This is a genomic window from Pseudoxanthomonas sp. (assembly GCF_051953815.1).
Lineage (GTDB): Bacteria > Pseudomonadota > Gammaproteobacteria > Xanthomonadales > Xanthomonadaceae > Pseudoxanthomonas_A.
In genome coordinates this window covers 54,626-110,850 of the sequence record NZ_JBQCIJ010000002.1, presented here as the reverse complement: position 1 = coordinate 110,850, position 56,225 = coordinate 54,626, and the positions used below count along the sequence as shown (strand labels likewise).

Here is a 56,225-nt window from a genome sequence, read left to right as displayed (position 1 = left end):
GAAGCCCGGGGAACAGGTGGTGCTGGCGCCGAACGCGATGCTGGTGGCCGGGCAGAAGGTCGGCGCGAAGGTGAACGCGCCGGCGAAGAAGTAGCGTCCTCCTTTTCCCTGCTTTCCCGGTAGGAGCGGGAAGCAACTCCGGCGCTCACTTCATCGTCGGCATCACGAACTCGGCGCCGCGCGCGCCCTCGGGCCAGCGGGCGGTGATCGTTTTCAGGCGGGTGTAGAAGCGCACGCCGTCGGGGCCGTGCACGTGCAGCGGGCCGAACAACGAGCGCTTCCAGCCGCCGAAGCTGTGGAAGGCCATCGGCACCGGGATCGGCACGTTGATGCCGACCATGCCGGCCTGCACCTGGTGGGCGAATTCGCGCGCCGCGCCGCCGTCGCGGGTGAACACCGCCGCGCCGTTGCCGTATTCGTGTTCGTTGACCAGGCGCAGCGCGGTTTCCAGATCCGGCACGCGCACCACGCACAGCACCGGGCCGAAGATCTCCTCGCGGTAGATGCGCATGTCCGGGGTGACGTGGTCGAACAGGCAGCCGCCCAGGAAGAAGCCGTCGGGCGAACCTTCCACGGTCAAGCCGCGCCCGTCCACCACCAGCGTGGCGCCTTCCGCGACGCCCACGTCGACGTAGCCACGCACCTTGTCGCGATGGGCGCCGGTCACCAGCGGGCCCATCTCGGTGTCGCGGCTGCCGGGACCGATCTTCAGGGCCGCCACCTGCGGCGCCAGTCTTTCGATCAGGGCATCGGCGGTGTGATCGCCCACGCACACCGCCACCGAGATCGCCATGCAGCGCTCGCCGGCCGAACCGTAGCCCGCCCCGAGCAGGGCGGCGGCCGCGCCGTCGAGGTCCGCGTCGGGCAGCACCACCATGTGGTTCTTGGCCCCGCCCAGCGCCTGCACGCGCTTGCCGTGGGCGCTGCCGCGCGCGTAGATGTACTCGGCGATGGGCGTGGATCCGACGAAGCTGATCGCCTGCACGCGTGGATCATCCAGCAGCGCGTCGACCGCTTCCTTGTCGCCGTGCACCACGTTGAACACGCCATCGGGCAGGCCGGCCTGGCGCAGCAGTTCGGCCAGCATCAGCGATGCGGACGGATCCCGCTCGGAGGGCTTGAGCACGAAGGTGTTGCCGCAGGCCAGCGCCACCGGGAACATCCACAGCGGCACCATCGCCGGGAAATTGAACGGGGTGATGCCCGCGACCACGCCCAGCGGCGCATGTTCGCTCCAGGAATCGACGTCGCGTCCCACGTTCATCGAATGCTCGCCCTTGAGCAGGTGCGGAATGCCGCAGGCGAACTCCACCACTTCCAGTCCGCGGGTGACTTCGCCGCGCGCATCCGACAGGACCTTGCCATGCTCGTAGGTGATGCGCAGGGCCAGTTCGTCGGCATGCCGTTCCACCAGTTCCTTGAAACGGAACAGGACCCGCGCGCGATTGAGCGGGGTGACCGCGCTCCACGCCGGGAACGCGGCCTGCGCGGTATGCACCGCGACGGCGACTTCGGCGGCCGAGGCCAGCGGGACATGCGCGGCCACCTGGCCGCTAGCGGGGTCGAAGACCTCGCCGTGACGGCCGCTGGTGCCGGCCACCGGGTGGCCGTTGATGAAGTGGTGCAGGATTTCGATCATGGGGTGGTCGCGTCCGGGTTCAGCCCAGCGCCTGTGCCGCCGGCACGTAGGGATAGCCCAGGTCCTCGGCCACCGCCTTGTAGGTGATCCTGCCGGCGTGCACGTTGAGGCCGTTGAGCAGATTGGGATCGTCGAGCAGGGCGCGGCGCGCGCCCTTGTTCGCCAGTTGCACGGCGAAGGGCAGGGTGGCGTTGGTGAGGGCGAAGGTGGAAGTGCGGGCGACGCCGCCGGGCATGTTGGCGACGCAGTAGTGGATGACGCCATCCACCTCGTAGGTCGGATCCTGGTGGGTGGTGGGATGACTGGTCTCGAAGCAGCCGCCCTGGTCGATGGCCACGTCCACCAGCACCGAACCGGCGCGCATCAGTTTCAGCTGCGCGCGCGAGACCAGCTTGGGCGCGGCGGCGCCGGGAATCAGCACCGCGCCGATCACCAGATCGGTGTAGGGCAGGCGTTCCTCGATGGCGTCATGGGTGGAATAGATGGTGGTCAGGCGGTCGCCGTACAGCTCGTCGACGTACTTCAGGCGGTCGATGGAGCGGTCGAGGATGGTCACGTGCGCGCCCAGTCCCATCGCCATGCGCGCGGCGTTGAGTCCGACCACGCCGCCGCCGATGACCAGCACTTCCGCCGGCTTCACTCCCGGCACGCCGCCGAGCAGGATGCCCGAGCCGCCCTGCGCCTTTTCCAGCGCGTGCGCGCCGGCCTGGATCGACATGCGCCCGGCCACCTCGCTCATCGGCGCCAGCAGCGGCAGGCCGCCGCGGTTGTCGGTGACGGTCTCGTAGGCGATGGCGGTGACGCCGGAGGCGACCAGCGCCTTGGTCTGTTCCGGATCCGGCGCCAGGTGCAGGTAGGTGTAGAGCACCTGGCCGGGACGCAGCATCGCGCACTCCACCGGCTGCGGCTCCTTGACCTTGATGATCATGTCGGCGCGGCCGAAGATCTCCTCGGCGCCGGCGACGATTTCCGCGCCGGCCTTGGCGTACTGCTCGTCGGTCAGGCCGATGGCCTTGCCGCCATCCTTCTGCACCATTACCTGGTGACCCTGGGCAATCAGCTCGCGCGCACCGGCCGGGGTGAGGCCGATGCGGTACTCATGGTTCTTTATTTCCTTGGGAACGCCGATCAGCATGTTTCTCTCCGTTGCGTGATGGTGGATGCGCGTGGGGAGCGCCGGGGCGTGCGGGGATGAGGGAGCGGATGGTCAGGCGGTGGTGCGGATGATATCGGCCAGGGTGGCGAAGATGCGATCGATGTGGTTGCGCTCGACGATCAGCGGCGGCGACAGGGCGATGACGTCGCCGGTGACCCGGGTCAGCAGGTTGCCCTCGTGGAAGGCGCGGTTGAACACGTCGTAGGCGCGGGCGCCGGGCGCGCCGGGGCGCGGCACCATCTCGATGGCGCCGATCAGGCCGAAGTTGCGGATGTCGGCCACGTTGGGCAGATCGCGCAGGCCATGGATGGCGTCCTCCCAGTAATCGCCCATTTCCAGCGAGCGCTGGAACAGGTTTTCCTCGGCATAGGTGTCCAGCGTGGCCAGCGCGGCGGCGCAGGCCAGCGGATGGCCGGAGTAGGTGTAGCCGTGGAACAGATCGATGGCGTTGTCCGGGCCGTGCGCGAAGGCGTCGTGGACCTTTTCGGAGACGAACACCGCGCCCATCGGCACGCAGCCATTGGTCAGGCCCTTGGCGGCGGTGATGATGTCCGGGGTGACGTCGAAGCGCTGCGCGCCGAAGGCGTGGCCGAGGCGGCCGAAACCGGTGATGACCTCGTCGAAGATCAGCAGGATGCCGTACTTGTCGCAGATTTCGCGGATGCGGCGCAGGTAGCCTTCCGGCGGGATGATCACGCCGGCCGAACCGGAAATCGGCTCGATGATCACCGCCGCGATGGTGGAGGCGTCGTGCAGGGCGACCATCCGCTCCAGATCCTCGGCCAGTTCGATGCCGAACGGCGGCAGTCCGCGCGAGAATGCATTGCGCTCCAGATCCAGGGTATGCCGCAGGTGATCCACGCCCGGCAGCAGGCTGCCGAACCATTTGCGGTTGTTGGGCAGGCCGCCGACCGAGATGCCGCCGAAGCCCACGCCGTGGTACGCCTTCTCGCGGCCGATCAGGCGGGTGCGCTGGCCCTCGCCGCGCGCGCGGTGGTAGGCCAGCGCGATCTTCAGCGCGGTGTCGACCGACTCGGAGCCGGAGTTGGTGTAGAAGACGTGGTTGAGATCGCCGGGGGTGAGTTCGGCGAGGCGCTCGGCCAGCACGAACGGCAGCGGCGAGCTCATCGAGAAATTGGGCGCGAAATCGAGCGTCTCGATCTGCTTCTTCACCGCCTCGACGATGCGCGGCCGCGCATGCCCGGCGTTGCAGCACCACAGGCCGGCGGTGGCGTCGAGGATTTCGCGGCCATCGACCGAGCGGTAGTGCATGCCGGAGGCGCTGGCGAGCAGGCGCGGCGCGGCCTTGAACTGCTTGTTGGCGGTGAACGGCATCCAGAACGCGTTCAGCGATTCCGGTGCCTGCAGGGCCTGGGCCTCGTAGAAATCCGCCAGTGCGCGGGAGGAGGAGGGGGCGTCGGCGCTCATGGCGGCTCCTGGCTGCGGGGGGAGGGCCGCAGCTTACCGCGTTGAATAAACTTTACAACTGCCGCCTGACATGCGTGGTTGCAGGCTTTTGCTTTTCCGCTTTGGGGCCCCCTTTCAGGCCGGCGGGCGGCGTGGGTCAAACCCCGCAGGGGCGGCGCGCACGATGCGCGCCGTTTCCGGCAGGCACATGGATGTGCCTTCCGGAAATTCCCGCGCCGTCCGCGAACCCGGCGCCTGCGGCGCCGGGCGGCCGCCCGGGGGCGTGCTTTCTTTGGTTACTTTCTTTGCACGAGCAAAGAAGTGACCCGCGCTCCGCGCGGAAGCTTTTTGAAGGGAACGACCCGGTCACCTCCAAATTGACGCCCTCCTCACCGGGTGTAAAGTATCCGCAACATCCGCCACCGGCACGCCCACGGGAAATGGACATCGGCGCCCGCCTGCAACTGGTCCGCAAATCCAAGCACCTCAGCCAGCGCGAGCTGGCCAAGCGCGTGGGCGTCACCAACAGCACCATCTCGCTGATCGAGCAGAACAAGGTCAGCCCGTCGGTCAGTTCGCTGAAGAAGGTGCTGGACGGCATCCCGATTTCGCTGGCCGACTTCTTCACCCTGGACCTGGAAGCCGGCCTGCCCGATACGCCCTTCTATGGCGTGGACGACCTGCCGGACGTCGGCAGCAACGGCGTGCATTACTTCCTGGTCGGCCAGCACCGTCCGCAGCGGCAGATGTGCATCCTGCGCGAGGTGATGCCGGCGGGCACCGATACCGGCGAGACCATGCTTCGCCACGAAGGCGAGGAGGGCGGGGTGATCATCGCCGGCCAGGTGGAGGTCACCGTCGGCGACCAGGTGCGCGTGCTCGGTCCCGGCGAGGCCTACTATTTCGAGAGCCGGGTGCCGCACCGTTTCCGCAACGTGGGCGAGGGCGACGCGGTGATCGTCAGCGCCAACACTCCCGCCACGTTCTGATTCCATTGCCGCCTCGCGCGGGCGGCATCGCAATCCCCTTTCCCTGGAGCCGACGATGAACGCAACCCGCACCCGCGAAGACTGGCTGGCGATGGCCGGCGGCCTGTCCATCCGCAGCCAGGCCTTCATCGACGGGCGTTACGTCGACGCGGCCAGCGGCAGGACCTTCGACTGCGTCAGTCCCATCGACGGACGAGTCCTGGCGAAAGTCGCCGAGGGCGGCGGCGAGGACATCGACCGCGCGGTGGCGGCGGCGCGCCGCAGCTTCGAGGCCGGCGCATGGGCGAACGCGAAGCCGACCCATCGCAAGAAAGTGCTGTTGAAGTTCGCCCAGCTGATCGAGAAGAACGGCGACGAACTGGCGCTGCTGGAAGCGCTGGACATGGGCAAGCCGGTCACCGACGCGCGCCAGGTGGACGTGGCCGCGACCATCCGCTGCGTGAGCTGGACCGGCGAGGCGCTGGACAAGGTGTACGGTGAAATCGCCGCCACCGGCCCGGACGAACTGGGCCTGGTGACCCGCGAACCGCTGGGTGTGGTCGGCGCGATCGTGCCGTGGAATTTCCCGATGCTGATGGCGGCGTGGAAGTTCGCGCCGGCCTTGGCGACCGGCAACTCGATCGTGCTGAAGCCGTCGGAGAAATCCCCGCTGAGCGCGATCCGCTTGGCGGAACTGGCGATGGAGGCGGGCATTCCCGCCGGCGTGTTCAATGTCGTGCCCGGTTTCGGCAAGGAAGCCGGCGAACCGCTGGCGCTGCACATGGACGTGGACGGACTGGTGTTCACCGGTTCGACCGCAGTCGGCAAGCGCCTGCTGCAATGCGCGGGCCTGTCGAACATGAAACGCGCCTACATGGAGTGCGGCGGCAAGAGCCCGAACCTGGTGTTCGCCGACGCGCCGGATCTGGACAAGGCCGCCGAGGCCGCGGCCAGCGGCATCTTCTACAACCAGGGCGAAGTGTGCACGGCGGCCTCGCGCCTGCTGGTGGAGCGTTCCATCCAGGCCGAATTCGTCGCCCGCGTGGTCGAGGCGGGACGAAAGATGCAGCCGCGCCACCCGCTGGATCCCGGCGCGCCGATGGGCGCGATGGTCGACGAGACGCAGACCAAGCGGGTGCTCGGCTATATCGAGAAAGGCGTGGCCGAAGGCGCGAAGCTGGTGCTGGGCGGCGGCCGCGCCGAGGTGGTGGCCGGCGGCTGCTACATCGAGCCGACCGTGTTCGATGGCGTCGCCCACGAGCACACCATCTCGCGCGAGGAAATCTTCGGGCCGGTGCTGTCGGTGATCGGCTTCGACACCGAGGAGCAGGCGCTGCGCATGGCCAACGACACCGAATACGGCCTGGCCGCCGGCGTGTGGACCCGCGACATCGCCCGCGCGCACCGCGTCGCCCGCAAGCTGCGCGCCGGCAGCGTCTGGGTGAATTATTGGGATGGCGGCGACATGACCGCGCCGTTCGGCGGCTACAAGCAATCCGGCAACGGCCGCGACAAATCGCTGCATGCCTTCGACAAGTACACCGAGATCAAGGCGACCTGGATCAACCTGGCCGATTGAGGCGGTCCAGCGACCCGTTTCTGCAGGAGCGACGTGAGTCGCGATGCTTTTGCTCCATGACCTCGGAGCCCTTGCGGGCTGTCGCGACTGACGTCGCTCCTACCGGTTGGTCTCGTCGGGCGGGAAGGCCTGGTCGGTGCGCGGCGCATCGGGCAGCTGCCGATCCAGCGATTGCCGGTAGCGGATGCAGCCGCGCAGGAACTGCGGCCACTCGGGGACCTCCGGTTGCGGATCGCTTTTCTCCGGCAGCAGGCCCCACAGCGCCGGATGGTGCCAGCACAGATCGTGGCCGGTGCTGTCGCGGTGTTCGCGGATGCCGGCGCGCAGGCGGCGCACTTCGGCGATCAGAGCGTCGCGGGAAAGGGTGTCCAGATCTTCATCCATGGCGGAGCTCCTGCATGAAGGGAGAACGCGGGGGAGGATCGCATGAAAGCGGGGAGGGGGTGTGTGGAATGGCGCCAAGAGCAAATCCCCCGCCGCCTGCTTCGCAGTCGCCCGCCCCCTTTTGCAAAGGGGGCTATCGAAGCCTGCGTTCCTGTCAGCAAGCCCATCGTTGCCTCCTCCTTTGAAAAAGGGGAATTGGGGGGATTTGCTTTCCGCACCAGAAGCAAATCCCCCGTCACCCGCTTCGCGAGTGCCCGCCCCCTTTTTCAAAGGGAGCTATCAAAACCTTGCGTTCCCGTCAGGAAACCCGCCCTTACCTCCCCCTTTGCAAAAGGGGGCTATCGAAGCCTGCGTTCCCGTCAGGAGCCCATCGTTGCCTCCCCCTTTGAAAAAGGGGGATTGAGGGGGATTTGCTTTCCGCGCCAGAAGCCAATCCCGCGTCTCCCGCTTCGCGGGCGCCCTCCCCCTTTTGCAAAGGGGGCTATCGAAGCCTGCGTTCCTGTCAGGAAGCCCATCCTTACCTCCCCCTTTTGAAAAAGGGGGACCGAAGGGGATTTGCCTTTGCTGCTCCTCCGGATCTGCCAGAATCGGACTGGTCATCCCCTCCCTCGCGCCCATGACCGCATCCGCCGTCGCCGCTTCCGCCCTGCCGGGCAACTCGCCCCGCCGCGTCCTGTTCGCCAGCCTCATCGGCACCACCATCGAGTTCTTCGATTTCTATATATACGCCACGGCGGCGGTGCTGGTGTTCCCGAAATTGTTCTTTCCCGAAGGCGACGGCAACGCGGCCACGCTGCAGTCGCTGGCGACCTTCGCGCTGGCGTTCTTCGCCCGGCCGGTGGGCTCGGCGGTGTTCGGCCACTACGGCGACCGCATCGGCCGCAAGGCGACCCTGGTCGCCGCGCTGCTGACGATGGGCCTGTCGACCGTCGCCATCGGCCTGCTGCCGACCTACGCGGACATCGGCATCCTGGCGCCGCTGCTGCTAGCGCTGTGCCGTTTCGGCCAGGGCCTGGGGCTGGGCGGGGAATGGGGCGGCGCGGTGCTGCTGGCGACCGAGAACGCGCCGCCGGGCAGGCGCGCCTGGTACGGCATGTTCCCGCAGCTCGGCGCGCCGATCGGCTTCCTGTGTTCGACCGGCATCTTCCTGCTGCTGACCGAACTGCTGAGCGACGCGCAGTTCCTCGCCTGGGGCTGGCGCATCCCGTTCCTGGCCAGCGCCGCGCTGGTGATCGTCGGCCTGTGGGTGCGCCTGCGCATCACCGAGACGCCGGATTTCCAGAAGACCCTGGAGCGCGACGAACGCGTGCGCCTGCCGATGCTCACCGTGCTGAAGGAGCATCCGCGCGCACTGTTGGCCGGCACCTTCGCGGCCATGGCGACCTTCGTGCTGTTCTATCTGATGACGGTGTTCGCGTTGAGCTGGGGCACCTCGCGCCTGGGCTATTCGCGCGAACAGTTCCTGATCTTGCAGATGGCCGGCGTGCTGTTCTTCGCCGCGGGCATTCCGCTGGCGGCGCTGTACGCAGACCGGCGCGGACGGCGCCGCGCGATGATCGTCGCCAGCGTGGCCATCTTCGCGTTCGGCCTGTTGTTCGCGCCGCTGTTCTCCTCCGGCAGCGCCGCGGGCGTGCTGCTGTTCCTGGCGCTCGGCCTGGGCATCATGGGCCTGACCTACGGTCCCTGCGGGACCATCCTGGCCGAAATGTTTCCCACCGAGGTGCGCTACACCGGCGCCTCGCTGGCGTTCAACCTGGCCGGCATCTTCGGCGCGTCGCTGGCGCCCTACGTGGCGACCCAGCTGGCGCAGCAGTACGGGCTGGCGTACGTGGGCTACTACCTGTGCGGCGCGGCGGCGCTCACCCTGCTGGCGCTGTGGCTGATGCCGCGCCCGCGCTGAGGCGAACGCGGCCGCCTTCGCATCGCGGCGGGAAATTCAGCGGAACAGGCGCTTGAGCGTGCGGCCCAGCCAGCCACCTTCCTCGTGCTCGCGGGCGAACAGGTTGAGGTGGTGCTTGACCGCGTCGGCGTAGTCCTTGTCGTCGCTGCGGATGTGGTTGTACAGCCAGCGCGCGAGCATGGAACGCAGTTCGTCGCCGATGTCGTCGCCGGCCTCGAAGCGCATCCGGTACTCGCCCACGCGCTTGGCGAACAACTGGTGCACGCGCTTGTGCGCGGCCGAAAACGGATAACCGGCCTCTTCCATCAGTTCCTCCTCGAAGGCGAAGTGGGAGAGGGTGTAGTCGACCAGTTCCTCGATCACTTCGGCCACCGCGATCCGCTCCATCGAACGGTTGGCGATGTGCAGGCGGTTGATCATCTCGACGATGCGGCGATGCTGGGCGTCGATGACGTCCACGCCGGTGTTCAGGTCGTCCTGCCAGACGAGTAGGGCCATGGTTCTCGTTTCCGTTTTGCCGTTCTTCTCGGCGCTCCTTCACGAAGCTAAAACAGGGGAATGGTCATGGTCATTGATTGCGATCAATCTCCCTGGATTGGATTCGGGATGAAAGGGTTGCCATCGGTGAATTTAATGTACTATCGGTAAATAGGCGGAAAAACCAGAAACATCGCAAGACGACGAAATCCCCACAGACTCCTCCAACGTGCATCAATGGAGATACGTATGGGAAGCAGGAATGAGGTATTTCACGACGAGGTGGTGGACAAGATCGAAGGATGGCTGGTTCGCGTAACATCCCTCAGAACCATGGATATTCTGGATTTTCAGGAAGCTCGTGGAATCCGGGGTGGGATGCTGGAAATCGGGGTCTACCATGGAAAATATTTTTCGGTGCTCGCACGATCCGCCCAGCGGGGAAACGATCGGCTTGTAGGAATCGATACCTTTCAATGGAAATCGGAAAGGGATGTTGTTTCGGCCCTTTCCAGGTCGGAAGAGACCTCTGAAGCGGATATCGAGCTTCTGAAGTGTTTTTCGCACGAGTGCACCGCATCCGATCTGATTCGAAGGTTGGGAGGGCCTGCACGATTCATCAGTGTCGATGGTTCGCATGACGCTTCCGATGTCTTGTTTGATCTTGAACTCAGCGAGCAGGTGATGTCTCCGTCGGGTGTGATTGCGGTCGACGATTTCATAAATCCCGTAGCGATTGGCGTAAATGAGGGGGTCCATCTTTTTTTTGCGCGCCCTCGTCGAATCGTTCCGTTCGCGTACATTGATAACAAGCTGTTCCTGGCACATCGCTCGATGGTGGACTCGTACCGGCAGTTCATCGAACAGGCGATCGTGCGGGATGAGAGCGAACCTGCGTCGCAGACATTCCGGGACAGAAACGCGACGTCGCGCCACCTCGTGGAGCAGCGGCTTTGGGGGTTTTCCGTGATCATGTGCCCCTACTAGAAAAAAGGCGCAATGACTGAATAGCCGCGATCCCCAATCGGCAGAATGCCGAGTGTCCCAGGTGGACACGAAGCAGGTTTACCCGATGGCATCTTTCAGCTTGTACCAGGCCATCGCCGCCACCAGCATCGGCGTGCGCAGCAGGCGGCCGCCGGGGAAGGGGCGGTGCGGGATGCGGGCGAATGCGTCCAGGCGTTCGGCCTGGCCGCGGATGGCGTCGGCGATGACCTTGCCGGCCAGGCCGGTGGAGGCCACGCCATGGCCGCTGAAGCCCTGGGCGAAATAGACGTTGGGGGTCAGCCGGCCCCAATGCGGCGCGCGGTTGAGCGAGATGTCGACGTAGCCGCCCCAGACGTATTCGATGTCCACGCCGGCCAGTTGCGGGAACACCCGCCGCATCCGCCGCGCCATGGTGCCGCGCAGGTTGGGCGGGGGCAGGGTGGAGTAGCTGGCGCGGCCGCCGAACAGCAGGCGGTGATCCCGGCTCAGGCGGAAGTAGTCCAGCGCCCAGTTCACGTCGGCCACCGCCATGTCGTTGCGGATCAGCGCGCGGGCGCGTTCCTCGCCCAGCGGCACGGTGGCGCCGATGTAAGTGCCGACCGGCATGATCCGCGACTCCAGTTCCGGCGCGACGCCGCGCAGCCAGGCATTGCCGGCCAGCACGGCGAAATCGCAGCGGACCTGGCCGGCATCCGTGCGCAGGACCGGCGCGGCGCCACGTTCCAGCCGGGTGACCCGCGAATGCTCGAAGATCCGCACGCCCGCCGCCAGCGCGGCGCGGGCCAGGCCGAAGGCGTATTCCAGCGGATGCAGGTGTCCGCTGAGCGGATCGTAGATAGCCCCGAGGTAGCGATCGCTGGCCAGCTGCGCGCGCAATCGGTCGCGATCCCACCATTCCATCGGATAGTCGTAGTGCTCGGCCATGTGCGCCTGCCAGCGCTTCAGCGCCTGCTCCTGGCGCGGCTTGAGCGGCACGCTGGCATGGCCGTCGCGCCAGTCGCAGGCGATGTCGTGGCGCCGGATGCGGTCCCGCATCAGCGCCATGCCCTCGCGCGAGAAATCGAACAGCCTGCGCGCGTCGGCGCGGCCGACCAGCCGCTCCAGGGTGTCCTGTTCGCAGCCGTAGCCGACGATGGCCTGACCGCCGTTGCGTCCGGACGCGCCCCAGCCGATCCGTTCGGCCTCCAGCACGATGACCCGGTAGCCCGCTTCAGCCAGTTCCAGCGCCGCCGACAGTCCGGTGTAACCGGCGCCGAGGATGCACACGTCGGCCCGCAGTTCGCCTTCCAGGCGCGGCTGCGGCGGCAGTGGCACCGCGCTGGCGGCGTACCAGGAGGGCGGGTGGGCGGCGGTGTCGCGCCGGCTCATACCGACCGCAGGTACCAGTCGTATTCCAGGTCGGTGACCTGGGTGTGGAAGGCGCGCATTTCCTTGAGCTTCTGCTGGCCGTAGATGTGCCGGAACGAGGCGCCGAACCAGTCGGCGACGAAATCGCTGGCGAGGAAATCGTCGATGGTGTCGCGCCAGAACGGGGTGAGGTTCTCGGTCTGCTCGTAGGCATTGCCGACGATGGGCGGTCCGGGATCGAAGCCCTGCTCGATGCCGTGCAGCATGCCGGCCAGCACCGCGGCGGTGACCAGATAGACGTTGGCGTCGGCGCCGGCGATGCGGTGTTCGACCCGCGTGTTGGCCTCGCTGCCGTGCGGGATGCGCATGGCGACGGTGCGGTTGTTGTAGCCCCAGCAGGTGTTGAGCGGCACGAACGCGTTGAGCACGAAGCGCCGGTAACTGTTGGCGTTCGGCGCGAACAGCAGCAGGCAGTCGGCGGCGCTGCGCTGGAGGCCGCCGATGGCGTGGCGCAGCGCGTCGGCCGGTTGTCCGACCGGCGAGGCGAACACGTTGCGGCCATCGCGATCCAGCACGCTGACATGGATGTGCATGCCGCTGCCGGCCTGGTCGACCAGCGGCTTGGCCATGAAGCTGGCCAGGGTGCCCTGCTGCTGGGCGATCGCCTTGATCGCGCGCTTGAGGTAGATCGCGTCGTCGCAGGCCAGCAGGGCGTCGTCGCGATGCTTGAGGTTGATCTCGAACTGGCCGGGCGCGTATTCGGCCACCGCGGTGTCGGCGGGGATGCGCTGGGCGCGGCAGGCCGCGGCGACCGCGTCGGTGAAGCCGCGATAGTCGTTGAGGTCTTCCATGTAGTAGACCTGCGTGCTGCGGTTGCGCGCACCGGTGGCCGGATTGCGCGCGGCCATCGGCCGGCCGTCGGCGTCCGGGCGCTGGTCGAACAGGTAGAACTCCAGTTCCACCGCCACCACCGGCTTCAGCCCGCGCACGGCGTAGCGCGCCAGCACCCGCCGCAGCACTTCGCGCGGATTGGCCTCGAACAGGCCGCCGGCGGCGTCCTCCATCGCCAGCAGCAGCTGCGCCATCGGGCGCGGCGCCCACGGCACCGCGCGCAATGAACCCGGCACCGGCCGGCAGACGCGGTCCTCGTCGCCGATGTCGTAGCCCAGTCCGGTTTCCTCCACCGTGTTGCCGGTGATGTCGGTGGCGATCAGCGACATCGGCAGGCAGACCCCCTCGGCGTAAACCTTGTCCAGCGCCTCGCGGGTGATGCGCTTGCCGCGCAGCAGGCCGTTCATGTCGGGCAGCAGGAGGTCGATCAGCTCGCAACCGTCGAGGTCGCGCAGGGTGGCCGCGTCGTCCGCGGGAAGACCGGTGGCGGCGGACGATTCGGGGTGGGAAGGGAGGTTCATGGAGGCGCTCCGGAAGGCCGGAGGCAGCTTATCAGAGGAAAGGTGTTGTCAAGAATACTCAACGAGGCGAGGGTGGCGAGGTGCGTAAAACGCCCGAAACGGGTGCTGCTGCGCACCATTCCGGGGCGCGTAGGGGGCCGATTGCGCCTCGTGTTGTAAAAATAAAACGGCCGGGCTAAGGTGAGTCCAAGCCATCCCGAGCCCCCTGCATGACCAGCCAGCCGCTGGTCGGCCTGCCGACCGATCACAAGCAAATCGGCGCGCATCCCTTCCTCGCGGTCGGGGAGAAGTACATCCGCGCGGTGGTCGACGGCGCCGGCGCGATGCCGGTGCTGCTGCCCACCCTGGAGCCGGCGCTGCCGCTGCGCGACTTCCTGCGCGGAGTCGACGGCGTCCTCCTGACCGGCTCGGTCAGCAACATCGAACCGCATCACTACAGCGACGAATCCAGTTACGAGGGCAACCTGCTGGATCCGCGCCGCGACGCCACCAACCTGGCGCTGATCCCGCTGGCGCTGGACATGGGCGTGCCGCTGCTGGCGATCTGCCGCGGCTTCCAGGAGGTCAACGTGGCGCTGGGCGGCAGTCTGTACCAGAAGGTGCACGAGCAGCCCGGTTTCATGGATCACCGCGAACGCGCGGACGATCCGCTGGAGGTCCAGTACGGCCCCGCGCATGACATCGCGCTGGCGCCGGACGGCCTGCTGGCGCGCTGGGCCGGCACGCAGCGGGTGCGGGTCAATTCTCTGCACGGGCAGGGCGTGCGCCAGCTCGGGCGCGGCCTGATCGTCGAGGCCACCGCGCCGGACGGCCTGATCGAAGCCTTCCGTCATGACGGCCCGGGCTTCCTGCTCGGCGTGCAGTGGCATCCGGAGTGGCGGGTCACCGAAAACCCGTTCTACCTGTCGATCTTCCAGGCGTTCGGAGCCGCCTGCCGGGAGCGCGCCGAGCGGCGCGCGAGGGAACGCCCGCCGCCCCGCGCGGCGTGACGTTGTTGCGTCCATCCCGTCCCCGATTTCCGAATGTCTTCCCATGAGCCAGAAAAAGCACACCCGAAAACAGACCACGCCCCAGCAGGCCGAAGAAAGCGCGCTGCGGCGCTGGCTGAAGGAACGCCGCATCACCGAGGTCGAATGCCTGGTGCCGGACATCACCGGCAATGCGCGCGGCAAGATCATTCCCGCCGACAAGTTCTCGCACGACTACGGCACCCGCCTGCCGGAAGGCATCTTCGCCACCACCGTCACCGGCGACTATCCGGACGACTACTACGAACTGACCTCGCCGTCGGACTCGGACATGATGCTGCGCCCGGATCCGGACACGGTGCGGATGGTGCCGTGGGCCGCCGATCCGACCGCGCAGATCATCCACGACTGCTACACCAAGGCCGGCCAGCCGCACGAACTGGCCCCGCGCAACGTGCTGCGGCGGGTGCTGGCGGAATACGAGAAGGCCGGATTGCGCCCGGTGGTCGCGCCGGAACTGGAGTTCTTCCTGGTGCAGAAGAATACCGATCCGGATTTCCCGCTGCTGCCGCCGGCCGGCCGTTCCGGGCGGCCGGAGACCGCGCGCCAGTCGTATTCGATCGACGCGGTCAACGAATTCGATCCCATCCTCGACCTGATGTACGACTACTGCGAGGCGATGGAGCTGGACGTGGACACGCTGATCCACGAATCCGGCGCGGCCCAGCTGGAAGTCAATTTCACCCACGCCGGGGCGATGGCGCTGGCCGACCAGGTGTTCCTGTTCAAGCGCACCATGCGCGAGGCGGCCATGCGCCACGGCGTCTATGCCACCTTCCTGGCCAAGCCGATGGAGAACGAGCCGGGCAGCGCCATGCACATCCACCAGAGCGTGGTGGACGCGAAGAAGGGCCACAACGTGTTCACCGGCAAGGAGCCGGGCAAGTTCAGCCCGGTGTTCGGCCACTACCTGGCCGGCCTGCAGAAATACGTGCCGATGGCGATGGCGTTCTTCGCGCCCAACGTCAATTCCTATCGCCGGCTGATGTTCGGCGAGGTCTCGCCGAGCAACGTGCAGTGGGGCTATGACAACCGCACCTGCGGCCTGCGCGTGCCGATGGACACGCCGGAGAACATGCGGGTGGAAAGCCGCTTCGCCGGTTCCGACGCCAATCCCTACCTGGCGATGGCGGCGACCCTGGCCTGCGGCCTGCTGGGCATCCGCGAAAAGCTCAAGCCGACCGCGCCGACCGCCGGCAGCGCCAAGGAAATCGGCTACGACCTGCCGCGTTCGCTGGGCGAGGCGCTGGACGGGCTGGAGGCATGCAAGCCGTTGCAGGAGATGCTGGGGCCGCGGTTCGTGCGGGCCTATGTGTCGGTGAAGCGCAAGGAGTACGAGACCTTCTTCCGCGTGATCAGTTCGTGGGAGCGGGAATTCCTGTTGTTGAACGTCTGAGTGTTCATGGTGCGAATTCTTTGGGGCCATCGTGGGATGGATAGTCGGGCGCTGGCGCGCGTGGTGTCTTGCGGCTGCCCGCCGTGGTGCGCTCGCCGCGGGGCGTCCCTTTCTTTGCTTGTGCAAAGAAAGGAACCAAAGAAAGCACACCCCGGTACTCGCGCCCCAACGGCTGCGCCGTTATGGTCCGTGTCGCCGGTGGGAATTTTGGGACGGCACATCCTGTGCCGACCCAAAACGCTGCACATCCCTGTGCAGCGCCCTGCGGGTTTACCCACCGTCGCCACCGCTGCGGATGGGGCCCGAGGAGCAAGAGCCAAAACCAAAACCAAAACCAAAACACTGGAAGCACACCGGTCTTCAATACTCCGCTGTTGCTGTTGCCCTGCTCTTGCCTTGGCTTTTCGGGCCCCCGTTAAGGCGTGGCAAGCGGGCCGGGTAAAACCCGCAGGGCGGCGCACATGGATGTGCGCCGTTTCCGGCAGGGGCAGGAGGCCCCTTCCGGAAATTCCCGGTCCGATTGCGGACCCTGCGCGCGCAGCGCGCAGGGCACGCCGCCAGGGGTGTGTTTCTTTGCCTACTTTCTTTGCACAAGCAAAGAAAGTAGGGCCCCGCGGCGAGCGCGCCATCGGTGCGCACCGACGACGACATCACGCGCAAGCGTCCTGAGCGCCTCAGGTCGAACGAAGACAGTCATCAAGAAGGTCATCCCGGAGTCCCCATGCAACACCTCGACATCCCCGCCCTCCAGAAGCTCGACGCCCAGCACCACCTGCACCCCTTCAACGACAACGCCGCCCTGGCGAAGAAGGGCACCCGCATCCTCACCCGTGGCGAAGGTTGCTATGTGTGGGACGCCGAGGGCAACCAGCTGCTCGACGCCTTCGCGGGCCTGTGGTGCGTCAACATCGGCTACGGACGCCGGGAGCTGGGCGAGGCCGCATCGAAACAGATGACCCGGCTGGCGTACTACAACAGCTTCTTCCAGTGCACCACCGAGCCGACCATCGAACTGGCCGCCAAGCTGGCCGAACTGGCGCCGGGCGACATCAATCATTCCTTCTTCGTCAATTCCGGTTCCGAGGCCAACGACACCATCCTGCGACTGGTGCGGCATTTCTGGGCGGTGCAGGACCAGCCGCGCAAGAACATCTTCATCGGCCGCCACGACGGCTACCACGGCACCACCATGGCCGGCGCCAGCCTGGGCGGCATGAAGGGCATGCACAAGCAGGGCGGCCTGCCGATTCCCGACATCCACCACATCGATCCGCCGTTCTGGTTCGCCGATGGCGGCGAGCTGTCCGAGGACGAATACGGACTGCTCGCGGCACGCCGGCTGGAGGACAAGATCCTGGAACTGGGGCCGGAGCGGGTGGCGGCCTTCATCGGCGAGCCGATCATGGGCGCGATCGGCGTGTACATCCCGCCGCGCACCTACTGGCCGGAGATCGAGCGCATCTGCCGCAAGTACGACGTGCTGCTGGTCGCGGACGAGGTCATCTGCGGCTTCGGCCGCACCGGCGAATGGTTCGGCTCCCAGTACTTCGGCTTCCAGCCGGACATCATGCCGGTGGCCAAGGGCATCACCTCCGGCTACATCCCGCTGGGCGCGGCGATGTTCAACGACCGGGTGGCGAACGTGCTGAAGGCCCAGGGCGGCGAGCTGGCCCACGGCGCCACGTACTCCGGCCATCCGGTGTGCGCGGCGGTGGCGCTGGAGAACATCCGCATCCTGCAGGAAGAGAAGATCGTCGAACGGGCCAAGGCCGAAATCGCGCCCTATCTGGCGCAGCGCTGGGCCGAACTGGGCGAGCACCGGCTGGTCGGGCAGGCGCGCATCGCCGGCATGGTGGGCGCGCTGGAACTGGTGCCGGACAAGGGCAAGCGCGGGTTCTTCCCGGACCGCGGTTCGGTCGGGGTGATGTGCCGCGACTTCGCCCTCAAGCACGGCCTGATCCTGCGCGCGACCTGGGACGCGATGCTGCTGTCGCCGCCGTTGATCATCACGCGCGGACAGGTCGACGAACTGTTCGACAAGGCCTGGAAGGCGCTGGACGACACCGCCCGGGCGTTGGGTCGCTGACCGTGGAAACCCCGGCCCGTCAACGGGTTCCCAGGCTGGCGGCGCGGCGTATCATGTCCGCCATCCTCTTTCCGCTTCCAGGAGAAGCCCCATGAAGTTCCGAGCATTGACGATTGCGCTGGCCGTGGCCGGCGCCTTGGCGGCCTGCGGGGGCGCCGAGGAAAAGAAGGCGGCCAAGGGCGCCGACGAGAAGGTCGTCAACGTCTACAACTGGTCGGACTACATCGCCGAGGACACCATCCCGAACTTCGAGAAGCAGACCGGGATCAAGGTCACCTACGACGTGTTCGACAGCGACGAGATGGTCGAGACCAAGCTGCTGGCCGGCTCCAGCGGTTACGACGTGGTGGTGCCTTCGCTGAGCTTCCTCGGCCGGCAGATCCAGGCCGGCGTGTTCCTGCCGCTGGACAAGTCGAAGATTCCGAACCTGAAGAATGTCGATCCCAAGCTGCTGGAGCGCATCGCCCTGCAGGATCCGGGCAACCAGTACGCCGTGCCGTACCTGTGGGGCACCAGCGGCATCGGCTACAACGTCGACAAGGTCAAGGCGGCGTTCGGCAATACCGACGTCACCGGCAGCTGGGATCTGGTGTTCAAGCCGGAGAACCTGTCCAAGCTCAAGGACTGCGGCGTGACCGTGCTGGACACCCCGTCGGAGTTGATCCCGATCGCGCTGAACTACCTGGGCGAGGATCCGCACAGTTTCGATCCCAAGGTGATCGACAAGGCCGCCGCCCTGCTGAAGAGCATTCGGCCGTATATCCGCAACTTCCATTCCTCCTCCTACATCAACGACCTGGCCAACGGCGACGTGTGCCTGGTGGTGGGCTGGTCGGGTGATGTCATCCAGGCGCGCGATCGCGCCGACGAGGCGAAGAATGGCGTCCACATCGCCTACTCGATCCCGAAGGAAGGCGCGCCGCAGTGGTTCGACATGATGGCCATCCCCAAGGACGCCAAGCACGTCGACAACGCCTACGCCTTCATCAACAACATGCTGGATCCCAAGGTGGCGGCGGCCAACACCAACTTCGTGACCTACCCGAACGCGGTGCCGGCGTCCCGGCCGATGGTGGATCCGACCATCGCAGACGATCCGACCATCTATCCGCCGGCGGAGGTCGACGCCAAGCTGTTCACCTTCGCGGTGCTGCCGCCGGAAGTGGACCGCCAGTACACCCGGATCTGGACGGAGCTGAAGACCGGCAAGTAACCGGTAACCGGATCAGGGCCGCCATGCGCGGCCCTGATTGTTGTGGGGGGGGATGGCCGGACATCGCGCCGGCCGGGAACAGGGCATCCCTCCGGGGAGCCATCGTCAAAACGCAAGAACGCACCACTCATCACTGCCATGCCTGGCGCCTATCTGGAGAGAGTTGATGAAATTGCGAACCCTGGCCACCGCCATCCTTGTCTGTACCAGCCTGGCCGCCTGCGGCGGCAAACCGGAGACCGGCAAGGGCGCTACCGGACCCGCCGCGGCCGATGGCGCCAAGGAAGTGAACGTCTACAACTGGTCCGATTACATCGCCGAGGACACCATCCCGAACTTCGAGAAGCAGAGCGGGATCAAGGTCACCTACGACGTGTTCGACAGCAACGAAGTGGTCGAGACCAAGCTGCTGGCCGGCTCCAGCGGTTACGACATCGTGGTGCCGACCCTGAACTTCCTCGGCCGGCAGATCCAGGCGGGCGTGTTCATGCCGCTGGACAAGAGCAAGATCCCCAACTACGCCAACCTCGATCCCGAGCTGATGAAACGCATCGAGCGGCAGGATCCGGGCAACCGGTACGCCATCCCGTACATGTGGGGCACCACCGGCATCGGCTACAACATCGACAAGGTCAAGGCCGCGTTCGGCAACACCGATATCGCCAACAGCCTGGACATCGTGTTCAAGCCGGAGAACGTGTCCAAGCTGAAGGACTGCGGCGTGACCCTGCTGGACACCCCATCGGAAGTCATCCCGATGGCGCTGAACTACCTGGGCGAGGATCCCAACAGCTTCGATCCCAAGGTCATCGAGAAGGCGGCGGCGCTGTTGAAATCGGTGCGCCCCTACATCACCAATTTCCATTCCTCGCAGTACATCGACGCGATGGCCAACGGCGACACCTGCCTGGTGGTCGGCTGGTCGGGCGACATCATCCAGGCGCGCGATCGCGCCGAGGAAGCGGGCAACGGCGTCAAGATCGCCTACGCGATTCCGAAGGAAGGCGCGCCGCAGTGGTTCGACATGCTGGCCATTCCCAAGGACGCCAAGCACGTCGACAACGCCTACGCCTTCATCAACTACCTGCTGGATCCGCAGGTGATGGCCAACAATTCCAACTTCATCCATTACCCCAACGCCATTCCCAAGGCCAAGGCGCTGATGGTCAAGGACATCGTCGACGATCCGACCGTGTATCCGCCGCCGGAAGTCGAGGCCAAGCTGTTCACTTTCGCCATCCTGCCGCCGGAAGTCGACCGCCAGTACACCCGGATCTGGACGGAACTGAAGACCGGCAAGTAATCCACGCGAAGGGGCGGGCAGGGCGCCCGCCCCGGGTCGTTTCCATTTTCCACAGAAGCCACGCGCCGCATGCCCGGCGCCGTACAGGGGAACCCGATGGCGGCTGACAACCCACCTCCCGGCAACGGCAAGGACACCACTAACGCCAACCATGCCAAGGCCGGCGCCGACGCCTACCTGCGCATCGTCGATGTGCGCAAGGAGTTCGACGGCTTCGTCGCCGTGGACGACACCAACCTGACCATCCGCAAGGGTGAGATCTTCGCCCTGCTGGGCGGATCGGGCAGCGGCAAGTCCACCCTGCTGCGCTGCCTGGCCGGCTTCGAGAAGCCCACGGCCGGGAAAATCTACCTGGACGGGCAACTACTGAACGATCTGCCGCCCTACGAGCGGCCGCTCAACATGATGTTCCAGTCCTATGCGCTGTTCCCGCACATGACCGTGGAGCAGAACATCGCCTTCGGCCTGAAGCAGGACGGCCTGTCCAGGGACGCGATCAGGAAGCGGGTGGAGGAGATGCTGGCGCTGGTGCAGTTGGGCAAGCTGGCCAAGCGCAAGCCGCACCAGTTGTCGGGCGGCCAGCAACAGCGCGTGGCGCTGGCGCGTTCGCTGGCCAAGGGGCCCAAGCTGCTGCTGCTGGACGAGCCGATGGGCGCGCTGGACAAGAAGCTGCGCTCGCAGATGCAACTGGAACTGGTCAACATCATCGAGAAGTCCGGGGTGACCTGCGTGATGGTCACCCACGATCAGGAAGAGGCGATGACGATGGCCACCCGCATCGCCCTGATGGACCAGGGCTGGATCCGCCAGGTCGGCACGCCGGACGAAATCTACGAGCAGCCGACCAGCCGCTTCGCCGCCGAGTTCATCGGCTCGGTCAACCTGATCGACGGCGTGGTCGAGGAGGACGAATCGGACTACGTCACCATCCGCAGCCCGCAGTTGCCGGTGGCGGTCTACGTCGGCCACGGCATTTCCGGCTTCGAGGGCCAGGAAGTCTCGTTCGCCGTGCGTCCGGAGAAGCTCGGCATCGGCAAGGAGGAACCGGCACAGGAGTACAACAAGGCCAAGGGCGTGATCGAGGACATCGCCTACTTCGGCAGCCATTCGGTCTACCACGTCCGCCTGCCGGGCGGTTACAAGTTCATGGCCAACTTCGCCAACGTGCAGCGCTGGGCCAGCGAGGGCCTGACCTGGAACGACGAGGTCTGGGTGTGGTGGGGCGACAACGACGGCGTGGTGCTGACCTCATGAAACTCCGGGACCTGCTCAGGAAAGCCACGCCGGGCCCGCGTTGGGCGGTGATCTCGGTTCCCTATCTCTGGCTGCTGCTGTTCTTCGCGATCCCGTTCCTGATCGTGCTGAAGATTTCGTTCTCCAAGCTCGCCATCGCGATGCCGCCGTACACGCCGATCCTGGAGTACGTGGACGAGGCGCTGACGCTCAAGCTCAACCTGGGCAACTACGCGGCGCTGTTCACCGATTCCCAGTACGTGCAGGCCTACCTGAGTTCGATCCAGATCGCGGCCGTCTCCACCTTCTTCGCCCTGCTGATCGGCTACCCCATCGCCTACGTGATCGCGCGCCTGCCGCCGTCCTCGCGCAATATCGCGATGATGCTGGTGGTGCTGCCGTCCTGGACTTCGTTCCTGATCCGCATCTACGCCTGGATCGGCATCCTCAAGAACAACGGCCTGCTCAATAACCTGCTGATGAAGCTGGGTGTCATCAGCGAACCCCTGCAGATCCTGTACACGCCGATGGCCGCCTACATCGGCATCGTCTACGCCTATCTGCCGTTCATGGTGCTGCCGCTGTACACCAACCTGGTCAAGCACGACCAGCGCCTGCTGGAGGCCGCCTACGACCTCGGCGCCAAGCCGTGGAAGGCGTTCTTCACCATCACCCTGCCGCTGTCGCGGGCCGGCATCATCGCCGGTTGCATGCTGGTGATGATTCCGGCGGTGGGCGAATTCGTCATTCCCGAGCTGCTCGGCGGGCCGGACACGCTGATGATCGGCCGCGTGCTGTGGAACGAGTTCTTCAACAACCGCGACTGGCCGGCGGCGTCGGCGGTGGCGATCGTTATGCTGATCCTGCTGATGATCCCGATCCTGATCTTCAACCGGGTGCAGCAGCGCGAGCTGGAAGGGAGGCTGACATGAGCCGCCTGCGCCAACGCAGCCTGACCTGGCTGGTGCTGGGTTTCGGCTTCGCCTTCCTGTACCTGCCGATCCTGATCCTGATGGTGTACTCGTTCAACGAGTCGCGCCTGGCCACGGTATGGTCCGGCTTCTCGGTGAAGTGGTACGGCGAACTGTTCCGCGACGCGCAGATGCTGGAAGCGGCCTGGATCAGCCTGAAGATCGCCTTCTGGACCGCGAGCGCGGCGGTGGTGCTGGGCACGCTGGCGGCGCTGGTGATGACCCGGATGCGCCGCTTCCACGGCAAGACCGTGTTCGGCGCGCTGATCACCGCGCCGCTGGTGATGCCCGAGGTGATCATCGGCCTGTCGATCCTGCTGATGCTGGTCTCGATGGGGCAGGTGCTGGGCCTGCCGTCGAAAGGCGTCATCGCCATCTGGATCGCCCACGTCACCCTGACCGTCTCGTTCGTCACCGTGGTCATCTCCTCGCGCCTGTCCGAACTGGACAAGTCGCTGGAGGAGGCGGCGATGGACCTGGGCGCCAACCGGCTGAAGGTGTTCTTCCTGATCACCCTGCCGATCATCATGCCGGCGCTGGTGTCCGGCTGGCTGCTGGCCTTCACCCTGTCGCTGGACGACGTGGTGATCGCCAGTTTCGTCGCCGGCCCCAGTTCGACCACGTTGCCGATGAAGGTGTTCTCCTCGGTGCGGCTGGGCCTGAGTCCGAAGATCAACGCCCTGGCCACGCTAATGATCGCGATCGTCTCGCTGGCCGCGCTGGTCGGCTGGTGGCTGATGTACCGCGAGGAAAAGCGCCGCCAGCGCGACATGCAGCTGGCTTTGCAGGAGAACGGCTGACCGGGCCCACCCGGCGCTAACGCGGCGGGCGTCAGAATGGTCGCCTGCACGCGCATCACGAGATCGCCATGAAAGTAGATACCGTCAATCCCGCGACCGGCCAGGTCGAACACTCCCAGACCCTGATGGACGCCGCTGCCGTCGAGGCCGTGCTGGCGGCCTCGCAGCCGGCGTTCCGTGCCTGGTCCGCGCGTCCGCTGGGCGAGCGCGGCGAATTGCTGCGGCGGGTGGGCGCCGGCCTACGCGCGCGCCGCGACGACATCCAGCGGATCATGACCGCCGAGATGGGCAAGCTGCGCCGGGAAGCCCTGGCCGAAGTGGACAAGTGCGCCGGCGCCTGCGAGTACTACGCCGACCACGCCGGCGACTACCTGAAGGACGAGCCTATCGCCACCGACGGCCGCCGCAGCTACGTGCGCTACGAGCCGATTGGCTGCGTGTTCGCGGTGATGCCCTGGAACTTCCCGATCTGGCAGGTGTTCCGCTTCCTCGCGCCGGCGCTGATGGCCGGCAACGTCGCCGTGCTCAAGCATGCCGCCAACGTGCCGCGCTGCGCCGACGTCATCGCCGAGGTGCTGCGCGACGCCGGGATTCCGGCCGGGGTGTTCGGCGTGCTGCATATCGACAACGATCAGGCCGCCGGGGTCATCCGGGATCCGCGCATCGCCGCGGTCACCCTGACCGGCAGCGAGCGCGCCGGCCGCTCGGTGGCCGGCAACGCCGGCCAGCAGCTCAAGAAGTGCGTGATGGAGCTGGGCGGCAGCGATGCGTTCGTGGTGCTGGAGGACGCGGACCTGGACAAGACCGTGGCCGGCGCGATCGCCTCGCGCTACGGCAACGCGGGACAGACCTGCATCGCCGCCAAGCGTTTCATCGTGGTCGAGGCGATCGCCGATCGTTTCGTGCAGCGTTTCGCCGAGGCCGCGGCGAAGCTGACACTCGGGGATCCCGAGGACGATGCCACCACGCTGGCGCCGATGGCGCGGCGGGATCTGCGCGACGAACTGCATCGCCAGGTGCAGGCCAGCATCGCCCGGGGCGCGCGGCCGCTGCTGGGCTGCGAGCCGGATGCATCGCACGCCGGCTATCCGGCCTCCATCCTCGATGGCGTCGCGCCCGGCATGCCGGCCTACGAGGAGGAACTGTTCGGGCCGGTCGCCAGCATCCTGCGGGTGCGCGACGAGGCCGAGGCGATCCGGGTCGCCAACGACACCAGCTTCGGCCTGGGCGGCAGCGTCTGGAGCGGCAATCCCGAGCGCGGCGACCGGGTCGCCCGGCAACTCCAGGTCGGCGCGGCCTTCGTCAACGCGATCGTGCGCAGCGACGTGCGCCTGCCGTTCGGCGGCACCAAGCGCTCGGGCTTCGGCCGCGAACTGGCCGAGCACGGCATCCACGAGTTCATGAACATCAAGTCGGTCTACATCGCCTGAGTCCGGGCGCGGGTATCCGCCGGCCGTGGTTCCCATGGAGCCATGGCTGGAACAGATGGTTACGGGCGCCGCCATTCCGAAAGCGGCGCCGCGCTGCCATCTTCCGGGCATTGCCCAGGAGGTTGCCATGAACACACCCGTCGATACCCATCCCGCCCGCGTCATCCGCAAGGTGCGCGGCCGCGCCACGTCCGACGGCGCCGGCGTCAAGCTGACCCGCGTGATCGGCGGCCCGGACCTGCCGGATCTGGATCCGTTCCTGCTGCTGGACGAGTTCGGCACCGATCGCGCCGAGGACTACATCGCCGGTTTCCCCGAGCATCCGCACCGTGGCTTCGAGACTGTCACCTACATGCTCGACGGCCGCATGCGCCATCGCGACAACCACGGCAACGAAGGCCTGCTGACACCAGGTTCGGTGCAGTGGATGACCGCCGGTCGCGGCCTGGTGCATTCGGAAATGCCGGAGCAGGAATCCGGCCGCATGCGCGGCTTCCAGTTGTGGGTGAACCTGCCGGCGCGCGACAAGATGACCGAGCCCAAGTACCAGGAATTCGCCCCGGAACGCATTCCGGTGACCTCGCCCGCGCCGGGCGTGGGCATCAAGGTGATCGCCGGCCAGGTCGGCGACGTGACCGGACCGATTTCGCAGCCGGCCACCGATCCGGTGTATCTCGACATCGCGCTGGATGCGGGCAAGGCGTGGGACTACGTGTTGCCCGAAGGCCACAACGCGTTCGTATACGCCTTCGAGGGCGGCCTGACGGTGGGCGAGGGTGAAGACGCCCGTGCGCTGGAGACCCATGAACTGGCCGTGCTCGGCGGCGGCAGCGGCCTGAGCCTGCGCGCCGGCCAGCAGCCGGTCCGCGCGATTCTGGTCGCCGGCCGTCCACTGCGCGAACCGGTGGTGCGGCACGGACCGTTCGTGATGAACAGCAAGCAGGAGATCATCCAGGCGTTCGTCGATTTCCAGGAAGGCCGGTTCTGATCCATCCGCCTTTGTGGGAGCGGCGTGGGTCGCGACCACCTGCAAACCGGTACGACGCCTCGTTTGCCCTTGGAGATCCTGTTCTGGATCGCTACGGTCGCGACGGACATCGCTCCTGCAGACAGGAAAGAGGCGGGAACAAAAAAGCCGGGCGATGCCCGGCTTTTTTGCGAACGCACGGAACGGCGTCAATCCCTGCCAATCGCCTTGTAGATCACGCCGCCCAGCAGGCCGCCGAGGATCGGCGCCAGCCAGAACAGCCACAGCTGGCTGAGCGCGGTCGGGCCGGCGAACAGCGCCACGGCGGTGGAGCGGGCCGGATTCACCGACGTGTTGGTCACCGGGATGCTGATCAGGTGGATCAGGGTGAGCGCCAGGCCAATCGCGATCGGCGCGAACCCGGCCGGCGCGCGGCCGTGGGTGGAACCCATGATGACGATCAGGAAGAACGCGGTCAGCACGACTTCGGTCAGGAACGCCGCCGCCACCGAATAGCCACCCGGCGACATCGCCCCGTAGCCATTGCTGGCGAACGCGCCGGCCGCGTTGGGATCGATGGCGAAGCCGCTGGCGCCACTGGCGATCTGCAACAGGATGAAGCCCGCCGCGGCGCCGCCCAGCACCTGGGCGACGATGTAGGGGACCAGTTCCTTGATGGAGAAGCGGCCGCCGGCCCACAGGCCGAAGCTCACCGCCGGATTGAAGTGGCCGCCGGAAATGTGGCCGAACGCGTAGGCGCCGGTCAGCACGGTCAGGCCGAAGGCCAGCGCCACGCCGAGGAAACCGATGCCCAGTGGATTGGCGTCGCCGCCGAACTTGGCCGCCAGCACCGCGCTGCCGCAGCCGCCCAGCACCAGCCAGAAAGTACCCAGGAACTCCGCCGCGAGTTTCTTTCCAAGACTCATCTGTAATCCCCCAAGGAATGGATGGAACCGTCGTCCGACGGGCCGCACGCGGGGCGAGAATTGCCCGGGTGCGGCACAAGTATGCCTTGGGTGACTCAAAAAAGTGTGACAACCATCACTCTTGATTAATGATCGGGCAAGGGAATGAACTCGGTCTCGCCCGCGATCTGCCCGAACCGGCCCTCGCGCCAATCGTCCTTGGCCTGCTCGATCCGTTCCTTGGAACTGGAGACGAAGTTCCACCACATATGCCGCTGCGCATCCAGCGGTTCGCCGCCCAGCAGCAGCGCCTTGACCGGTGTCTTCGCGCGCAGCACCGGCCGCGTGCCGGGGTCCAGCACCACCAGGTGCTTGTCGGGAATGTCGGCGCCGTCGAGCTGCGCGTCGCCTTCCAGCACGTACAGCGCGCGCTCCACATGGCCGTCGTCGATCGCGTGCTCCGCGTCCGGCGCCAGATCCAGTGCCACGTTGAAGGTGTCGGCGAACACCCGCACCGGCGACTCCTCGCCATAGGCGCGCCCGGCGATCACCCGCAGCCAGGCGCCGGCATGGCGCTGCTGGGGCAGGCTGTCGGCCTTGTGGTGATGGAACTCGGGCGCGACTTCCTCGTACGCCTTCGGCAGCGCCACCCAGGTCTGCATGCCATGCAGCGGATGCGGATGCGCGCGCACGTCGGCGGGCGTGCGTTCGGAATGGGCGATGCCGCGGCCGGCGGTCATCCAGTTGACGTCGCCGGGCAGGATGATCTGCTCCGAACCCAGCGTGTCCTTGTGGTTGATCGCGCCGCTCCACAGGAAGGTGACCGTGGCCAGGCCGATGTGCGGATGCGGACGTACGTCCACGCCGCGTCCCTCGTCGAAGGTGGCCGGTCCCATGTGATCCACGAACACGAACGGACCGACGCTGCGCGCCTGCAGGCTGGGCACCGCGCGGCGGACCTGGAATCCGCCCAGGTCATGGGTGCGCGGGGAAATGAGGGTGGTCATGGCGTCCTCCGGGGTGGCTGCGCGCAGGATGGCACAGCGGCACGGCGCGCGCAGGCGCGACGACGGCAACGGATTGTTTCCGCGATGCGTCGATGAGCCGGTGACCTTCCGTGTCGCGGCGTCGTCGCCGCCCAGGCTCGTGGCTGACGGACCGCTTCTGCGGGGGGCTTCCCGCCGTATGTCCCTGCCAGGTTTTCCTACCGGGACTCGGCCGCAGCGAGCGGGATGTCGCCACGCCGCGAGGCGAGCCGGTCGGCCAGCCGCGTGGGCTCGGGCAGGCGATAGCCGCGCAGGCAGCGCAGGGTCCAGTCGAGCGCGCCCGCGAGCGAAACCCGGTGGCCGGGCGAGACGATCAGCGGCAGGCAGCGCGCCTTGCTGCGCAGCGCCCAGCCGATCTGCTGCCCCCTGTCGATCAATGGCGTGAGATCGCCGGGTCGCTCGCCAGGCGCGTCGAACCGGCCGCACAGCGGTTTCTTCGCCACCCCGATGCTGGGCAGGCCGGTGACCACGCCGAAGTGCGCGGCGATGCCCAGCCGGCGCGGATGGGCGATGCCCTGGCCATCGATCATCACCAGATCCGGCGATTCTCCCAGCAGGGCCAGCGCCGCCATCAAGGCCGGCAGTTCGCGGAAACTGAGCAGGCCGGGAACGTAGGGCATCGAGGTCGGCACGCGGGCGACATGGGTTTCCAGCGGCGCGAGATCGCGCGCGTCCAGCAGCACCGCCGCCGCGCGGGTGATCCTGCCTTCGTCCTCGAAGCCGACATCGAAACCGGCGATGCGGCGGGGCGCGCCGATCTCGTCGTCGAGCCGGACCTGCCGGGCCAACTCGGCCTGCAACCGGCGCGCGCCAGGGACGCTGCCGTCCCAGGCGCCGAACACGGATGTGGACTCGTTCATCGGGTCAGGGTAGCCGAACCGGCCGGAGGGACCTGTGCACGCGCCCGCGCGGAGCTCAGTAGCGCGTGATTTCCACCCGCGCGCGTCCGTCGGCGTCGAAACGGATCCAGGTCACCCGGTCGTACTCGGTCTCGGGCATCGGCGTGGCCGGTTGCCCCGACAGCGCGGCCACCAGATCCGGCACGGTGTTGCTGTGGCCGACGATGAGCACGGTGCCGCGATCATGATCGCGACGCCAATGGGCGGCGCTTTCGCCGGCCGGTCCGCGCGCGAAGTAGGCAGAGATCGGAACATGATGCGCGTCGGCGGTCGGCTGCGCGGTTTCCCGCGTGCGCCTGAACTCGGTGGCGTAGATGGCCACGACCGGCGCATCGGCCAGCAGCGTGGCCAGGCGCCGCGCGCGTTCCCGGCCGAGGTCGGACAGGCGGGGATCCTCCGGGTCGTCTGTGGCCTTTTCGGCGTGCCGCACCACCACGAAGGTCAATGCGTCCGCCGGCTTGTCCCGGCGCGGCGTCGTGCAGCCGGCCAGCGCGACCACGGCGGTGAGCAGCAGGGCCAGGGAACGTTTCATCGATGCGGACATGGCGGCCTCCGGAAGACGCGGCAGGATACCGCAGCCATCCTCACCGGGACGGAGGATCCGTCCGGCTAGAATTGGCGCCTGCCTCACCGGAAACGACGCATGGCACGGAAGTTCCGACTGCTCGGCCTGATCCTGCTGACGCTGGTGATCGCCAGCCTGGCTTCCCTGTACAGCTATGGCCGGTTCGCCGCGCGGGTGCAGGGACCGGCGTCGCACGCGCTGCCGGTGGCGGCCGGCACCACCGTGCTGGATCGCGCCATCGCGCCGCTGACCGCCGCGCATCCGGAGCGGACCGGGCTTGGCCTGGTGTCGGACAATCTGGACGCCTTCGCGATCCGCGCGCTGACCGCGCAGGCGGCCGGACGCAGCCTGGATCTGCAGTACTACATCTGGCACGACGATCTCACCGGACAGCTGCTGGACCGGGAACTGCTGCGGGCCGCCGATCGCGGCGTGCGCGTGCGCCTGCTGCTGGACGACATGAACGCGCATGGCCGCGATTCGCTGCTGGTGGCGCTGGATCAGCATCCCAACATCGAAGTGCGGATGTTCAATCCGTCGCGCAACCGCGCCGGCTTCCTCGGCCGCGGGATGGAAATGCTGCTGCGCGGCATCAGCCTCAACCGGCGCATGCACAACAAGGCATGGATCGCCGACGGGCGGATCGCGGTGGTCGGCGGGCGCAACATCGGCGACGAATACTTCGACGCCGCCACCGACACCAACTTCCTGGATCTGGATGCGGCCTTGCTGGGACCGGCGGTGCGGCAGACCGAGGCGGTTTTCGATGCGTTCTGGAACAGCCGTTCGGTCATTCCGCTGCGCGCGCTCGCTCGCGCGGACGGCGACGCGCTGGCCGGACTGCGCGCGTCCGTGGACAAGGCGCAGCGAGCGCGCCGGGCCGAGCCCTATCTCAAGCGGGTGGCCCATGCCCCCGGCGTGCGCGCCTTCCTGGAAGGACAGATGCCGCTGCACTGGCCGATCTCGGCGCAGGTCCACTCGGATCCGCCGGAAAAGGGCCAGGGGGGCGGCGGCGATGGCTGGCTGATCACGCGGCTGGTGCCGGCGGTCTCCAGGGCGCGCGAGCGGGTCTGGTTGATCTCGCCGTACTTCGTGCCCGGGCGCGATGGCGTGGCCTGGCTGGGCGGGCTGCGCCGGCGCGGGGTCGAGGTCGGCGTGCTGACCAATTCGCTGGCGGCCACCGACGTCACCGTCGTGCACAGCGGTTATGCGCCTTACCGGATACCGCTGTTGCGCGAAGGCGTGGAACTGTACGAACTGATGCCGCGCGGCGTGCCGGAGGACAGCAGCCTGTTCGGTTCCAGCGGCGCCAGCCTGCACACCAAGGCGTTCGTCGTCGATGGAAGCTCCGGCTTCGTCGGTTCCTTCAATCTGGACCCGCGCTCGGTCAGCCTAAACACCGAGATGGGCGTGTTCTTCGAGGACGCCGGCGCCGCCGCCGAACTGGCCCGGCGCTACCGCGACAAGACCGCGCCCACCCACAGCTACCGGCTGCGGCTGGCCGAAGGCAAGCTGCGCTGGGACGACGGCGCGGTGACGCCGCCACGGGTGTGGGAACACGAACCCGGCGTGGGCCTGTGGCGGCGTGGCACGGTCAAGGTGCTGGAATGGCTGCCGATTGAATCGCAGCTGTAAGGGTTCCAGCGGTAGGAGCGACGTGAGCCGCGACCGTGTCCATCCATGACCTGAAAAGCGGTTGCGACTCACGTCGCTCCTACGGGCATTGCAATGGTCAGGATGCCTGCAGCGTGGTCAGCAGGCCCTTGGCGGCGTTGAAGCGATCCGCCGGTTCGGGCATCGGCAGCTTGATCCGCAGCTTGTCCGGACCCTCCATGCCGTAGATGCGCGGCTGCTTCTGGATGAGCTGGATGACCGCCATCGGATCGATGTTCGGCTTGGCCTCGAACACGATGCGGCCACCGGTCTCGCCCAGGTCCAGCTTGCGGACGCCCAGCGCGGTGGCGTCGAGCTTCAGTTCGGCGGTGGCGAACAGATACTTGACCGGATCCGGCAGCAGGCCGAAGCGGTCGACCATCTCCACCTGCAGATCGCGCAGCTCGTCGCGGTCGCGCGCGCTGCTGATGCGCTTGTACAGGGTCAGGCGGGTATGCACGTCGGGCAGGTAGTCGTCGGGAATCAGCGCCGGCACATGCAGTTCGACTTCCGCGCCGCGCGCTTCCTGGCCCAGGTCCGCGTCCGGCAGCTTGCCCTGGCGGATCGAGCGCACCGCGCGCTCCAGCAGTTCGGTGTACAGGCTGAAGCCGATTTCGGCCATCTGCCCGCTCTGGTCCTCGCCGAGCAGTTCGCCGGCGCCGCGGATTTCCAGATCGTGGGTGGCGAGCAGGAAACCGGCGCCGAGTTCGTCCATCGCCGCGATCGCATCGAGCCGGCGTTCGGCGTCGGCGGTCATGCTGCGCTTGTCCGGCACCACCAGGTAGGCGTAGCTGCGGTGATGCGAGCGGCCGACGCGACCGCGCAACTGGTGCAGCTGGGCCAGGCCGAAGCGGTCGGCGCGATGGATGACGATGGTATTGGCGTTGGGGATGTCGATGCCCGATTCGATGATGGTCGTGCACAGCAGCACGTTGAAGCGCTGCTTCTGGAAACCGAGCATCACCTGCTCCAGTTCGCGCTCGGGCATCTGTCCGTGGGCGACGCCGATGCGCGCCTCGGGCACCAGTTCCTGCAGCTCGCGCTGCATGCGGCCGATGGTTTCCACGTCGTTGTGCAGGAAATATACCTGGCCGCCGCGCGAGAGTTCGCGCTGGAACGCCTCGCGCAGCAGGGTGCCGTCCCACGGGGTGATGAAGGTCTGCACCGCCATGCGGTTGGCCGGCGGGGTGGCGATGATCGACAGATCGCGCAGGCCCGCCATCGCCATGTTGAGCGTGCGCGGAATCGGCGTGGCGGTGAGGGTCAGCAGGTGGACGTTGGCGCGCAGCGCCTTCAGCGCTTCCTTCTGGCGCACGCCGAAGCGCTGTTCCTCGTCGACGATGACCAGGCCCAGGTCCTTGAACTTCACGTCCGGCTGCAGCAGCCGGTGGGTGCCGACGATCACGTCCAGCTTGCCTTCGGCCAGTTTCTCCAGCTCGGCCTTGATCTCCTTGGCGGTCTTGAAGCGCGAGAGCACTTCCACTCGCAGCGGCCAGTCGGCGAAACGATCGCGGAAGTTGCGGTAGTGCTGTTCGGCCAACAGCGTGGTCGGGACGAGCACCGCCACCTGCTTGCCGGCGCTGGCGGCGGCGAACGCGGCGCGCACCGCCACTTCGGTCTTGCCGAAGCCGACGTCGCCGCAGACCACCCGATCCATTGGCTGGCTGCTGCCCAGATCGCGCAGCACCGCCTCGATGGCGGCGTGCTGATCCGGGGTTTCCTCGAACGGGAAGGCGGCGGCGAACGGCTCGTACATCGCCCGATCCACCGGCAGCGCCAGACCGGCGCGGGCCTGCCGGCGCGCCTGGATTTCCAGCAGTTCGGCGGCCACGTCGCGGACCTTCTCGGCGGCCTTCTTCTTGGCCTTGGTCCAGGCCTCGCCACCCAGCGAATGCAGCGGCGCGGTTTCCACCGAAGCACCGGAGTAGCGGCTGATCAGATGCAGCTGCGCGACCGGCACGTACAGGCGATCGCCCTTGGCGTACTCGATTTCCAGGTATTCGCCGGGCAGGCCGCCGGCTTCCAGCACGACCAGTCCGCGGTAACGGCCGACGCCGTGATCCTCGTGGACGATCGGCGCGCCTTCGCTGAGTTCGCCGAGATCGCGGATGATGCTGTCCGGTTCGCGGCCGGTGCGTTTGCGGCGATAGGGCTGGGTGGCGCGTTCGGGGAACAGCTGGCGCTCGGTGAGCACCGCGATCGCCGGCGCGTCCAGCGCGAAGCCGTCTTCCAGCGGCGCCACCGCGATGCCGAAGCGCGTGGGGTCGGCGAGGAAACCGGGCAGGTCGTGCAGGACCTGCGGTTTGAGTTCGGCCGATTGCAGCACTTCCAGCAACGCCTCGCGGCGACCGGCCGAATCGGCGGCGATCAGCACGCGTCCGGGATAGTGATCCAGGAACGAGCGCAGCGCCTGGCCGGGCGCGTGATCCTTCTGCGCCAGCGGCAACGTCGGCGCGGGCTGTTCGCCCAGCGGCGCGGCATCGGCGTGGCGCGGATGCTCCGGGCCGCAGACTTCGACGCGTGGCGACTGGTTCAGGCGTTCGCGCAGGGTGTCCGGCGGCAGGTACAGTTCGTCGGGCGGCAGCAGGGGCCGCTCGATGTCGTGGCGACGCTGCTCGTAGCGGTTGCGGGTCTGCGCCCAGAATGCATCGGCCGCCGCGCTGGCGCCATCGGCCAGCAGCGGCAGCGCGCGGTCGCCCAGATAGTCGAACAGGGTGGCGGTCTGTTCGAAGAACAGCGGCAGGTAGTACTCCACGCCGGCCGGCGCGAGCCCGGACTTCAGATCCTGGTAGAGCGCGCTGCGGCGGGTATCCACGTCGAAGCGATCGCGCAGCAGGTTCATCGCCCGCGCGAGCGAGGCATCGTCCAGCGGCACCTCGCGACCGGGCAGCAGCTGCACGGCGTCGGTCTTTTCCAGCGAGCGCTGGCTTTCCGGATCGAACTCGCGGATCGAATCGATGGTGTCGTCCAGCAGTTCGATGCGCAGCGGCGCGTCCGCGCCCATCGGATACACATCGAGCAGGCCGCCGCGGACGGCGAAATCACCCGGGTCCAGCACCTGCGGCACGTGCCGGTAGCTGGCGGTTTCCAGGCGCCGCTTCTCGGCGTCGAAATCCAGCACCTGGCCGACCCGGTAGTCGAAGCTGCCGCCGACCACGTGGCGCAGCGGCGGCAACCGCTGCATCAGGGTCTGCACCGGCACCACCACGATGCCGCGCTTGAGCGCGGGCAGGCGGTGCAGCGCGGCCAGACGCTGGGAGACGATGTCCGGATGCGGACTGAAGCGGTCGTAGGGCAGGGTTTCCCAGTCGGGGAACGGCAGCACCGGCAGGTCCGGCCGGCCCTGCTCGCCCAGCAGCGTGCGCAGGTCGCCTTCCAGCTGGTGGGCGTTGTGGTTGTCGCGCGCGATCGCCACCACCGGACCGTCGTGGGCCAGCGCGGCGCGCATCAGGAACCACGCCAGTGCGGACGGCGAGGCCGGCGCGCGCCACCAGGCGCGGGCCTGGGCGCCGACGGGCAGGGGAGGAACGGGCGTGGAGGAAGCGGAATTCTGGTGTGAAGTCATCGGCGCACAAAACAGCGGCAGCGCCGGAGGCGTCATCCGCACCCAGCGCAAAGGACCGCCAGTTTACCGCGCCGCGCCCGCCGTCCGGCTAGACATCGACCGGCCGGCGGTCGTTCACGCGCTCATTCCGCGGTGACCGGATCAATCACCGCGCGCACCTCGGCGATGCGGTCGGCGGGGAATCCGCCCTGGCGCGCGTGTTCGCGGATCAGGTCCTCGTTCGGCGCCAGGTACAGGCAGTACACCTTGTCGGCGGTGACGTAGCTCTGCAGCCACTGCACCTGCGGTCCCAGGCCTTCCAGCACCTGGCACGAGCGGCGCGAGATGGCCTTCAGTTCGTCGGCCGGCAACTGGCCGGCGCCGGGGATGTCGCGTTCGATCACATAGCGGGGCATGGGAATCTCCCGTGGTCAGGGGCGTGCTTCGAACACCAGGTTGAAAGGCGTCTGCGCCGCGCGCCGGAAGCGGCCGAAGCCGCCGGCTTCCATCACCGCGCGCAGGCGCGCCTCGCCGGCCTGCGCGCCCAGCGCGGGGCCATGGCGGGCCAGCGACACCGGCACGCAGATCTGCGAGGACGCGCCGTAATACACCCGGCCGACCGGATTGAGGTTGTCCTCGACGTTGTCGCCGGCGAACGGTTCCACCAGCAGGCAATGCCCGTCCGGTTTCAGCGCCTGGCGCGCATGCCGGGCGGCGCCGATGGGGTCGGCCATGTCGTGAAGGCAGTCGAAGAAGGCGATCAGATCGAAGTCGCGTTCGGCATAACCGGTGGCGTCGGCGACTTCGAAGCGGGCGTTGTCCAGTCCGGCTTCGCGCGCCCGCTCGCCGGCCACCCGGATCGATTCGGGATGGTAGTCGTAGCCGATGAAGCGCGAGGCCGGATAGGCGCGCGCCATCAGCAGGGTGCTGGCGCCGTGGCCGCAGCCGACGTCGGCGACCTGCGCGCCGGCGGTGAGCTTGGCCATCGCGCCGTCCAGCGCGGGCAGCCATTCGCTCAGCAGGTGCGCGTTGTAGCCGGCGCGGAAGAAGCGTTCGGTGCCATGGAACAGGCAGGCGTGGTGGTCGCCCCATTCCAGGCCCGCGCCGGTGCGGAAGTTGTCCACGGTGCGATCCAGCGCGTGGAAGACCGCCTCGATGATGTAGTACGCGCCGGCCAGATCCACCGGACTGGCCGGATCCGCCAGGCACAGTGCCTGTTCCGGTTCCAGCCGGTACTCGCCGCGGGCCGGGTCATAGCTGACGTAACCGCCGGCGGCCTGGTTGGCCAGCCATTCGCGCAGATAGCGCTCGTGGGTGCCGGTCCGCTCGGCCAGCGCGGCGGGGGTGAGCGGGCCTTCCGCCAGCGCCTTGTACAGGCCCAGCCGGTCGCCGGCCAGGATCAAGGTGGCGCTGATCGCCGCGCCGAGGTCCTCGACCGCCTTGCCGAGGAAGGTATTGAGGCGGGTTTCGTCGATGCCCATCGGGGAGCCCTCCGACCACGCGCGGCAGCACCTGCCGCAGGTCTCCCCAGACAGTCATCCAGACGGCGATACCGGTGGCGGACGGCCGCCGCCGGTCGGATGGGGCGCGCTCAGGCGCCTTCGTTGAGGTCCAGCACCACCCGCACCAGGCCGGGCGCGGCGTCGGCCTCGCGGACCTGCTTGAAGCCCAGCGACTGCGCCAGCTGCAGCATCGGCTGGTTGCTGTCGAGGACGTCGCCGTACAGGCGATCCAGCTTCTTGGAACGCGCCCACTTCACCAGCCGGCGCATCAGATGGCGGCCCAGTCCCTGGCCGGCGATGAAATGGCTGACCAGGATGGCGAACTCGGCCTCGCGGGTGCGGTTGACCACCGAGGCCCGCGCCACCGCGCCGACCAGGGCCTCGCCCGGCGGCAGCGACTCGGCGGCGACCAGGGCGAACTCGGTCTGCGGATCGGGCTGGCTCAGGCGCTGGGCCATCTCCGGGGTCAGTTCACGCAGCGCGTACAGGAACCGCTGGCGGATCTCGTCCGGTCCAAGCAGGGTGAAAGCGCCCTGGATGGGGCCGGCGTCCTCGGGGCGGATCGGGCGAATCAGCAGCTCGCGCCCGCTGGGCAGGCGGAAGTGTTCATGCCAGGGCGGCAGTCGTTTCGGCGCGGTCATGTGATCATGCTCGCATGAAACCCGCCGATCCGGCGAGGTGCCTGAACAGCGGTTCAGGCAGCGTGGCGTTTGCCGCGCAGGCGTCCCAGCAGGGTCGTCACCGCCAGGATCACCGCACCGGCGACGATGCCGACCCCGGCGTTGAACAGCATCGACAGCAGCCCGCCGAGCGCCCCGTGCGCGTAGGGCTCGATGAAGTGGTGCAGGGCCGCGATGCCGTGCACGAGGATGCCGCCGCCGACCAGGAACATCGCGGCGGTGCCGGCGATGGACAGGAATTTCATCAGGTACGGCGCGCTGTGCAGGATGCCGCGGCCGAGCGCGCGCTTGAAGCGCGGCCAGCCGCCTTCGCGACCGTCGCGATTGAGTGCCATGCCGGCGTCGTCGAGCTTGACGATGCCGCCGACCAGGCCATACACGCCCACGGTCATGATCAGGGCGATCGCCACCAGCGTGAGCAGTTGTTCGACGAAGGTGCGCCCGGCCAGGGTGCCGAGCGAGATCACGATGATTTCCGCCGACAGGATGAAGTCGGTGCGGACCGCGCCGCGGATGCGCTGCTTCTCGAACGCGACCATGTCGACCTGTTCGTCCTGCACCGCGCGCAGGCGTTCGGCATGCTCGTGTTCGCCTTCCTGCTTGCCGTGCAGGAACTTGTGCGCCAGCTTCTCCACGCCCTCGTAGCAGAGGAAGGCGCCGCCGAGCATCAGCAGCGGGGTGATCAGCGGGATGTTCACCCCGCGCCCGTGCAGCCAGGTTTCCAGCGCGCTGATGGCGAGCGCGGCCGGCACCAGGATCGCCTTGTTGACCAGCGAGCCCTTGGCCACCGCCCACACCACCGGCAGTTCGCGGTCGGCCTTGATGCCGGACACCTGCTGTGCATTGAGGGCCAGATCGTCGCCCAGCACGCCGGCGGTCTTCTTGGTGGCGATCTTGGTCATCGCCGAGACGTCGTCCAGCAGGCTGGCGATGTCGTCGATGAGGGCGAACAGGCTGGATCCGGCCATGGAGGGACCTGCGGGGAAGGGAGCGGCGATTCTCGCACAGGGGCCGCGCCACGACGCGCGATCCGTGGGCCGGCGGGGCGTGCGTGCCCGGCGCGGCGCCGGCTAGGACTCGTGCCGGATCCACTCCAGCCGCGTGCTGGCGCCCGCTTCGCCGAGCGTTGCCTGCAACGCCGGAAGCACCGGCGCGATCGCGGCGTCGAACTGCCAGGGTGGATTGATCACCAGCATGCCGCTGCCGTTGAGTCGCAGCGGCGAATCGTCCGGGCGGACCTGCAGCTCGGCCACCAGCGCCGCCTTGGCCGGCAGGGCCGCGGCCCTGCGGAAGAACGGTTGCAGGCTGCGGCGCTGCTTGATCGGATACCACACCGCGTAGCTCGCATTGGGCCAGCGCTGCAGGCCGTCGCGCAGGGCGTCGATGATGCGCGGGTACTCCGCGTCCTGGGCCTCGTAGGGAGGATCGATGAGCACCAGCCCGCGCGCGAAACGGGTGTCGCCGGCGCGTGGCGGCAGCAGGGCGTGCATCGCCGCGTAGCCGTCGCGGGCATGCACGGCCACCCGCGCATCGTGGGCGAACAATGCTTTCAGTTCGGCGGCTTCCTCGGCCTGGAGTTCGCAGGCGGCGAGCCGGTCCTGCGCGCGCATCGCCTGCGCCGCCAGCAGCGGCGAGCCCGGATAGGCGACCAGCGCGCCCACCGGATTGTCGGCCTGCACCGCCCGCAGATAGGCCTCTACCGGCGCCGGCAGGCGCGCCGCGTCGAACAGCCGGAGGATGCCGCCGTCGGCCTCGGCGGTCTTGCGGCTCTCGCTGCCGCCCAGCAGGTAGCGGCCGCGGCCGGCGTGCGTATCCAGCACGAAGAACGGCGAGTCCTTGCGCTTCAGGGCGTCCAGCAGGGCCAGCAGCAGGACGTGCTTGAGGACGTCGGCGTGGTTGCCGGCATGGAAGGCGTGACGATAGTTCATCGGTGGAGTATGCCGGGATTCAAGCGGTCGCCGGCACGGCGTCGGCGCCGGTGCCGGCATCCAGAGGCTCGCCGGCCTGTTCGCGCAGCCAGGCGCGTACGCGCATCACCGGTTCGTTGTCCGCGTGGCGCGGCGCCCACAACAGCCGGATCGGATGGCCTTCCAGCACCGGCCCGAAGGGTTGCACCAGGGTGCCGGCGCGCAGTTCGCCGGCCACCAGCACCAGGTTCGCCAGCAGCACGCCCTGGCCGGAGATCGCCGCCACGATGGCGTGCGACTCGTCGGAGAACATCCGTTCCGGCGCATCGCCCGCCGTCAGTCCGGCCCTGCGCAACCACAGCGGCCAGTCGGGCGTGGCGCGGTCGCGCTGCCGCCATTCGAAGCGCAGGCGCGGAAACGAAGACAGGCGCGCCGGCTCGCGCAGATCCAGGCGCGGGCTGCACACCGGTGCGAAACGGCACGGAAGCAGGATGTCCGCATGCAGGCCGGGCGGCGGTATCCGGCCATAGCGCAGGGCCAGATCGGCCTGGCCCTGGAGCAGATCCACCGGCGCGTCGGAGGCGTGCAGGTGCAGATCGATGTCCGGGTGCGCAGCGGCGAACGCTGGCAGCCGCGGCAGCAGCCATTGCGCCGCGAAGCCGCGCGTGGCCGAAACCGTGACCGCCAGGCGCGGCGATGGCGCGCGCAGCGACTTCAGGGTCTGGCCGATGTTGTCGAAGCTGTCGCGCACCACCGGATACAGCCGCTGGCCGGCTTCCGTGAGCGCCACCCGCCGGGCCTGGCGGGTGAACAGCGGCAGGCCGAGGCGATCCTCCAGCAGGCGGATCTGGTGGCTGACGGCGGTGGGGGTGAGCGCCAGTTCCTCGGCGGCCCGCCTGAAGCTCAAGTGCCGTGCCGCCGCTTCGAACACCCGTAGAGCGTTCAGTGACGGAAGTCGGGTGATTGGATGAATTTCACTCATCTATATGGATTCGCAAATATCGTTTTATCTGACGGCAATGTCCCGGAAAAATGCGCGCCATGCACCTGTCTCGGTGCGCTGCCGAAGATGAGTTTAAATGAACATCCTGTGCATCGACTCCAGTGCCCGCGCGGGTCGCTCGGACCAGCAGGCGCATGGCTCGCACACCCGCCGCCTCAGCGCCGGATTCCTGCGCCGCTGGCAGGCACTGCGCCCGGACGATCGGGTGGTGCGCCGCGATGTGGGCCTGCATCCGCCCGCACCGGTCAGCGGCGACTGGGTGCGCGCGGCGTTTACCCGGCCGGAACAGCGTGACCCGCGGATGCGCGAGGCCCTGCGCGAGAGCGATGTCCTCGTGGACGAACTGATTGCCAGCGATCTGCTGGTGATCGCCGCGCCGATGTACAACTTCGGCATGCCCGCGCAGCTCAAGGCGTGGATCGACAATGTGGTGCGGGTCGGGCGCACGTTCGGCTTCGATCGCTCCAGGGCCGGGGAGCCATACTGGCCGATGCTGGCCGGACAGGGCCGGCGGCTGGTGCTGCTGGGCGCGCGCGGCGACGCCGGATACGACCCGGGCGGACGCCTGGCGCATCTGAACCATGTCGAGGACGGCATCGCCGTGCCGCTGGCCTACCTGGGCATCGACCGCGTGGATCGCGTCGCGGTGGAGTACGACGAATTCGCCGACGCGCGCCTGGCCGGTTCGCTGGCGGCGGCCGAACGCGAACTGGACGCGCTGGTGCCGCGCCTGATCGCGGAAATGGCCGATGGCGCCGACGCATCCCCGGTCCGGATGGCGACAGGCTGAGGCGGATCGCGTGGCGGCGCGCGCGGGCGGCGACTATCCTGTGCCGCATGCCACTGATCCTGATTGCCGAAGACGAAGCCGCCATCGCCGACACCGTGCTGTACGCGCTGCGCAGCGAGGGCCTGGACACCGAACATTGCCAACTGGCCCGCGAGGTCGTGCCGCGCGTGCGCGCCGGCGGGGTGGACGTGGTGGTGCTGGATGTCGGCCTGCCCGACGCCAGCGGCTTCGATGTCTGCCGGGAACTGCGCGCCTTCAGCGACGTGCCGGTGATCTTCCTGACCGCGCGCAACGATGAAATCGATCGGGTGCTGGGCCTGGAACTGGGCGCGGATGACTACGTCGCCAAGCCTTTCTCGCCGCGCGAACTGGTCGCCCGGGTGCGCGCCCGCCTGCGGCGCCTGCACGCCGCCGCGCCGGAGGCGGGCTGGGTCCGCCAGGGCGATTTCGCCGTCGACCGCGACGGGCACCGCATCCATTACCAGGATCGGCCACTGGATCTGACCCGCTACGAATACGTGCTGCTGGCCGCGCTGCTGCAACGCCCCGGCGCGATCCTCAGCCGCGCGCAGTTGATGGATCGAGGCTGGGACAGCGATGCCGAGAGCATGGATCGCACGGTCGACACCCACATCAAGACCCTGCGCGGCAAGCTGCGCGCGGCGGGGGCGGATCCGGATCCGATCCGCACCCATCGCGGACTTGGCTACGCCATCGAGATCTGACCATGCGCCTGGGCGTCCGCCTGTTCCTGGCCTTCTTCCTGATCGTGGGACTGGCCGCTTTCTTCGTGATGCGGGTGTTCGTCAACGAAGTGAAGCCGGGCGTGCGCCAGGCGATGGAATCGACCCTGGTCGATACCGCCAACCTGCTGGCGGTGATGGCGGCCGACGATCTGAAGGCCGGGCGGATTGCCGACGGTGAGTTCGCGGCCAAGGTGTCCGAAGCGGCCGGACGTGATCTGCGCGCGCGCATCTGGAGTTTTCCCAAGCGCCACATCGAGTACCGGGTGACGGTCACCGACGCGCGCGGCATCGTCGTCTACGACTCGCAGCGGCGCGATGTCGGCCGCGACAACTCGCGCTGGAACGACGTCTACCTGACCCTGCGCGGGGAATACGGCGCGCGCTCCAGCCCGGAGTCGCCGGACGACCCCGAGCGCACGGTGATGCATGTGGCCGCGCCCATCCGCGACGGCAACCGGCTGATCGGCGTGCTCACGGTGGCGCAGCCCAACCACACCATCGATCCCTTCATCACCGCCAGCCAGCGCAGCATCATGCGTCGCGGCGCCTGGCTGATCGGGCTGTCCGCGCTGATCGGCGTGTTGATCACCTGGTGGCTGGTGCGCGGCATCAACCGGCTCAACCGCTATGCCCAGGCGGTCGCGGCGGGCGAGCCGGTGCCGCCGCCCAAGCCGCGTCGCGACGAAATCGGCGATCTGGGCCGTGCGCTGGAGGCGATGCGGCGCAAGCTGGAGGGCAAGGCCTACGTGGAACAGTACGTGCAGTCGCTGACCCACGAGATGAAGAGCCCGCTGGCGGCGATCCGGGGCGCGGCCGAACTGTTGCAGGAGCCGCTGCCGGAGCCGGAGCGGCAGCGGTTCGCCCGCAACATCCAGACCCAGGAGCAGCGCCTGACCGAAACCATCGACAAGCTGCTGGCGCTGGCCGAGGTCGAACAGCATGGCTGGTTGCAGAAGCGGCAGACGCTGGCGGTGGATGACCTGCTGGAGGCGGTGCGCGAAGCGGGCGAGATGCGCGCCTCCGGCGTGGTGTTGCAGGTGCGGGCCGCGCCGGGACTGCGGCTGAGCGGGGACCCCTTCCTGCTGCGGCAGGCGCTGAGCAACCTGCTCGACAACGCGATCGCCTTCTCGCCGCCCGGCGCGGAAGTGGTGCTGGCCGCCGACGGCGTCGACGACCGGCTTGAATTGAGCGTGCGCGATCGCGGTCCCGGCATTCCCGACTACGCCCTGGAGCGCATCTTCGAGCGTTTCTATTCGCTGGCCCGGCCGGGGACCGGGCTGCGCAGTTCCGGCCTGGGCCTGCCGTTCGTGCGCGAGGTGGCGCGCCTGCACGGCGGCGACATCGTCCTGCGCAACCGGCCCGATGGCGGCGCCGAAGCCATCCTGACCCTGCCCGCGGCCTGAGCGGAACCTCGCCCGTCCTCGCGGGAGCGACGCAGGGTCGCTCACGCAGGGGACGCCGCCCACTTCACACAGACTTCAAGCACGCTTCCACGCCCACCCACCGGCGGGCATCAGGCTTTGTCCATCTCCACAGCCGGATGGGCGAAGACATGAAGTCGTTGAAGCTGTTGTTGCGGTTCCTAACCGTGGGCGGTCTGGTGCTGCTGTTGATGATTCCCCTGTTGATGGTGCGCGGCGTGATCAGCGATCGCGAGCGCTACCAGGCACAGGCGGTGGAGCGGATCGCCGAGAGCATGGCCGGCCCGCAGCAGGTGATCGGGCCGCTGCGGGTGGTGCCGTGGCAGAAGGTCACCAATGCCACGGTGGTCAACGCGGAGGGCAAGCCGGAGATCCGCCAGGAGACCACGCGCGGCTACGTGCTGCAGACGCCGAAGACCCTGCAGGCCGGTGGCGGGATGAAACCGGCGCTGCGGCGCATCGGCCTGTACGACGTGCGCACCTATCAATGGTCGGCGCGGATGAGCGCGCGCTTCGATCCGCTGGCGTTGGAGCTGGTGGACGGCCGCGTGTACGGCAAGCCCATCCTGGTGATGGGCCTGAGCGACGTGCGCGGGCTGATCGGCACGCCCACGCTCAAGGTCGATGGCCGCATGCTGACCTTCGAAGGCGGCACCGGCGCGATGTCCGCCCGGATGAGCGGCGTGCACGCCAAGCTGGGCGAAGCCGCCACGCTGCTGCCCGCCAGCGATGTCCAGATGGATTTCACCCTTGCCGGCACGGAATCGCTGGGCATCAGCCCGGTCGCCGACAACAACCGCATCGACGTCCATTCCGAATGGCCGCATCCGCTGTTCGGCGGCCGCTTCCTGCCGACCCAGCGCACGGTCGAAGCCAGCGGCTTCACCGCCCACTGGGAAATCTCCTCGCTGGCGAGCAACGCGCAGACCCAGCTGGCCGGCACCGAGGGCGACTTCACCCGGCGCATGCCGCTGACCGGCCAGGCCGCCATCGACACCGCGTCGGAAGGTCCCTCGCTGACCCGCATCGACAGCGCCGACATCCACCTGGTGGATCCGGTGGACATCTACACGCAGGCCGACCGCGCCAGCAAATACGGCATCCTGTTCGTCGTGCTGACCTTCGTCGGCTTCGCCCTGTTCGAGCTGATCAAGCGCCTGCCGATCCATCCGCTGCAATACCTGCTGGTCGGACTGGCGCTGGCGATTTTCTTCCTGCTGCTGCTCAGCCTGTCCGAGCACATCGCGTTCTGGAAGGCGTACCTGGTGTCGGCGGTGGCGTGCATCGGCCTGCAGTTCTTCTACCTGTCCGGGGTCCTGCGCAGCTGGCTGCGCGCGGCCGGCTTCGCGGTGATGCTGACGGCGTTGTACGGCGTGCTGTACATGCTGCTGCTGTCGGAAACCAATGCGTTGCTGATGGGCACGCTGCTGCTGTTCGGCATCCTGACCGTCATCATGTGGATCACCCGCAAGGTGGACTGGTACGAACTGGGCACCGGGCTGCGTTGAGGCACGCCATGCTGGATCAGCAGACCCTGCATCGCCGCGCCCGCCGGGTGTTGCCGGCCTGCCTGCGCACCGAGGCGGTGATCGCGGCCAGCGGCGAAGGCGGCCGATGGGCCGGCGCCGGCGGGACCGCCCTGGCGGGACTGCTGCTGCCGTTGCGGCACGTGCATCGCGGGGGACTGTGGTTCCGGCTGGCGTCGGAGACGCGGGCCGCGCTGCGCACCGGACCGATGAGGTTCCTGCAGGACGCGACCGAGGCCAGGGAAGGCCTTTCGCGGCACGGGGTTCCGATGACGTGGGGGCCGTGGCACGCGACACCGGGCGATGCGCCCGCCCATCGCTACACCTCCGGCTCGCGCGATGGACGCGCGCGGCTGTGGGTGCTGCCGGAGACCGGCGTCGTCGTCTATGCCTGGGATGATCGCCGCGGGCTGGCGGCGGAGGAGAGCGGCCGATGCCGATGATGCTGATGGCGATCGCCGTCGTCGCGGTGTTCTACGGCATGGCGGCGGTGATTTCCTGGCGGTTGTACGCCACGTTGTTCCTGTTGCCGCAACTGCTGTTGACCTTGTTGTGGTTGCGGCATTGCCACGAGGTTTCGCGGCCCGGCCACCAGGGCGGGCCCGGCGAGGGTTTCGGCGTGGCGCTGGTGATGCTCGTGCACCTGTCGCTCGCGCTCGGTGGCCTGCTGGCCGGCGCGCTGGTGGCCTTGGCCCGCGGGTTGATGCGCGCCGACACCGCACCATCGACGGCCGGATCGGAACGCGACGCGGCATCCTGAGCGCGGGCGATTTCCGGAAGCGCTGCGGTAAAGTGCGCGGATGGATTCCTCTCCCGACATCCGCGTGTTCCGGGGACCGGACATCGGTCCCTGGCTGGCCGACGTGGCGCGCCTGCGCGTGGCCGTGTTCCGCGACTGGCCCTATCTCTACGCCGGCGATTTCGACTACGAGCGCGACTATCTGGCCGCCTACGCGGCATCGCCGCGCAGCGTGTTCGTGCTGGCGATGGACGGGGAGCGTGTGGTCGGCGCATCCACCGGGCTGCCGTTGCTGGATGACGCCGAGGCTTTCCGCCAGCCTTTTCTCGCCTCGGACATCGATCCCGGCGGGGTGTTCTATTTCGGCGAGTCGGTGCTGCTGCCCGACCATCGGGGACGGGGCGTCGGCCATGCGTTCTTCGACCATCGCGAAGCGCATGCGCGCGCGCTGGGCGGTTTTCGCTGGACCGCGTTCTGCGCGGTGGATCGCGATCCGGGCGACCCGCGCCGGCCCGCGTCATACCGGGGCAACGACGCGTTCTGGCACAAGCGCGGCTATCGGCGCCGGGACGGCATGAGCGTGCGGCTGGACTGGGACGAGATCGATCGCGGCGGAATTCCGCATGCGCTGACGTTCTGGCTGCGTCCGCTGGAGGCCGGCCGATGAAGGTGGCCGTGGCCAAATATCCGATCCAGGCGCCGGAGAGTTTCGACGCGTTCTCCGGGCGTCTGGCCCGGCTGCTCGACGAGGCGGCCGGGCTGGGCGCGAGGGTGGCGGTATTGCCGGAATACCTGTCGCTGGAACTGGCGGCGATCTTCGCCGCCGATATCCGCGCGGACCTCAATGCCTCGCTGGCCGCCACCCAGGCCTTGCATGCCGACTGGATGAATCTGTTCGCGCGCCTGGCCGGGGCATCGCGGCTGCACGTGGTCGCCGGCTCGTTCCTGCTGGCGGTCGGCGAACAGCGCTATCGCAACCGCAGCTACTGGTTCGCGCCGGACGGCACCCACGGCTGGCAGGACAAGCTGCAGCTCACCGGTTTCGAGAAGGCGACCGGGGTGATCGAGGGCGGCGATGCGCTCAAGGTGTTCGATGTCGACGGCGTCCGCGCCGGCATTTCGGTCTGCTACGACAGCGAGTTTCCGCTGCCGGTGCGCGCGCAGTACGAAGCCGGCGCGCGTCTGCTCGCGGTGCCCAGTTGCACCGACACCGAGGCCGGCGCCACCCGCGTGCGGGTGGGATGCCTGGCGCGCGCGCTGGAGAACCGCTTCTTCGTGGCCCAGGCGGTGACCGCCGGCGTTGCCGAATGGAGTCCCGCGCTGGACGTGAACACCGGCGAGGCGGCCCTGTTCGCGCCCATGGATCGCGGTTTCCCGGCCGATGGCGTGCTGGCCCGGACCCGGGGCCAGCAGGTGTGGGCGATCGCCGATCTGGACTTCGCCGCGCTGGAGGCCAGCCGCGGACAGGCGCAGGTCGCCAACGATCGCGACTGGAACGGGCAGGGGCTTCCCGCCCTGCAGCGCGCCCGTCGCGAACCGTTCCGCTGAGCCGGACTCTCGCTGGCTCTCGCCCCGGACCATGACTGATGGCAGGGGGGGCATGACCTTTGGCCGGGGCAGACTCGATCCTTTGTGCACATTCGGGGATGAACCCGGGGAGAGCAGGGGCGTGTTGAAACAGAGCGTGATGGCGTTGTGCCTGGGCCTGGCCGGAGTGGCGCAGGCGAACGAACCGGTGGACCTGGACATGGTCAATCGAATCCGCCAGGAGGCATTCCACCGATCGCAGGTGATGGCGACCTTCGGCCACCTGACCGAGGAAATCGGACCGCGCCTGACCAACTCGCCGGGCATGGCGCAGGCCAACGCCTGGTCGCGCGGCAAGTTCACCGAGTGGGGCCTGTCCAACGTGCACGACGAGGCGTTCGACGACTTCGGCCGCGGTTGGACCTACCGTTCCGCCAGCGTGGAGCTGCTGGCGCCGCGGGTGACTTCGCTGCGCGCGGTGCCCAAGGCCTGGACGCCCGGTACCCAGGGCCCGGTCGAGGGCGAGGCGGTGGTCGTCACCCTCAAGACCAAGGCGGACCTGGACAAGTACAAGGGCAAGCTGAAAGGCAAGATCGTCCTGCTCAGCGAAGCCCGCGAATACAAGCCCGGCACCGAGCCGGATTCGCGCCGTTACAACGAGGCCGGCCTCACCGAACTGCTGTCCTTCAGCGTGCCCAAGGATGCCGATCCGGCCGAGCGCGGCAAGCGCCTGGCCGAGTACCGGCAGCGCCAGGATCTGGTGCAGGCGACCAATCGTTTCCTGACCGAGGAAGGCGCGCTGGCCGCGCTCAGCATCAGCGGCTGGGACAACGGCATCATCCGGGTCGGCGGCGGTGGTTCGCGTCGCGCCGGTGAACCGGCCGGCATACCCGAGCTGGCGGTGGCGGCGGAGCACTACAACCCGCTGCTGCGCGCGATCGAACGCAAGCAGGACGTGCGCCTGCGCATCAACGTGGACGCGCAGTTCACCAGCGAGACCAATGATCCCGGCTACAACACCATCGCCGAGATTCCAGGCAGCGGCAAAGCCGACGAAATCGTGATGATCGGCGCGCACATGGACTCCTGGCACGCCGGCACCGGCGCGGCCGACAACGCCGCCGGCGTGGCGGTGATGATGGAAGCCATGCGCATCCTCAAGGCGGTCGGCGCCAAGCCGCGCCGCACCATCCGGGTGGCGCTGTGGAGCGGCGAGGAGCAGGGGCTGATCGGTTCGGCGGCCTATGTCGCCAAGCATTTCGCCGATTATCCGGAAGCCACCGATCCGGAGCAGAAGAAGCTGCCGCGCTACTTCCAGGAACGCACCGGTCCGTTGCAGCGCAAGCGCGACTACGACAAGTTCTCGGCCTACTTCAACCTGGACAACGGCTCCGGCAAGATCCGCGGCATCTACGCGCAGGAAAACCAGGCGGCGATGCCGATCTTCGAAGCCTGGCTGAAGCCGTTCAACGATGTCGGCGCCACCATCGTGACCGTGCGCAACACCGGCAGCACGGATCATGTCTCGTTCGACCGTGTCGGCCTGCCGGGCTTCCAGTTCGTGCAGGACGGGCTGGACTATTTCAGCAACGTGCACCACAGCGATCTGGATACCTACGATCACGCCTCGCCCGAGGATCTGAAGCAGGCCGCGGCGATCCTGGCCTCGTTCGCCTATCACGCCGCGATGCGCGAGCAGAAACTGCCGCGCAAGCCGCTGCTGGAAAACTGAGCGCGGTTGCGTTGATGTGAAGAAGGCCGGATTCGCAGGAATCCGGCCTTCTTTCTTGTGAGTCCGACGAGGGGATCAGGCGAACAGCGACACGCCCGGCACCAGCCACAGCGACAGTCCCGCCAGCGCCGAACCGATCGCGGTGGCGGCCAGCACATCGCTGGGATAGTGCAGCCCCAGCACCACCCGGGACACCGCCACGCAGGCGGCGAACGGGATCAGCAATCCCGCCAGTACCGGATAGTGGGCCAGCGCGACCACGGTGAACGCCACCGCGTGCAGGGTATGCCCGGAAGGGAAACTGAACTCGTCCAGCGGCGCGATCCAGGCGCGGATGCGCACGTCCGAGGCGAACGGGCGCGGACGCCGCGTCCAGCGCTTGAGCAGTTTGTACAGGGTCAGCGCGATCACGCCGGTGGCGGCCAGATGCGCCGAGGCGGCCAGGCCGTCCAGTCCGTCCACCACGATCAGCGCGCCCATCAGTACGTACCAGAACACGCCATCGCCCAGGCGGCTGATCACCGCGAAGAAGCGGCGCACGCCCTGCCATTCGCCCCAGCGGTTGACCCGCAGGCACCAGCCCGTATCGCGGCCCCGCAGCACGTTACGCGGTAGCGACGTTCTCATGCGGCCTCCTTTGCGCGGCCAGACCGGCCAGCAGGTTGTCGAAGTCGGTGGCGACCTGTTCCGGCCGCAGCGATCGGACCGCCTCGCAGGCGTTCTCGCCGAGCCGGCGGCGCAGCGCGTCATCCGTGCCCAGTTGCACGGCGGCGGCCACGAAGGCGTCGTCGTCGCGGACCGCGTACCCATGCTGTCCGCTGCGCAGATGCTCGCGGGCGGCGCCGTAGTCGAAGGCCACGGTCGGTACGCCGCTGGCCATGGCTTCCAGAGTGACGTTGCCGAAGGTTTCGCTGTGGCTGGAGAACAGGAACAAATCGCCGCTGGCGAAGTGTCGCGCCAGCGCCGTGCCGCGCTGTAAGCCGCAGAACACGAAATCGGGATTGGCCGCCGCCAGCCGTTCCCGCGCCGGCCCGTCGCCGACCCAGACGAAGCGCGCGTCGGGCCGTTCGCGCTGGAGCGCGCGGAACGCCTGCACCGCCAGCGCCAGGTTCTTTTCGGCCGCGATGCGGCCCACGTAGATCGCCACGGGGGTATCGGCGCCCGCGCCCCATTGCGCGCGCAGGGCGGGATCACGATGTCCGGGGGAGAACTGCGAGGTGTCGACCGCGCGCGCCAGCCGCACCACCCGGGCGAATCCCTGCGAGGTCAGGAACTCCTGCAGTTCGCGGGTCGGGACGAGGGTGGCGTCGGCGCCATTGTGGAAGCGCCGCATCCAGCGCATCGCGGTCTGCTGCAGGAACGCCGCGCCGTAGTCGCGCATGTATTCGTCGAAACGGGTATGGAAGCCGGTCGCGACCGGAATGCCCAGGCGGCGCGCGGCGCGCAGCGCCGACCAGCCCAGCGGGCCTTCCGTGGCCACATAGATCGCGTCCGGCGCCGATTCGCTCCACAGCCTGCCCAGGCGGCGCGTCGCCGGCAGGCCGAACTTGAGTCCGGGATAGCGCGGCAACGACGCGCCCCGCACCAGCGTGGTGTCGGGCAGCGCGCGCGGGTCGCCTTCCTGGCGCGGCCGCACCAGCGAGACCTGGTGTCCGCGCGCGCGCAGACCCTGTTCCAGTCCCTGCACGGTCAGGGCGACGCCGTTGACCTCGGGCGGATAGGTTTCGGTGACGATGGCGTACCGCATGCGCGACTCCACGTTTTGCGCATGGTGGAGAGCGGCGATGAAGCACGTATTGCAGTTACATGGCGTTCGCGTGACAGGGGGCGGAGAATGCGTCCTGGAAACCTGGAAGCTCGGAAGCTCGGAAGCTCGGAAGCCTGGAACCGGAAGCACATGCCCCCTTTGAAAAAGGGGGCGGGCACCTGCGAAAGCAGGTGACGGGGGATTTGCCTTTCGAGCGAGGAGCGAATCCCCCTCGATCCCCCTTTTGACCCGCCATTCGGCGGTTGAGAAGCGCCGCAAAGTAGGAGGCAAAAGCGGATAGTCGCCAATCCCGAATCCCGAATCGCGGCCCCTAGGGCACCGGCCCGCCCCGCGCCGCGGTGAACAACGCGTACCACGCCTCGCGGTCCAGTTCGATGCCATCCGCGGCGCAGGCCGCGGCCAGGCGCTCGGGGTGGGTGGTGCCGATCACGGGCTGGATGCCGGCGGGATGGCGCAACAGCCAGGCCAGCAGGATGGCTTCGGCGGACACGCCGTGGCGCGCGGCCACCGCCGCCACCGCTTCGGCGGTCGGTCGCAGCGCGGGCTCGGCGGTTTCAGGCCGGGACAGGCGGCCACCGGCCAGTGGCGACCACGCCTGTACCAACAGCCCCCGATGCCTGCATTCGTCCAGGGTGCCGGCCGAGGCGGTATAGGCGGTGCCGCGGGTCGCGGCGATCACGCCTTCGTTGACCAGATGGTGGTGCAGCAGGCTGATTTCGATCTGGTTCGCCACCAGCGGCCGGTCGAGATGCGCCTGCAACAGCGCGATCTGGCTGGCGGCGTGGTTGCTGACTCCGAAATGCCGGACCTTGCCGCTGCGGTGCAGATCGTCGAACGCGCGGGCGACTTCCTCCGGCACCCCCAATGGATCCGGCCGGTGCAGCAGGAGCAGATCCAGATAATCGGTGCGCAAGCGGCGCAGGCTGCCTTCGACCGAGGCCAGCAGATGCGCGTGGCTGAAATCGTAGCGGCCCGGCGAATCCGGATGGGGATCGTGGGCGAAGCGGATGCCGCATTTGGATTGCAGGATCAGGCCGTCGCGGCGCGATGGCGCCGCGGCCAGCCAATCGCCGAACAACCGCTCCGACCTGCCCCGCGCATAGATGTCGGCGTGGTCGAACAGGTTGATGCCCTGTTCCAGCGCGATTTCGATCAGCACCGCGGTCTGCCGCCTTTCCTCGGGGGTGGGATCGCTGTCGTCCCAGGCCCGGCTCAACTGCATGCAGCCATAGGCGATGCGCGAGGCCCGCAGATCGGTGTGGGGAATCGGGTAGCGCCGCATGGCTTCGGTTCCGGACAGGGCAGCGGATCATGCCAGAGCGCGACCACCCGCCGCTGCGGTCAGTGGACGCGCTTGCCCGGCGGGTGCAGCAGGGCGATCAGGGCCGGCAGCGACAACGGCCGCGACAGGAAGTAGCCCTGCGCGTCGGGCACCCCCAGCGCACGCAGCGCGGCCAGTTCGGCGGCGGTTTCCACCCCTTCGGCGACGATGCCGCTGTGGGTTTCGCGGGCGAAGGCGATCAGTGCCGCCGCCAGCGCGCGCCGCGGCGAATCGGTGTCGATGCTGCGGGTCAGGGTCATGTCCAGCTTGATGATGTCCGGGCTGGTCGCCAGCACGTGGCGCATGCTGGCGTAACCCGCGCCGGCGTCGTCCACCGCGATGCGGACGCCCTGGCGGCGCAGCGGCGCCAGCTGCTCGCGCAGCACCGCGTAATCCTCCACGTAGGCATGCTCGGTGATCTCCAGCACCAGCCGGTGCGGCGGCAGTTCGTCCAGATAACCGGCGATGCCGCCGCCGATGATGGTCTGCGGGGAGACGTTCAGCGAGACGTAGAAATCCCCCGGCACATGGCGCAGGCCGTCGAGCGCGGTGAGGATGGCGTTGAGTTCCAGCCGCACCCCCAGGCCGATTTCGCGCGCCTCGTTGAACCACAGGTCCGGCGGGCGCGGCGGATTGATGTCGAACCGGGACAGGCATTCGATGCCGACGATGCGTTCCTGGGCCAGCTGATAGATCGGCTGGTAGACGATGCTGGGCTGGCCCATTTCCAGCACCGAGGTGATCCGTTCGACCTTTTCCTGATGCTTGCTTACCGCTTCCAGGTCGCCGTCGATCTGATATGCCAGCAGATCCGCGAAGGCGCGCATCATGTGCAGGTCGCGATCGCCCAGCGACAGCTGCGGACGCAGGCTGAAGCAGCAGAAGGTGCCGTACACGCGTCCATCGCGCAGGCGGATGGGGACGCTGATGTGCGCACCGATCGGCACCTGCGCGGTTTCCGGAATGTCGGCCAGTACCGGCACCGAGCCGGTGTCGGGAATCAACTGCGGAATCCGGCCCTCGACCACCCGCAGGCAATAGCCTTCATCGAGCGGGCTGGTGTCGCCGGGACGGATCGGCATCGGGTCGATCGAACCCACCACGTGGCGGAAGGTCCGGTAGCGTCCGCCGAATTCGGAGATGAACGCCACGTCCATCTCCAGATACGTGCGTACCGCGTCGAGCACGCGGTCGACATTGCGGCCGATGGCCAATGCGCCGGGGCCACCGTCGGCCAGGATCGCGTTCCATGGAGCGTCGTTCCGCATGACTTCCTCCTGAAGGCAAGGCGGGCGTCCATCGGTGGGCGGCGACGCAGCGGGCGTACGGCGTCGCGGGATCGGTCCCTGTCCGATCCGGCGTCGCCCGGCATGGCCTCGACGGATTCCCGGGCGGAGTCTAGCGCGGGTGATTCAGGATTGCAGGGGGCGACCGGAGGGGGTCAGGCGACGAAGGGCTTGAAGGCGATGCCCAGGCCCTGCATGTCTTCCGGCTCGCCGACCAGGTCCGACTTCAGCAGCGGGCGGGCCTCGATCCAGCGGCGATCCACCACCAGCCGCAGTTCGTCGCCATCGGCGGCGGCCTCCAGCCTCGGGATGGGCGCGGCTTCGTGCGCGCGGTGGAGCAGCACCGCCAGCCGCAGCAACGCGGCCTTGCGCCTGGCCGACAGCAGCAGGCGGTCGGGCAGGGCGTCGAAGGCGGTCTTGGGGATGTTGCGGCGGTGCGTGCGGACCAGCGCGGCCAGCACCTGCTGTTCCTGCCGCGAGAAGCCGGCGATATCCGAGTTCTCCAGCACGTAGGCGCCGTGCGCGTGGTACTGGCTATGGGCGATGGCCAGGCCGATTTCGTGCAGGCGCGCGGCCCAGCCGAGCATGCGGGCGTCGTCGTTGTCGAGCTTCCAGGCTTCGGCGACCTGCTGGTGCAGGCGCAGGGCGGTGGCTTCCACCCGCGCGGCCTGGACTTCGTCGATGCCGTAGCGCTGGGTCAGCGCCGCCACCGACAGATCGCGCGGATCGTTGTCGCTGCCGCGGCCGAGCATGTCGTACAGGATGCCTTCGCGCATCGCGGCCTTGCTGACCATCAGGCGTTGCAGGCCCAGCGCCTCGAATGCCGCTTCCAGCACCAGCACGCCGCCGGCGATGATCGGGCGGCGGTCGCTGGACAGGCCGGGCAGGTCGATGGCGTCGATGCGCTCGGCCTGGAGCAGCCGATCCCGGACCTGCGGCAGCGCCTCGGCGGTGACCGCGCCCTTGGTCAGCTTCATCGCGGCGCAGATCTCGCCGATGGCCTTGTTGGTGCCCGAGGAGCCGATGGCTTCCTGCCAGCCCAGCGCGCGGTACTGGCCGGCGAACTGCTGGAACTCGGCGGCGATTTCGGTAAGCGCTTCTTTCCAGCGCTTCTTGGAAAGCTTGCCGCCGGGAAAGAAGCGGCGGGTGCTGGCGATGCAGCCGGCCTGGAGGCTTTCGCGTTCCAGGGTCTCCATGCCGCGGCCGATGATGAACTCGGTGGAGCCGCCGCCGATGTCGATGACCAGGCGCAGCTGGCCCGGTTTGGGCGGCTGCGCATGCGCCACGCCAAGGTAGATCAGGCGCGCCTCCTCGCGGCCGGACACCACTTCGATCGGCTTGCCCAGGGCGGCTTCCGCCGGCACCAGGAAGCCCTGCGGATCGGACAGCTGGCGGACGGTATTCGTCGCCAGCGCGCGCACCCGGGTGGAGGGAACATCGCGGATGCGCTGGCCGAAGCGGGACAGGCAGTCCAGCGCACGTTCGCGCGCCGCCTGCGACAGGCCGCCCTTGCCGTCCAGGCCGTCGGCCATGCGCACGGTTTCGCGCAGGCGATCGACCACGCGCAACTGGCCCAGCGTGTAGCGCGCCACGATCATGTGGAAGCTGTTGGAACCCAGATCGATGGCGGCGAGCTGTTCGCCGTCACGGGGCGGCGGCGAGACGTGGGCGGAGACGGGCGGCATCGGAAAAGCCTAGAGGCAGGAGCCGCGGCTTGGCAACGCGGTCCCTGCCATTTCAGGCACTTGCATCACCCTCAGACCCCGGCCAGCAGGGTCGCCTGCGCCGAATACGGGGCCTCGCCATCGGCCGGCTCCACTTTGCGGTAGCGGCCGTCGGCATCCAGCGCCCACGCGTTCTGGTTGTCTTCCAGATAGTTCTGCAGGCCTTCGCGGAACACCCGCTTGACCAGATCCGGATCCAGGATCGGGAAGCAGGTCTCCACCCGGTGCAGCAGGTTGCGCTCCAGCCAGTCGGCGCTGGCGCAATAGAGTTCCGGATTGCCATCGTTGCCGAACCAGTAGATCCGGCTGTGCTCCAGGAAGCGGCCGACGATGGAGCGCACGTGGATGTTGTCCGACACGCCCGGCACGCCCGGGCGCAACGCGCAGGCGCCGCGCACGATCAGGTCGATGCGCACGCCGGCCTGCGAGGCGGCGTACAGCGCGCGGATCAGGCGCGGCTCGTTGAGCGCGTTGATCTTGGCGATGATGCGGGCCGGCTTGCCGGCGCGGGCCAGCCTGGCCTCGCGCTCGATCTTGCGGATCAGCCCGGCATGCAGGGTGAAGGGCGATTGCAGCAGGCGCTTGAGCTTGGTCGACGGCGCCAGGCCGGACAACTGCTGGAACAGCAGGTGCACATCGTTGCCGATGTCCGCATCGGCGGTGATCAGGCCCAGGTCGGTGTACGCGCGGGCGGTGCCGCTGTGGTAGTTGCCGGTGCCCAGGTGCACGTAGCGGCGCAGCTTCTTGCCCTCGCGGCGCACGATCAGCAGCATCTTGGCGTGGGTCTTGTAGCCGACCACGCCGTACACCACCTGCACGCCGGCTTCCTGCAGCCGGTCCGCCACGCCCAGGTTGGCGTCCTCGTCGAAGCGCGCGCGCAGTTCCACCACCACCGTCACGTCCTTGCCGTTGCGAGCGGCCTGCACCAGCGCGTCGACGATCGCCGAATCCTTGCCGGTGCGGTACAGGGTCTGCTTGATCGCCAGCACGTTGGGATCCACCGCCGCCTGCTTGAGCAGCTCCAGCACCGGGGTGAAGGCGTCGAACGGATGGTGCAGCAGCACGTCGCCGTCATCGACCTTGTCGAAGATGGCGTCGCTGTCGCGCAGGGTACGCGGCGTGAATACGGGATACTTCAGCTCGGGACGCTGCACCAGGTCGTAGACCTGGATGACCCGGTTGAGGTTGACCGGACCGTCGATCAGGTAGACCGCGTTGTCGGGCAGGGCGAAGTTCTGCAACAGGGTGCGGATGATCGGCTTCGGGCAATCCTGGGCGATCTCCAGCCGCACCGCCGGTCGGTAGCCGCGTCCGACCAGTTCGTCGCGCAGGGCCAGCGCCAGGTTCTCCACTTCCTCCTCGTCGACCACCACCTCGGAGTTGCGGGTGACGCGGAACTGGTAGGAGCCCTTGACCTCCATGCCCGGGAACAGTTCGTCCACGAAGGCCGACAGCACCGAGGACAGCAGCACGAAATCGTTCTCGCCGCCGGACACGCGCGAGGGCAGGTGGATGATGCGCGGCAGCGAGCGCGGCGCGCGCACGATCGCCAGGTGGCCGGCGCGGCCGAACGCGTCCTTGCCCTTCAGCACCACCACGATGTTCAGCGACTTGTTGAGGATCTTCGGGAACGGGTGCGCCGGGTCCAGGCCCAGCGGCGACAGTACCGGCATGATCTCGTTGCGGAAGTAGGCGCGCAGCCAGCGGGTCTGGCGCGCGCTCCATGCGCCGCGGCCGAACACCCGCACGCCGGCTTCGTTCAACGCCGGGCGCAGCACCTCGTTCCAGCACTTGTACTGCGCTTCCACCAGTTCGGCGGCGCGATCGTGGATGCGGTTGAGCACGACCGTCGGGCTGAGCCCGTCGGCGGCGGGCGGCAGGCCGAAATCCTGCGCGTGGCGGACGGTCGCCGCGCGGATTTCGAAGAACTCGTCCAGGTTGGTGCAGGAGATGCACAGGAAGCGCAGCCGCTCCAGCAGCGGCACCTGCGGATCCAGCGCCTGCGCCAGCACGCGGAAATTGAAATCCAGCTGCGACAGTTCGCGATTGAGATAGAGCGAGGGATCGCGCAGGGCGTCTTCGTTGCTCAGCTGGTCTGGCGTCGTGTCGATGGCGGCGTTCATGCGATCTGGCTGTGCGTCAGGGAAGGAGGAGGCGCCGGAGTACGCGGGTGCACGCGCTCGCCGCCGAAATGCACCGAGAACACGCTACCGTGGCCGACCTCGCTCTGGATGTCCAGCCGCGCCTGGTGCAGGTTC

The 56,225-nt window shown here is 68.0% G+C and carries 50 protein-coding genes (2 of these 50 running past the window's edge); 25 read left to right on the top strand and 25 right to left on the bottom strand.

All coding sequences use genetic code 11. From position 1 onward, the window contains the following. On the top strand, positions 1-94 hold the 3' end of the coding sequence (locus ACTHN1_RS00855) for an efflux RND transporter periplasmic adaptor subunit (RefSeq protein ID WP_440469081.1). 1,031 nt of this gene lie to the left of the window's left edge; only the last 94 of its 1,125 coding nucleotides appear in the window; its start codon lies beyond the left edge, outside the window; its stop codon occupies positions 92-94. Positions 95-145: 51 nt separating this feature from the next. Here the strand turns inward: ACTHN1_RS00855 and ACTHN1_RS00850 are convergent, their stop codons facing one another. The 3 genes from ACTHN1_RS00850 to ACTHN1_RS00840 form a co-directional block, all read right to left on the bottom strand. Next, positions 146-1,639, bottom strand: a complete 1,494-nt coding sequence (locus ACTHN1_RS00850; protein ID WP_440469080.1) for a CoA-acylating methylmalonate-semialdehyde dehydrogenase — start codon at positions 1,637-1,639, stop codon at positions 146-148. Between the two features lie 19 nt (positions 1,640-1,658). After that, entirely contained in the window at positions 1,659-2,774 is a 1,116-nt protein-coding gene (gene ald / locus ACTHN1_RS00845; protein ID WP_440469079.1) for an alanine dehydrogenase, read from the bottom strand. 72 nt (positions 2,775-2,846) lie between these two features. Next, entirely contained in the window at positions 2,847-4,223 is a 1,377-nt protein-coding gene (locus tag ACTHN1_RS00840; RefSeq protein WP_440469078.1) for an aspartate aminotransferase family protein, read from the bottom strand. Between the two features lie 419 nt (positions 4,224-4,642). On the opposite strand from ACTHN1_RS00840, the gene ACTHN1_RS00835 reads away from it, so the two are divergent. After that, the gene (locus ACTHN1_RS00835; RefSeq protein ID WP_440469077.1) at positions 4,643-5,191 is read left to right on the top strand and encodes a cupin domain-containing protein; all 549 of its coding nucleotides are present in this window, start codon (positions 4,643-4,645) and stop codon (positions 5,189-5,191) included. Positions 5,192-5,246: 55 nt separating this feature from the next. Beyond that, on the top strand, positions 5,247-6,749 hold the full coding sequence (locus ACTHN1_RS00830) for an aldehyde dehydrogenase (RefSeq protein ID WP_440469076.1): 1,503 nt from the start codon (positions 5,247-5,249) through the stop codon (positions 6,747-6,749). A 99-nt stretch (positions 6,750-6,848) separates the two neighbouring features. Here the strand turns inward: ACTHN1_RS00830 and ACTHN1_RS00825 are convergent, their stop codons facing one another. After that, positions 6,849-7,133, bottom strand: a complete 285-nt coding sequence (locus ACTHN1_RS00825; protein WP_440469075.1) for a hypothetical protein — start codon at positions 7,131-7,133, stop codon at positions 6,849-6,851. A 616-nt stretch (positions 7,134-7,749) separates the two neighbouring features. Here ACTHN1_RS00825 and ACTHN1_RS00820 point away from each other — a divergent pair. Further along, complete coding sequence (locus ACTHN1_RS00820; RefSeq protein ID WP_440469074.1) at positions 7,750-9,033, top strand: MFS transporter; 1,284 nt, start codon at positions 7,750-7,752, stop codon at positions 9,031-9,033. Between the two features lie 36 nt (positions 9,034-9,069). On the opposite strand, the gene ACTHN1_RS00815 is transcribed toward ACTHN1_RS00820, so the two are convergent. Then, positions 9,070-9,531: a bacteriohemerythrin gene (locus tag ACTHN1_RS00815; protein ID WP_440469073.1), complete on the bottom strand. Its 462-nt coding sequence runs from the start codon at positions 9,529-9,531 to the stop codon at positions 9,070-9,072. A gap of 264 nt (positions 9,532-9,795) precedes the next feature. Here ACTHN1_RS00815 and ACTHN1_RS00810 point away from each other — a divergent pair, with 264 nt between their 5' ends. Continuing rightward, complete coding sequence (locus tag ACTHN1_RS00810; protein ID WP_440469072.1) at positions 9,796-10,497, top strand: class I SAM-dependent methyltransferase; 702 nt, start codon at positions 9,796-9,798, stop codon at positions 10,495-10,497. Positions 10,498-10,575: 78 nt separating this feature from the next. Here ACTHN1_RS00810 and ACTHN1_RS00805 read toward each other — a convergent pair whose 3' ends face one another. Continuing rightward, positions 10,576-11,865 carry an NAD(P)/FAD-dependent oxidoreductase gene (locus ACTHN1_RS00805; RefSeq protein ID WP_440469071.1) on the bottom strand — a complete coding sequence of 430 codons (1,290 nt, stop codon included), beginning with the start codon at positions 11,863-11,865 and terminating at the stop codon, positions 10,576-10,578. Further along, complete coding sequence (locus ACTHN1_RS00800; RefSeq protein WP_440469070.1) at positions 11,862-13,256, bottom strand: glutamine synthetase family protein; 1,395 nt, start codon at positions 13,254-13,256, stop codon at positions 11,862-11,864. Before ACTHN1_RS00800 ends, ACTHN1_RS00805 begins: the two co-directional genes overlap by 4 nt. Positions 13,257-13,465: 209 nt before the next feature. On the opposite strand from ACTHN1_RS00800, the gene ACTHN1_RS00795 reads away from it, so the two are divergent. The 10 genes from ACTHN1_RS00795 (at position 13,466) to ACTHN1_RS00750 (ending at position 25,704) form a co-directional block, all read left to right on the top strand. Then, positions 13,466-14,245: a gamma-glutamyl-gamma-aminobutyrate hydrolase family protein gene (locus ACTHN1_RS00795; RefSeq protein ID WP_440469069.1), complete on the top strand. Its 780-nt coding sequence runs from the start codon at positions 13,466-13,468 to the stop codon at positions 14,243-14,245. Positions 14,246-14,288: 43 nt separating this feature from the next. Next, a complete protein-coding gene (locus ACTHN1_RS00790; protein ID WP_440469068.1) occupies positions 14,289-15,680 on the top strand; it encodes a glutamine synthetase family protein in 1,392 nt (463 codons plus the stop codon). A gap of 721 nt (positions 15,681-16,401) precedes the next feature. Next, positions 16,402-17,766: an aspartate aminotransferase family protein gene (locus ACTHN1_RS00785; RefSeq protein WP_440469067.1), complete on the top strand. Its 1,365-nt coding sequence runs from the start codon at positions 16,402-16,404 to the stop codon at positions 17,764-17,766. Positions 17,767-17,857: 91 nt separating this feature from the next. Beyond that, positions 17,858-18,979, top strand: a complete 1,122-nt coding sequence (locus tag ACTHN1_RS00780; RefSeq protein WP_440469066.1) for a polyamine ABC transporter substrate-binding protein — start codon at positions 17,858-17,860, stop codon at positions 18,977-18,979. A 166-nt stretch (positions 18,980-19,145) separates the two neighbouring features. Continuing rightward, positions 19,146-20,282: a polyamine ABC transporter substrate-binding protein gene (locus ACTHN1_RS00775; RefSeq protein ID WP_440469065.1), complete on the top strand. Its 1,137-nt coding sequence runs from the start codon at positions 19,146-19,148 to the stop codon at positions 20,280-20,282. Positions 20,283-20,378: 96 nt separating this feature from the next. Further along, on the top strand, positions 20,379-21,536 hold the full coding sequence (locus ACTHN1_RS00770; RefSeq protein ID WP_440469064.1) for an ABC transporter ATP-binding protein: 1,158 nt from the start codon (positions 20,379-20,381) through the stop codon (positions 21,534-21,536). After that, positions 21,533-22,447: an ABC transporter permease subunit gene (locus tag ACTHN1_RS00765; RefSeq protein WP_440469063.1), complete on the top strand. Its 915-nt coding sequence runs from the start codon at positions 21,533-21,535 to the stop codon at positions 22,445-22,447. Before ACTHN1_RS00770 ends, ACTHN1_RS00765 begins: the two co-directional genes overlap by 4 nt. Further along, the gene (locus ACTHN1_RS00760; RefSeq protein ID WP_440469062.1) at positions 22,444-23,286 is read left to right on the top strand and encodes an ABC transporter permease subunit; all 843 of its coding nucleotides are present in this window, start codon (positions 22,444-22,446) and stop codon (positions 23,284-23,286) included. The genes ACTHN1_RS00765 and ACTHN1_RS00760 overlap by 4 nt, the downstream gene beginning before the upstream one ends. A 68-nt stretch (positions 23,287-23,354) precedes the next feature. Beyond that, positions 23,355-24,716, top strand: coding sequence for an NAD-dependent succinate-semialdehyde dehydrogenase (locus ACTHN1_RS00755; RefSeq protein ID WP_440469061.1), 1,362 nt, complete (start codon positions 23,355-23,357; stop codon positions 24,714-24,716). A gap of 127 nt (positions 24,717-24,843) precedes the next feature. Then, positions 24,844-25,704: a pirin family protein gene (locus ACTHN1_RS00750; RefSeq protein WP_440469060.1), complete on the top strand. Its 861-nt coding sequence runs from the start codon at positions 24,844-24,846 to the stop codon at positions 25,702-25,704. Between the two features lie 188 nt (positions 25,705-25,892). Here the strand turns inward: ACTHN1_RS00750 and aqpZ are convergent, their stop codons facing one another. The 4 genes from aqpZ to ACTHN1_RS00730 all read right to left on the bottom strand — a co-directional run bounded on the left by aqpZ (position 25,893) and on the right by ACTHN1_RS00730 (position 29,077). Beyond that, entirely contained in the window at positions 25,893-26,609 is a 717-nt protein-coding gene (aqpZ, locus tag ACTHN1_RS00745; RefSeq protein ID WP_440469059.1) for an aquaporin Z, read from the bottom strand. A 125-nt stretch (positions 26,610-26,734) separates the two neighbouring features. Beyond that, a complete protein-coding gene (locus ACTHN1_RS00740) occupies positions 26,735-27,595 on the bottom strand; it encodes a pirin family protein (RefSeq protein WP_440469058.1) in 861 nt (286 codons plus the stop codon). Positions 27,596-27,792: 197 nt separating this feature from the next. Then, entirely contained in the window at positions 27,793-28,494 is a 702-nt protein-coding gene (gene nfi / locus ACTHN1_RS00735) for a deoxyribonuclease V (protein WP_440469057.1), read from the bottom strand. Between the two features lie 55 nt (positions 28,495-28,549). Beyond that, a complete protein-coding gene (locus ACTHN1_RS00730; protein ID WP_440469056.1) occupies positions 28,550-29,077 on the bottom strand; it encodes a SixA phosphatase family protein in 528 nt (175 codons plus the stop codon). Between the two features lie 99 nt (positions 29,078-29,176). On the opposite strand from ACTHN1_RS00730, the gene ACTHN1_RS00725 reads away from it, so the two are divergent. Next, on the top strand, positions 29,177-30,733 hold the full coding sequence (locus ACTHN1_RS00725) for a phospholipase D family protein (protein WP_440469055.1): 1,557 nt from the start codon (positions 29,177-29,179) through the stop codon (positions 30,731-30,733). 97 nt (positions 30,734-30,830) lie between these two features. On the opposite strand, the gene mfd is transcribed toward ACTHN1_RS00725, so the two are convergent. The 7 genes from mfd to ACTHN1_RS00690 all read right to left on the bottom strand — a co-directional run bounded on the left by mfd (position 30,831) and on the right by ACTHN1_RS00690 (position 39,366). Then, positions 30,831-34,316 (bottom strand): transcription-repair coupling factor, encoded by a 3,486-nt coding sequence (gene mfd / locus ACTHN1_RS00720; RefSeq protein WP_440469054.1) that lies wholly within the window; start codon positions 34,314-34,316, stop codon positions 30,831-30,833. 122 nt (positions 34,317-34,438) lie between these two features. After that, the gene (locus tag ACTHN1_RS00715) at positions 34,439-34,711 is read right to left on the bottom strand and encodes a DUF4242 domain-containing protein (protein WP_440469053.1); all 273 of its coding nucleotides are present in this window, start codon (positions 34,709-34,711) and stop codon (positions 34,439-34,441) included. 15 nt (positions 34,712-34,726) lie between these two features. Further along, on the bottom strand, positions 34,727-35,776 hold the full coding sequence (locus ACTHN1_RS00710; RefSeq protein ID WP_440469052.1) for a class I SAM-dependent methyltransferase: 1,050 nt from the start codon (positions 35,774-35,776) through the stop codon (positions 34,727-34,729). Positions 35,777-35,886: 110 nt separating this feature from the next. Then, the gene (locus ACTHN1_RS00705) at positions 35,887-36,438 is read right to left on the bottom strand and encodes an N-acetyltransferase family protein (RefSeq protein WP_440469051.1); all 552 of its coding nucleotides are present in this window, start codon (positions 36,436-36,438) and stop codon (positions 35,887-35,889) included. Positions 36,439-36,491: 53 nt separating this feature from the next. Continuing rightward, positions 36,492-37,445 (bottom strand): DUF808 domain-containing protein, encoded by a 954-nt coding sequence (locus tag ACTHN1_RS00700; protein ID WP_440469050.1) that lies wholly within the window; start codon positions 37,443-37,445, stop codon positions 36,492-36,494. Between the two features lie 102 nt (positions 37,446-37,547). Beyond that, positions 37,548-38,405: a 23S rRNA (adenine(2030)-N(6))-methyltransferase RlmJ gene (locus tag ACTHN1_RS00695; RefSeq protein ID WP_440469049.1), complete on the bottom strand. Its 858-nt coding sequence runs from the start codon at positions 38,403-38,405 to the stop codon at positions 37,548-37,550. A gap of 19 nt (positions 38,406-38,424) precedes the next feature. Then, a complete protein-coding gene (locus tag ACTHN1_RS00690) occupies positions 38,425-39,366 on the bottom strand; it encodes a LysR substrate-binding domain-containing protein (RefSeq protein WP_440469048.1) in 942 nt (313 codons plus the stop codon). Positions 39,367-39,463: 97 nt separating this feature from the next. Here ACTHN1_RS00690 and ACTHN1_RS00685 point away from each other — a divergent pair, with 97 nt between their 5' ends. From ACTHN1_RS00685 to ACTHN1_RS00645, 9 genes are all read left to right on the top strand, one after another. Next, on the top strand, positions 39,464-40,177 hold the full coding sequence (locus ACTHN1_RS00685; RefSeq protein WP_440469047.1) for an FMN-dependent NADH-azoreductase: 714 nt from the start codon (positions 39,464-39,466) through the stop codon (positions 40,175-40,177). A 47-nt stretch (positions 40,178-40,224) separates the two neighbouring features. After that, positions 40,225-40,902, top strand: coding sequence for a two-component system response regulator CreB (creB, locus tag ACTHN1_RS00680; RefSeq protein ID WP_440469046.1), 678 nt, complete (start codon positions 40,225-40,227; stop codon positions 40,900-40,902). A gap of 2 nt (positions 40,903-40,904) precedes the next feature. Continuing rightward, positions 40,905-42,326, top strand: a complete 1,422-nt coding sequence (creC, locus tag ACTHN1_RS00675) for a two-component system sensor histidine kinase CreC (protein WP_440469045.1) — start codon at positions 40,905-40,907, stop codon at positions 42,324-42,326. A 149-nt stretch (positions 42,327-42,475) separates the two neighbouring features. Further along, positions 42,476-43,852 carry a cell envelope integrity protein CreD gene (gene creD / locus ACTHN1_RS00670; RefSeq protein WP_440469044.1) on the top strand — a complete coding sequence of 459 codons (1,377 nt, stop codon included), beginning with the start codon at positions 42,476-42,478 and terminating at the stop codon, positions 43,850-43,852. An 8-nt stretch (positions 43,853-43,860) separates the two neighbouring features. Beyond that, positions 43,861-44,313 (top strand): hypothetical protein, encoded by a 453-nt coding sequence (locus ACTHN1_RS00665; RefSeq protein ID WP_440469043.1) that lies wholly within the window; start codon positions 43,861-43,863, stop codon positions 44,311-44,313. Then, positions 44,304-44,630: a hypothetical protein gene (locus tag ACTHN1_RS00660; RefSeq protein WP_440469042.1), complete on the top strand. Its 327-nt coding sequence runs from the start codon at positions 44,304-44,306 to the stop codon at positions 44,628-44,630. The genes ACTHN1_RS00665 and ACTHN1_RS00660 overlap by 10 nt, the downstream gene beginning before the upstream one ends. A 40-nt stretch (positions 44,631-44,670) precedes the next feature. After that, a complete protein-coding gene (locus ACTHN1_RS00655; RefSeq protein ID WP_440469041.1) occupies positions 44,671-45,276 on the top strand; it encodes a GNAT family N-acetyltransferase in 606 nt (201 codons plus the stop codon). Then, a complete protein-coding gene (locus tag ACTHN1_RS00650) occupies positions 45,273-46,157 on the top strand; it encodes a carbon-nitrogen hydrolase family protein (protein ID WP_440469040.1) in 885 nt (294 codons plus the stop codon). Before ACTHN1_RS00655 ends, ACTHN1_RS00650 begins: the two co-directional genes overlap by 4 nt. 139 nt (positions 46,158-46,296) lie before the next feature. Further along, positions 46,297-47,868: a M28 family metallopeptidase gene (locus tag ACTHN1_RS00645; protein ID WP_440469091.1), complete on the top strand. Its 1,572-nt coding sequence runs from the start codon at positions 46,297-46,299 to the stop codon at positions 47,866-47,868. 75 nt (positions 47,869-47,943) lie between these two features. Here ACTHN1_RS00645 and ACTHN1_RS00640 read toward each other — a convergent pair whose 3' ends face one another. The 7 genes from ACTHN1_RS00640 to phoR all read right to left on the bottom strand — a co-directional run. Further along, positions 47,944-48,495, bottom strand: a complete 552-nt coding sequence (locus ACTHN1_RS00640) for a phosphatase PAP2 family protein (RefSeq protein WP_440469039.1) — start codon at positions 48,493-48,495, stop codon at positions 47,944-47,946. Next, positions 48,473-49,615 (bottom strand): glycosyltransferase family 4 protein, encoded by a 1,143-nt coding sequence (locus ACTHN1_RS00635; protein ID WP_440469038.1) that lies wholly within the window; start codon positions 49,613-49,615, stop codon positions 48,473-48,475. The genes ACTHN1_RS00640 and ACTHN1_RS00635 overlap by 23 nt, the downstream gene beginning before the upstream one ends. 331 nt (positions 49,616-49,946) lie before the next feature. After that, on the bottom strand, positions 49,947-50,918 hold the full coding sequence (locus ACTHN1_RS00630) for an aldo/keto reductase (RefSeq protein WP_440469037.1): 972 nt from the start codon (positions 50,916-50,918) through the stop codon (positions 49,947-49,949). A gap of 59 nt (positions 50,919-50,977) precedes the next feature. Continuing rightward, on the bottom strand, positions 50,978-52,225 hold the full coding sequence (locus tag ACTHN1_RS00625; protein WP_440469036.1) for a sensor domain-containing phosphodiesterase: 1,248 nt from the start codon (positions 52,223-52,225) through the stop codon (positions 50,978-50,980). A 173-nt stretch (positions 52,226-52,398) separates the two neighbouring features. Then, positions 52,399-53,928 carry an exopolyphosphatase gene (gene ppx, locus ACTHN1_RS00620; protein WP_440469035.1) on the bottom strand — a complete coding sequence of 510 codons (1,530 nt, stop codon included), beginning with the start codon at positions 53,926-53,928 and terminating at the stop codon, positions 52,399-52,401. A 71-nt stretch (positions 53,929-53,999) separates the two neighbouring features. Next, on the bottom strand, positions 54,000-56,090 hold the full coding sequence (gene ppk1, locus ACTHN1_RS00615) for a polyphosphate kinase 1 (RefSeq protein WP_440469034.1): 2,091 nt from the start codon (positions 56,088-56,090) through the stop codon (positions 54,000-54,002). Further along, positions 56,087-56,225: the final stretch of a phosphate regulon sensor histidine kinase PhoR gene (gene phoR / locus ACTHN1_RS00610; RefSeq protein WP_440469033.1), read on the bottom strand. Its footprint extends 1,202 nt past the window's final position; only the last 139 of its 1,341 coding nucleotides appear in the window; the start codon falls outside the window, past its right edge; the stop codon is at positions 56,087-56,089. Before phoR ends, ppk1 begins: the two co-directional genes overlap by 4 nt.

What these genes read in the sequence shown, in the direction of transcription:
- mfd (WP_440469054.1), bottom strand. Translation starts at nt 34,316, where the DNA reads ATGACTTCACACCAGAATTCCGCTTCCTCCACGCCCGTTCCTCCCCTG.
- ACTHN1_RS00840 (WP_440469078.1), bottom strand. Translation starts at nt 4,223, where the DNA reads ATGAGCGCCGACGCCCCCTCCTCCTCCCGCGCACTGGCGGATTTCTAC.
- ACTHN1_RS00730 (WP_440469056.1), bottom strand. Translation starts at nt 29,077, where the DNA reads ATGTCCGCATCGATGAAACGTTCCCTGGCCCTGCTGCTCACCGCCGTG.
- ACTHN1_RS00715 (WP_440469053.1), bottom strand. Translation starts at nt 34,711, where the DNA reads ATGCCCCGCTATGTGATCGAACGCGACATCCCCGGCGCCGGCCAGTTG.
- ACTHN1_RS00800 (WP_440469070.1), bottom strand. Translation starts at nt 13,256, where the DNA reads ATGAACCTCCCTTCCCACCCCGAATCGTCCGCCGCCACCGGTCTTCCC.
- ACTHN1_RS00775 (WP_440469065.1), top strand. Translation starts at nt 19,146, where the DNA reads ATGAAATTGCGAACCCTGGCCACCGCCATCCTTGTCTGTACCAGCCTG.
- ACTHN1_RS00805 (WP_440469071.1), bottom strand. Translation starts at nt 11,865, where the DNA reads ATGAGCCGGCGCGACACCGCCGCCCACCCGCCCTCCTGGTACGCCGCC.
- ACTHN1_RS00645 (WP_440469091.1), top strand. Translation starts at nt 46,297, where the DNA reads ATGGCGTTGTGCCTGGGCCTGGCCGGAGTGGCGCAGGCGAACGAACCG.
- ACTHN1_RS00655 (WP_440469041.1), top strand. Translation starts at nt 44,671, where the DNA reads ATGGATTCCTCTCCCGACATCCGCGTGTTCCGGGGACCGGACATCGGT.
- ACTHN1_RS00635 (WP_440469038.1), bottom strand. Translation starts at nt 49,615, where the DNA reads ATGCGGTACGCCATCGTCACCGAAACCTATCCGCCCGAGGTCAACGGC.
- ACTHN1_RS00710 (WP_440469052.1), bottom strand. Translation starts at nt 35,776, where the DNA reads ATGGGCATCGACGAAACCCGCCTCAATACCTTCCTCGGCAAGGCGGTC.
- ACTHN1_RS00820 (WP_440469074.1), top strand. Translation starts at nt 7,750, where the DNA reads ATGACCGCATCCGCCGTCGCCGCTTCCGCCCTGCCGGGCAACTCGCCC.
- ACTHN1_RS00640 (WP_440469039.1), bottom strand. Translation starts at nt 48,495, where the DNA reads ATGAGAACGTCGCTACCGCGTAACGTGCTGCGGGGCCGCGATACGGGC.
- creB (WP_440469046.1), top strand. Translation starts at nt 40,225, where the DNA reads ATGCCACTGATCCTGATTGCCGAAGACGAAGCCGCCATCGCCGACACC.
- creC (WP_440469045.1), top strand. Translation starts at nt 40,905, where the DNA reads ATGCGCCTGGGCGTCCGCCTGTTCCTGGCCTTCTTCCTGATCGTGGGA.
- ACTHN1_RS00700 (WP_440469050.1), bottom strand. Translation starts at nt 37,445, where the DNA reads ATGGCCGGATCCAGCCTGTTCGCCCTCATCGACGACATCGCCAGCCTG.
- ACTHN1_RS00665 (WP_440469043.1), top strand. Translation starts at nt 43,861, where the DNA reads ATGCTGGATCAGCAGACCCTGCATCGCCGCGCCCGCCGGGTGTTGCCG.
- ACTHN1_RS00695 (WP_440469049.1), bottom strand. Translation starts at nt 38,405, where the DNA reads ATGAACTATCGTCACGCCTTCCATGCCGGCAACCACGCCGACGTCCTC.
- ACTHN1_RS00815 (WP_440469073.1), bottom strand. Translation starts at nt 9,531, where the DNA reads ATGGCCCTACTCGTCTGGCAGGACGACCTGAACACCGGCGTGGACGTC.
- ACTHN1_RS00740 (WP_440469058.1), bottom strand. Translation starts at nt 27,595, where the DNA reads ATGACCACCCTCATTTCCCCGCGCACCCATGACCTGGGCGGATTCCAG.
- ppx (WP_440469035.1), bottom strand. Translation starts at nt 53,928, where the DNA reads ATGCCGCCCGTCTCCGCCCACGTCTCGCCGCCGCCCCGTGACGGCGAA.
- ACTHN1_RS00755 (WP_440469061.1), top strand. Translation starts at nt 23,355, where the DNA reads ATGAAAGTAGATACCGTCAATCCCGCGACCGGCCAGGTCGAACACTCC.
- ACTHN1_RS00725 (WP_440469055.1), top strand. Translation starts at nt 29,177, where the DNA reads ATGGCACGGAAGTTCCGACTGCTCGGCCTGATCCTGCTGACGCTGGTG.
- nfi (WP_440469057.1), bottom strand. Translation starts at nt 28,494, where the DNA reads ATGAACGAGTCCACATCCGTGTTCGGCGCCTGGGACGGCAGCGTCCCT.
- ACTHN1_RS00650 (WP_440469040.1), top strand. Translation starts at nt 45,273, where the DNA reads ATGAAGGTGGCCGTGGCCAAATATCCGATCCAGGCGCCGGAGAGTTTC.
- ACTHN1_RS00690 (WP_440469048.1), bottom strand. Translation starts at nt 39,366, where the DNA reads ATGAGTGAAATTCATCCAATCACCCGACTTCCGTCACTGAACGCTCTA.
- ACTHN1_RS00835 (WP_440469077.1), top strand. Translation starts at nt 4,643, where the DNA reads ATGGACATCGGCGCCCGCCTGCAACTGGTCCGCAAATCCAAGCACCTC.
- ACTHN1_RS00785 (WP_440469067.1), top strand. Translation starts at nt 16,402, where the DNA reads ATGCAACACCTCGACATCCCCGCCCTCCAGAAGCTCGACGCCCAGCAC.
- ACTHN1_RS00760 (WP_440469062.1), top strand. Translation starts at nt 22,444, where the DNA reads ATGAGCCGCCTGCGCCAACGCAGCCTGACCTGGCTGGTGCTGGGTTTC.
- ppk1 (WP_440469034.1), bottom strand. Translation starts at nt 56,090, where the DNA reads ATGAACGCCGCCATCGACACGACGCCAGACCAGCTGAGCAACGAAGAC.
- ACTHN1_RS00850 (WP_440469080.1), bottom strand. Translation starts at nt 1,639, where the DNA reads ATGATCGAAATCCTGCACCACTTCATCAACGGCCACCCGGTGGCCGGC.
- aqpZ (WP_440469059.1), bottom strand. Translation starts at nt 26,609, where the DNA reads ATGAGTCTTGGAAAGAAACTCGCGGCGGAGTTCCTGGGTACTTTCTGG.
- ACTHN1_RS00780 (WP_440469066.1), top strand. Translation starts at nt 17,858, where the DNA reads ATGAAGTTCCGAGCATTGACGATTGCGCTGGCCGTGGCCGGCGCCTTG.
- ACTHN1_RS00790 (WP_440469068.1), top strand. Translation starts at nt 14,289, where the DNA reads ATGAGCCAGAAAAAGCACACCCGAAAACAGACCACGCCCCAGCAGGCC.
- creD (WP_440469044.1), top strand. Translation starts at nt 42,476, where the DNA reads ATGAAGTCGTTGAAGCTGTTGTTGCGGTTCCTAACCGTGGGCGGTCTG.
- ACTHN1_RS00685 (WP_440469047.1), top strand. Translation starts at nt 39,464, where the DNA reads ATGAACATCCTGTGCATCGACTCCAGTGCCCGCGCGGGTCGCTCGGAC.
- ald (WP_440469079.1), bottom strand. Translation starts at nt 2,774, where the DNA reads ATGCTGATCGGCGTTCCCAAGGAAATAAAGAACCATGAGTACCGCATC.
- ACTHN1_RS00765 (WP_440469063.1), top strand. Translation starts at nt 21,533, where the DNA reads ATGAAACTCCGGGACCTGCTCAGGAAAGCCACGCCGGGCCCGCGTTGG.
- ACTHN1_RS00625 (WP_440469036.1), bottom strand. Translation starts at nt 52,225, where the DNA reads ATGCGGAACGACGCTCCATGGAACGCGATCCTGGCCGACGGTGGCCCC.
- ACTHN1_RS00830 (WP_440469076.1), top strand. Translation starts at nt 5,247, where the DNA reads ATGAACGCAACCCGCACCCGCGAAGACTGGCTGGCGATGGCCGGCGGC.
- ACTHN1_RS00770 (WP_440469064.1), top strand. Translation starts at nt 20,379, where the DNA reads ATGGCGGCTGACAACCCACCTCCCGGCAACGGCAAGGACACCACTAAC.
- ACTHN1_RS00630 (WP_440469037.1), bottom strand. Translation starts at nt 50,918, where the DNA reads ATGCGGCGCTACCCGATTCCCCACACCGATCTGCGGGCCTCGCGCATC.
- ACTHN1_RS00660 (WP_440469042.1), top strand. Translation starts at nt 44,304, where the DNA reads ATGCCGATGATGCTGATGGCGATCGCCGTCGTCGCGGTGTTCTACGGC.
- ACTHN1_RS00795 (WP_440469069.1), top strand. Translation starts at nt 13,466, where the DNA reads ATGACCAGCCAGCCGCTGGTCGGCCTGCCGACCGATCACAAGCAAATC.
- ACTHN1_RS00825 (WP_440469075.1), bottom strand. Translation starts at nt 7,133, where the DNA reads ATGGATGAAGATCTGGACACCCTTTCCCGCGACGCTCTGATCGCCGAA.
- ACTHN1_RS00705 (WP_440469051.1), bottom strand. Translation starts at nt 36,438, where the DNA reads ATGACCGCGCCGAAACGACTGCCGCCCTGGCATGAACACTTCCGCCTG.
- ACTHN1_RS00750 (WP_440469060.1), top strand. Translation starts at nt 24,844, where the DNA reads ATGAACACACCCGTCGATACCCATCCCGCCCGCGTCATCCGCAAGGTG.